Origin of the sequence: Streptomyces sp. SID5464 (genome assembly GCF_009862985.1) — a bacterium.
In the GTDB taxonomy this organism is placed as follows: Bacteria; Actinomycetota; Actinomycetes; order Streptomycetales; family Streptomycetaceae; genus Streptomyces; species Streptomyces chartreusis_D.
In genome coordinates this window covers 1-52,188 of record NZ_WWIQ01000045.1, presented here as the reverse complement: position 1 = coordinate 52,188, position 52,188 = coordinate 1, and the positions used below count along the sequence as shown (strand labels likewise).

The window sequence follows — 52,188 nt, the reverse complement described above, 5'->3', positions numbered from 1 at the left end:
GTCCCAGCCCGAGCCGGTGAGCATCCGGCCGCCCTGGCCGATGAACAGCGCCAGCGGATCCAGGCCGCCGCCCGTCTCCAGCACGGTGATCCGCCGCAGCCCCGGCTTCATGTCCTTCATCACCCGGGTCACCCTGACGCCCTCCAGGACCCCGCGGACCCGGGTACCGTCCCCCTCGATCCGCTGGACCACGAACAGGTCGCGCACCTGGCGCCGCAGCGTGCGCTGCGCTGTCGCCACAATCCCCGGCCTCTCCAGCAGCAGATAGGGGTCCAGCAGTTCCATCGCGTCCCTGGGCACGTAGACCGACCGCGGCCGTCCGTACTTTGCGCAGGCAGCCAGGTCGACGTCCGTGACCACGGGCCGGCGGCCGCCGGTCAGACCGAGCTCGGGCAGCAGCAGGGTCGACCACTCCTGGATCCGCATCCCCGTCATCAGCGCCAGCTCCAACGCCGAGCGGTTGCGGTGCGGCCGCCACCCCCGGAAGCCCAAGTGCAGGCCGCCGCCCGGCTCCAGTCCGCCGAACCCGACGTCCCGGAAGAACAGGTACTGGTCAAGCTCCATGTGCCGGACCCGCGGATCCCGGCTCACCCCACTGCCCAGGGACTCCCCACGACCCGTCGCCCGCCAGGGCCGCCCGCTCACGTAGCCGACCTGGGCCAGGTAGTCGTAGAGCCCGCCGATTGCGGCGGCGTCCCGATCCCAGGTGGCCTCGCCGACCGTCTCCTCGGCGTCCTCGCGCCGCCACCGCCGGAACTCCAGCACGTCATTCTCGGTCGCCAGCCGCAAGTCCAGGCCCCGTACTGTAAGGAAGTTGAGCAGCATCAATACGGTGTAGGCGTACGCGCGCATGGTCTTGGCGTCCAGGCCCTGCTGGCCGATCACCCGGAACCAGCTCGACAGTGGCTCTACCGGGCGCATCGCCTCGTCGAGAAGAATTGGCGTGCCCGTCGGAATCCGTCGCCGGTCAAGCAGCTCGCACAGGTCGGCAGGGCGAGCGCCGGGCACGTCCCCCACCTTCCAAACCTTCCGCCGGTCCGTGAAGAACAGCTGCACTGAGCCCCCAGAGCAAGGCACCTCGCGGGATCGAGGGACCAGTCAGCCACCCTGCCTGACCAGCACGGCAGCGGCCATGCTTGGCTCTCAACGTCACCCGAAGGGGGACCCGGGCACACAGCGGTCCCCGAGTTCAAGCCGCAGCCATCCACTTCAGTGGGGCACTTTGAGCGTCACAGGTGGCCACGGGAGCTGAGGTAGGGGGTACGCCGAACTACGCCGCTACCCGCCGCTGGAGGCTGAGGCGGAGAGACCGTCGAGCCGTCAGTCCTTCGGTGAGATGTGACCTGCGCCCTGTGACGCAGGCGAGCTGGCAGCCGGGGCATTTCCCGCCAGCACGGACGCCCCGCCACCTCCCCTCCACCGGGCCAGTCGAGGGGAGGACACTGCCCGCCAGAGCTGCCATGGTCGGCGTATTGGCGCAGGCGGCGCGGATCCCCGCGTACACGGACTCGGTGATCCACACAGGTCTGCGGCTGGACATGCCAGGAACTTGGCGCTGCAGGTCGGTGCGGCGCAGGGGCCGGGCCTCCAGGGCTGCGATCACCGCAACGCTCCGGCCCCCCCGGCCTGCAGCGGGACCTGCCCGGGCTGGCCGTGACCTCCAAGGCGCACATTGCCCTCTGGCACAGACATCAATGTGCCTTTTGTGTGGACTTCCTTGCAGGTCCATCATGAGGTTACGCACAAAGAGTAGGAATTGGAGTGGGTCATGAATATCCCCTTGAGCACCCCCCGGAAGGCCGCCCGCCTTCTGATCGCGACAGCGACGGTCGGCGCCCTGCTTGCGGGAGCCTCCGCGGCGTCGGCGGCCCCTCCGCGATCGACATCGGCGACGCAGGCGTACGGCGCGAGTCACCAGACAAGGGCGAACAAGGCGCTGGTTCTGCATTACTTCGACCAGCTCCTCAACCATGGGAAGCTCGCCGTGATCGACCGGTTCGTCAAGCCCGGCTACATCGAGCACGACCCGACGCGCGCCTCCGGCGCGAAGGCACTGCGTGAATGGGCGAGCGACCTGAAGACCGCCCACCCCGAGTCCCACGCCACGGTCAAGAAAGTCATCACCCAAGGCAACCTGGTCGTCCTGTACAGCAACCTCATCCTGGAGACGGGCTCCAAGGGGACGGCGCTCGTCGACATCTTCCGGATCGACAAGGGCAAGATCGCCGAGCACTGGAACGTGCAGCAGCAGGTCCCGGACAGCACGGCCAGCGGCCACGACATGTTCTCCACCCTCAGCACCCCCCGCCTGCCGGGCCCGGACCCACGCGCCTCGTCCACCGACAGCGAGAAGATCGCGCTGGGCATGATGCTCGGCCTCACCGTCGATCACGACGTGACCGCCCTGGACCGGTACGCCGCCGCCGACTACTACCAGCACAGCCCGACGGCAGTCGACGGCACGGCCGCCGCCAAGGAGACCTTCAGCAAGATCTACGCCCAGTACCCGGGCTTCACTGCGAGCCCCAAGCGGGTCATCGCCGAAGGCGACTACGTGGCGATCCACTCCCACTACAAGCTGGGCGCAGACGACGCGGGGATGGCAATCGTCGACTTTCTCCGGGTCCGCAACGGCAAGGTCGTCGAGCACTGGGACGTAGTCCAGCAGCTCCCGGCAACCTCCGCCAACGACAACACCATGTTCTAGCCGATGATGTCCGGCGGGCCGGCAGAGGTCCGCCGGACATCATGCCGTAAGCCCACGCGGTTGCCGCCGCTGGCCATCACCTTCACCACCTCGCAGCCGCTCTCGGCGCGTTCTCGCACCGCGGCCAGCAGCGCGTCGGCGCCCTCCGCCTGGCCGCCCGGGAAGGGGCAGTGGCCGCCGCGGGTGGTGCTCGGCGGGCCCGCGGCGACTGGGAAACTGCCGCAACTTGGTTAGAACATCGAGTTGTCGTTGGCGGATGTCGCCGGGACCGGTTGGATGGCGTCCCAGTGCTCGACGATCTTGCCGTCGCGGACGCGGAAGAAGTCGATGACAGCGAACCCAAGGTCGTCCGCGCTGGTCTTGTAGTGATGGTGGACCGCGACGTAGTCGCCCTCCGCGATCACCCGCTTAACGCTGATGGTCAGCTCCGGGTGCGCGGCGAAGGCCGAGGTGAACAGCTCTTTGGCGGCCGGGACGCCGTCGGCATACTGCGGGTTGTGCTCGTAGAGCGGGTCGACGGCGTACCGGTCGAAAGCGGCGGGATCACGTTCGACAGCGATCGTGTGGAACAGTGCCTCCACGACGCGCTTGCTCTCGGCGGTGGGCGCCAGCGGGTCCGGCGAGTTGTCGGCCGGAGCGCTGAGCGTGGTGAACATGTCGTGGCCGCTGACCGAGGTGGCCGGGACTGGCTGGATGACGTCCCAGTGCTCGACGATCCTGCCGTCCTCGACCCGGAAGATGTCGACGACTGCCTGGGGGGCGGTGCCCGGCTCCAACACGGCGCGGGAGTGCAGCAAAACCAGGTCGTCTTCGGCGATGACCCGCGCGACGGTGTGGTGCATGTTCGGATTGGCGGCCCTGAAGTAGCTCACGAAGCGGCGCAGTGCCTCGGGACCGTCGCCGCCTTGCGGGTTGTGGTTGGTGTAGGTACTGCCGACGAACTTGTCGATCACCTCAAGGTTGCCGTGGGCGAACAGTTGGTCGTAGAAGTGGGCCACCATTTCCTTATTCTCCGCAGACACAGTCGCGCCTCTCTTTCTCCTGAGTGGTGGTTACTTCTTGTGCGTGACCTCATGATTGGTCACTACGAGAAGAGGTGGAAGGAGGCACTTTCATGTCAGCCACGCACACCGATGTGCCGGTCGACGGCCCTGCCGAGCAGGACTGTTCGATCCGCGATGTACTTGACCGGGTCGGCGACAAATGGAGCGCCTTGATCGTGCTCAGGCTCAGCGACGGCCCCCGACGGTTCAGTGAACTGCACCGTGAGGTCGACGGGATCAGCCAGCGGATGCTGACCCTGACTCTGCGCGCACTGGAGCGCGACGGCCTGCTCAGCCGTACCGTCTATCCGACCGTGCCGCCTCGCGTCGACTACGAACTCACCGACCTGGGCCGCACGCTGCTCACACCGATCGCCGCTCTGCGCGAGTGGGCCGTGGCACACCGGGACGACATCCGACGCGCACGCGCCCGCCACGACCATCCGACCAGCGACCCCCATGCGAGCCCCGCGCCCGCATCCTGACGGCACGCTCGATCAAGAGTCTGAACACGCCCGACGTCAACGTCCGCCCCGCCGCTGGGTGGTGGGACGGTCGCTGTCGTGGATCATGCGGGCACGTCGGCACTGCCGCGACGCTGATGATCCGCCGCCTGGCCCAGAAATCCGTGGATGCTTAACGGACCTTCACCTGCCGGGGCTTACTCTGTGACGGCGTCGTCGAGGGTTGCTACGGACGTCATGGTCGCCGCGTCCGCGCCGACGTGAGCCCGCTCAGCGGATCACGGGGCCCTGCGGGCCTCTCAGGGGTGCCGGGGGTGGCCGGTGAGGGCGTGAAGATTGATGGTTCCGCGCTGCAGCTTCGCGTCGTGGGGTGCCTCGAAACCGGCGTCGGCGATGTACAGCTGGTTGCCGCTCACAGCGGTGGTGGTGGGGGAAGCGAGGCCGTCACCAGCGGTCAGGGCGGTCTGGGTGGTCCCGTTCGGGCGCACGACAGTAACCCGGTCGGTCGGGTCGTTCTGCGCAGCGAAGACGATGTTGGAGCGGTTGTTGAGGAAGGAAAAGTCGTCGAAGTCGGGAATGTTGTCGGCGACGGTGCGGATGCGGCCGGGGCCTCCGTGGGCGGTGACCGGGATCCTGAGCAGCGTGCCCTGGCTGTAGTTGCTGAGCCATACGGCGCCCTTGTGGAAGCGGACGCCGTTGACGCCCAACGGCAGGGAGCCGTGGGGGTCGGCTGCGAGCGCTGAGCCGCTCAGCCAGATCTTCGCCGGGCCGCCGGAGACGGGCACGGCCCACACCGTGGCGTTGTAGCTGTCGGCGGCGTAGAGGGTACGGCCGGTCGCGTCGATGGCCAGGCCGTTGGGCAAGCCAACCGGCAGGGCGGCCAGGCGCTGGGGGCGGCTGTGCGGGGGCAGTTTCCAGACACCGTTGCGGGAGGCGTCGTCGGAGTCCACGTTGTAGTAGACGGTGCCGTCGCTGCCGCGGGTGTTGCCGGTGATCTGATCGCCCAGATGGCCGCCGACGAGGGTGGTGCGCTGCCCGGACGAGGTGATCCGAACCAGCTTCGGCGGCTTGTTCGCGGGCACGCCCAGCATGGACACGGTCAGGGAGCCGTCAGGGTTGACGTTGATGTTCTCGGGTGAGTCGCCGGCGACGAAGTCGAACTTGACGGCGGTCTTGACCTGGGTGATGACCGGCTGGGTGCGGTTGCCTGCGGTGGCGGCGGACGCGGACGGGGGCGAGACGAGAACAGCTGCCAGAGCAGGGATGGCGGCGATGTGAGCGAGGCGTATGCGCATGGTGATGCCGTCCTGGGGGTGTCTAGGGGCGGGCTGGCAGAAGCCCCCGGCCAACCGCCTCGTGGCCGGGGAACCGACTGCGGATCTGTGACTACCGGGACAGTGGGGTTTGGCCTGGGGTCAGGTGTCGAACCGAACTCCACCCAGCCACGTGACCTTTTCGGGATCGTGGTGGTCGAAGATGGGGCTGCGGCCCGTGTCCAGCGTGGTGATGCGCTTCATCTCGTCGTCGGTGAGCTGGAAGTTGAAGACGTCGATGTTCTCTGCCATGCGTTCGGGCCGCACCGACTTCGGGATCACGACGATGTCCCGCTGGACGAGCCAGCGCAGGGCGATCTGGGCGACGGACTTGTCGTGGGCGCGGGCGATGTCGACGAGCAGGGGGTTGTCGAAGAAGCCCTGGCCGCCTTCGGCGAGCGGTCCCCAGGACTGGTGCTGGACGCCGTAGTGGCGCATTAGCTGCTGGTCGTCGGTGCGCTGGAAGAAGACGTGCGTCTCGATCTGGTTGACCGCGGGGACGACTTGATTGTGGCTGATCAGGTCAGCGAGCCGGTCAGGGTAGAAGTTGCTGACTCCGATCGCCCGGGTACGACCGTCGCGGTTGAGGGCCTCCATGGCCCGCCACGATCCGTAGTAGTCGCCGAAGGGCTGGTGGATCAGGTACAGGTCGAGGTGGTCGAGACGGAGGCGGTCGAGCGAGCGGTCGAAGGCGCGCTTGGCGCTTTCCTCGCCGTAGTCCTGGACCCACAGCTTCGTGGTGACGAACAGTTCGTCGCGGGGTACGCCGCTGGCGGCGATGGCGCGGCCGACGGCGCGCTCGTTCTCGTACCCGGCGGCGGTGTCGATCAGGCGATAGCCGGCCTCCAGCGCGGCCTCCACCGCCTGCTGGGTCTGGTCCTCGGGGATTTGGTAGACGCCGAAGCCGAGGATCGGCATCTGCACGCCGTTGTTGAGGGCGACCTGAGCAACCTTGCTCGCCATGGCTGAAACCTTCGCTTTCTGACGGTGGGGGGACGTCGGCCGGGCAGCAGCCGGTGGGGCGGCGATGCTGGTGCCGGCCTGGGCGGAGACGGCAAGCCGCCCGGCGTCTACCAGGTCTGGCGTTCGAGCCAGGTTTTGATGCGCTCGGCCGTCTCGCGCCAGCCCGGCTCCAGGAGCACGTTGTGGGTGCGGCCGGGGAGGAAGAGGTAGTCGGAGCCGAAGTAGGCGGCGCTGCGGCGGATTGCTTCGGCGGGGACGACGACGTCGTTTTCTGCCGCAATCACCAGGGAGGGGCCGCCGATGCGGGTGCGGTCGATGCTGAAGGAGGTGGAAATGGTCTCCTGGATGGCGAGGGCCGATTCCCGCGACAGCAGGGCGTGGTAGCGGCGGGCGTCTTCTTCCGGACTTCCGGCGAGCACACGGGACCACTCGTCCTCGAAGGAGCCGACTTCGATCGGCTTCGACAGGTCGAGCTTCCTCTCGGGGTGGAGTCCTACTTCGGCGCAGATGGCGGGCGTGATGTGCACCTCGGCGATGACCGGGTGCTGTTCCGCGTACTTCTGGCCAACAAGCGCGCCCATGCTGTGCGTCACCAGGACGGGCACCTGGCCGATATGGTCGACCACGATCTCCAGCTCTTCCACGGTCTCCGCCATGGAGCGGGCCGCGAACTGCTCCTCGGGCAGCTCGTGGGAGCGGTGGTGGTTGTACCAGCTGAAGGCGTAGCAGTCGCGGCCGGTAGCGGCGAAGAAGGGAAGGTAGTTCTCCCACACCCAGCTGCCCTGGCCGCCGCCGTGCACGAAGACGATGGGTGCACCGGAGGGGGTGCCTTCAGCGCGGACGTATTCGATGAACACGCCCTTGACGGTCGTGTTTTCAATCTTCACGATGGTGCCTTTTCGATGTCGGTGGGAGTCGTGTCGTGGGGTGGGGGTCGTCAGTTGCCGCGGCCGCCGTGTGGGGCGGGCAGGGCGTTGAGCGCTTCCAGGTCGGACTCGCTGAGCTGGATGTCGGCGGCGCCGGCGTTGTCCCGCAGGTACTTCGGGGTCTTGGTGCCGGGGATCGGGATGACGTACTGGCCCTGAGCCAGGACCCAGGCCAGGGCAACCTGGGCCGGGGTGACGTCGATGCGCTCGGCGATCTCGCGCACCCGGTCGACCATGGCGAGGTTCTGCTGGAAGGCGTCCTGCTGGAAGCGCGGCATCCGGCGGCGGACGTCGTCCTGGGGCAGGTCGTCCACCGAGGTGAAGCGGCCGGTGAGGAATCCCCTGCCCAAGGGGGAGTAGGGCAGGAAGGCGATGTTCTGCTCCTGGCAGTAGGGCAGCACGTCGTGCATCCAGTCCCTCGTCCACAGCGACAGCTCGCACTGCACGCTGGCGATCGGGTGCACCGTCTGGGCGCGCTTGATCTGTTCGACGTCCACCTCGGACAGGCCGATCGCGCGGGCCTTGCCGGCGGCGACCGTCTCGGCCAGGGCACCGACGCTCTCCTCGATCGGGACCTCGGGATCGACCCGGTGCAGCTGGTAGAGGTCGACGTGGTCGGTGCCGAGCCGTTGCAGGCTTTCGTCGATGGAGCGGCGGATGTGATCCGGGCGGCCGTTCTCGGCTCGGACCGGCTTGCCCTGTTCGTCCCGGGACAGGGCGCCGACCTTCGTGGCCAGGACCGCACGGTCGCGGTAGCGGCCGGACAGCGCCCGGCCGACCAGTTCCTCATTGGTGAACGGCCCGTACACATCCGCAGTGTCGATCAGGGTCACGCCCAGATCCAACGCCGTTCGGATCACCGAGACGTACGTGTCCTCGTCGCGGGCCGCCGCCATGTCGTAGGCGTAGCTCATGCCCATGCAGCCCAGACCGATCACGCCCACTTCGGGACCGCCCGGCCCCAGTGTCGTCGTACGCATGTGATTCCTCTCTGTATGCCGGGCGGGAAGGGACCCGGCCTCTAGTGCGGTGTCAGCTCTGCGCCGATTGCGCTGTGCGCTGCGAGGCAACCAGCAGGCCGAGGGGCAGCAGGGCCGCCAGGGCGAAGGCGAAGCCGGTTAGGGAGGGGCCCTTCAGGTCCAGGCTGGAGTTCAGGGCGATGCCGCCGAGCCAGGAGCCGGTGGCGATGCCGATCTGGAACGCGGAGGTGGCCAGGGCTACGGGCAGGGACCGGCCCTGTCCGGCGATCTTGACGACCTGGCTGACCACGATGGGGTTGCCGGCGAAGCCGGCGGCGCCAAGCAGGAGGATCAGGACTATGGCCACGACGCTGTTGGTCGCCCACAGGGTGATCGCTCCCAGAGCGGCAGCGGTCAGGGCGGCGGTCGGGATGAGCGTGCCGTAGGGCCGCCGGTCGCCGAGGCGGCCGCCGACCGTGGTGCCGGACAGGGCGCCGATGCCGAAGCCGAGCATCGCCAGCGGCACCGCCGAGCTCGCCAGGTGGGCGCGGTCGGTCAGCAGGGGGGCAATGTAGCTGTAGGCGCCCATGATGCCGGCCTGGAGCAGGGCGATGGACAGGTAGACCAGCCACAGCCGGGGCTGCTTGAGCGCGGCCGCCTCGGCGCGCAGGGAGGTGTCGGTACGTGTGGTGTCGGCCGGGATGCGGCGGGCGATCACGGCGGCGGCGGCCACAGACAGTGCGGCGAGCACCCAGTAGGGAGTCTGCCAGCCGCCCAGTTGGCCGGCTGCTGTACCGAGGGGGACGCCGATGATGTTGGCGAGCGTGATGCCGCCGACCATCACGCCCGTGGCGCGGGTGCTGGCGGCGGGGCCGGCCGCGGCGGTGGCGATGACGGCGCCCACGGCCCAGAAGGTGCCGTGGCCCAGTGCGGCGGCGATCCGGCCGACGATCGCGAGGGTCAGGTTGGGGCTGAGTGCGCTGAGGACGTGCCCGGCGGCGAAGACCAGCAGCGCGGCGATGAGGGCCGAGCGGCGGGGCAGGCGCTGGGTCGCGATCGCCATCAGGGGAGCGCCGATCGTCATGCCGATGGCGAAGACGGTGATCAGCATCCCGGCGCTGGAGACGCTGACGTTCAGGGCGGCGGCTATCTGCGGCAGAAGGCCGGAGACGACAAATTCGCTGGTGCCCATGATGAAGGTGATGCCGCCCATCAGCCACACCACGGACGGCAGCTTGGCCTTCCCGGCAGGCACGGACGTGCTGTTGTCGGCCGCGAGCGGGGCGGCGGCCGAGGTATCCGGCTTCGTGGACGAGGGGGAGCTCACTGACGATCCTTTCCTGAGGTGGCGCGGGGCCCCGGTCATCGAAGGCGGGCCGGCAAGCGTCATACGCGCCGAGAGTGGTGCGGGGCGGGCCCCTTCAGGCCCGCCGCAATCCACGAAACCAGCCGGTGAGCAGCTCAGGGAGTCACGCTTGTGAGGGGTAACAGCAGTGACCCCCTCACGCCGAGATCGTCAGTGAGTACACGCTGATGCGGGGTATCCGTCCGCGGCACACGATGCGGGCGGGCCGATGACTGCCCCTGGCGGCATGTTGAGCGCTGTGCGTGGTGCAGCGGGCCGCACGCCGCAGCGGTGGCGCCGGCACGGGGGCCGTCTGCTGGGGTGTCAGTGCTCGGAGTCAGTCCGGGAAGCGGCAGCGTCCCGGCCCTCGCTTGCCGCCCAACTGGCCAGCAGCTTCAGGGTGTCCGCCGCCGGGGTGCCGGGCTCGGCGCTGTAGACGGTGATGGACAACCCCTCGTCACCGGGCAGGTCAAGACTTTCGTGAACGAGTTCCATCTCGCCCACCGCCGGATGGTGAAACCGCTTGGATCCCCTGGTGAAGGAATGCACGTTGTGCGCACCCCACATGGTACGGAAGGCGTCACTGCGGGTGGACAGCTCACCGATCAGGTTGGACAGCTCACGGTCGTAGGGATTCTTGGCGACCTCGAGGCGCAGCACCCCCACCGCGTCGCGGGCCACGCGTTCCCAATCGACGTAGAGCCGCGGGGCGCGGGGGTCGAGGAAGCAGAAACGGCAGGTGTTCGGCTGTTCCATCTCGAACACGTCGCTGTGCAGGATGCGGGCGAGTGCATTGGCGGCCAGGATGTCCATCCGGTTGTTGCGGAGATACGCCGGCTGATCCTGCAGGCCCTCGATGATGCGCAGCACGCTGGGTCGCACGCTCGCCTTCTTCGGTCGGCGTCGGGCCCTGGCCGGGGTCACGTGTGCTGCGCGCGCCAGGGCGTAGAGATGGTCCCGTTCGGTGTCGTCCAGCTTCAGGGCCTGCGCGAGGGCGTCCAGGACGCTCTCGGAGACTCCGCCGAGATCACCTCGCTCCATGCGCGTGTAGTACTCCACGCTCACCCCGGCGAGCATCGCGACCTCACCCCGGCGCAGCCCGGGCACCCGGCGGTGCCCGTACACCGGCAGACCCACCTGTTCGGGCGTGATCCTGTCACGGCGGGACTTGAGGAATGCGCTGACTTCGGCCCGGTTGTCCATGGAATCCAGCGTAGAAAGACGGCACAGCCGGTGGGGGTCCCTGTCAGTACCCCTAACAGCAGGGGCTCCCGCACTTCGGGCTGGGTCCGTCGACCCACCGATCGACGTTCAAGCACAACGCCGTGCGGTGGAGCTCGGGGACGGACCTCGCCGGCGACCCGGTCCGGTCACGGACCGCGACACCGCTGGCGTCCGATGACGACTGCGGTGACCAAACCGGTTTTCGCCTATGACGGCTTCAGTAGACGGAGGAGTCCCCGGCCAGGTGACCGGCGCGAGGCCCCTTCGCCTCCGGCACGGTAGGCCTGAGGCTGCGGTCACAGCGCCCCCCAGTCGGTAAGTGCCGCTCTGACCTGTTCGGGCTCCGCCCTCGTCCACGCGCGGGCGATGTATCCGTCGGGCCGTACCAGCGCGGCCGCCAACTCGGACCAGGGCGCGGCCGGGATCACCTCCACCAGCGGTGAGCCCAGTGCGGCCAGCTCCACGGCCGGGGTGAAGTCCAGCAGCAGGAAACGGTTGACGCGCAGCCGGCGCAGCAAGGTGTCCCCGTCTGGCAGGCCCAGGTCCGGCGCGCGATGCCCGTCCAGCGGATGACCTCCATCGGGGGCGTCGTAGGAAGCGCTGAGCCCCGACAGCAGTCCGGCCAGATGTGCGTTGGTCTCCGGGCGGGCGAGCAGCGTGCTCATCAGCTCGCGCAGGGCCGCGCCTTGGGGGGTGAACGTGGTCATCAACGCGGTCTGGGCCTGCGTGTTCTGCGCGAGAGACACGGCCACCGGGCGGCGTTCACGGTCGTAGGAAGCCGCGCCGCCGGTGATCAGAGGTGTGGCCCAGCCCTTGACCTCGGCCGCAAGCTTCCATGCGAGGTTGACAGCGTCCTGCATGCCGACGTTGACTCCTTGACCGCCCGCCGGGAAGTGCACGTGCGCGGCATCACCGGCCACGAAGACACGGCCGGCCCGGTACTGGGTGGCGTGGCGGGTGGTGTTGCCGGCCGTGGAGATCCACACCGCGTTGCGCAGCCCGTAGTCGGTGCCGGTGACACGGTTGAGGATGCCGCGCAGGTCATCGAGGGTGAGCGGCTGGCTCCGCCGGGCGGCGACCTGCTCGGGCGCCAGGCCGGTGTCCTCGGCCAGAACGCCGAACACGCGGTGGATGCCGTCGAAGAGCGGCACGACAGCGACCCAGCCGTCCACCGGATCCCAGACGTGGGTCGCGTTTTGTGGAGCCGCATCCAGGTGGACGTCCGCAAGGTAGGACACCGTGTTGCCGGGCGTGCCGGGGAACTTGATGCCGGCCTGCTGCCGGACCTGGCTCCACGCGCCGTCGGCTCCGACCAGGTACCGGGCCGCGTGGACGGTGCCGCCTGCATGCACGCGCACGCCGGTGTCGTCCTGCTCGAATCCGGTGACCTCCTGGCCGTAGTGCACCGGGATGCCACGCGCTTCAACGAGCGAGGCGAGGACCCGTTCGGTGGTGGCCTGGGTGATCTGCAGGATGTGGGGGTAAGGGGTGTCCAGCACGGAGTAGTCCAGCAGCTGCGGCAGCATGCCGAAGTGCGTCCGGGGCACCGCGCGGCCGTGCGACAGCAGAACGTCGGTGAGTGTGCGGCCGTCCCCGGCCCGCACCGTCGTCAGGATCTCCAGCGTGCGGGGATGCAGGACGGCGGCACGGGAGTTCCCGCTGCGCTCGGTGAGCCGCTCGAGGACCTCCACCTTCACCCCAGCTGAGTCCAGGAGCGCGGCGGTCAGCAGCCCGACGGGCCCCGCGCCCGACACGATGACGTCGGCACTCATGCATGCCCCCCGTTCTCGACCGTGGGGACCGCCGCCGGGGCGGTCGGCCACGGAGGCGGTATCCGTCCGGTGATGCTCATGCAGCGCACTTTTGGTGCTGCTGTCTGCATCTCACTCCTCACTGGGTTGAGTTGATGGCTGCGACCGACTCCCTCACCGCGACGCCCGAGGCCGCGGCAACGGTCCGCGGCCCAGCTCCTGCCCCACTGCCGATGACAGGGACGTCCTCGCGGCCCCTACCTGGGCGCGGCATCTCCGCCGCGTGGTGCGGGGCCGAGCACCGGCGGCCTCTCGTCGTGGCGGCGGGCCCGTCGGTCAGCGCAGGAAGTCCAGCAGCGCCCGGCTGACCTCCTCCGGCGCCTCTTCGGGCAGGAAGTGCCCGGCACCGGGGATGACCAGCCCGGTGACGTCCGGGGCCACCAGCCGCATGGTTTCCTCCGGCATGGTGCCGGTGCTGTACTGGCCGCCTATAGCCAGGACCGGGATGGTCAGCGGCCCCTCATCGCGCCAGCGCAGGACGTGCTCGGCCGATGTGTCGAGGGTCCGGTAGTACTCGAAACTGGCCCGCAGTGCGGCCGGATCGCGCAGCGAGTCGACGTAAACGTCGATGGCGTGCTGCGGGATGGCGCCGGGGGCGGCCGTCTTGGATGCGAAGGTGTGGCCGAAGTAGATCTCCTCACGGCCGGCGACCATGCGCTCGTTGATGTCCGCGAGGCGGTTGAAGGCGAAGTGCCACAGCATCTCGTTGGTCGCCGGGTCCGACAGCAGCGGCGGGGACGGCGAGAGACCGGGGAGAATGGCCTCGCTGACGACAAGGCGGGTGACGCGGTCACGGTAGCTCGCGGCGAGCGCGTAGCCGACCAGCATGCCGAGGTCGTAGCCGACGACGGCGAAGCGGTCGTGGCCCAGGGCGGTCATCAGCGCGGCCATGTCGTCGGCGAGCGTAGCGGCGTCGTAGCCGGTGGCTGGCTTGTCGCTGGCGCCCATGCCGCGCAGATCGGGGGCGATGACGGTGAAGTGCTCGGCCAAAGCTGGCATGACCAGACGCCAGCTGTACCAGAACTGGGGCCAGCCGGGCAGGAGCAGCAGCGGCGGCCCGTCACCGCTGACCACGGCGTGCAGGGTCAGCTCGGTGGTCTTGACGGTGCGGCTAGTGAACGTATCGATGAACCCAGCGGGCAGGTCCGGCACGTCGGTGACGGTGAACGACACGGTGCTTCCTCCTCGTGGCACGGGACCACAACAAGCGGATGATGTATCCACTTCACGCTAACATAACCGGATGAGTCATCCGCTTAAGCTGTGCACATGACCAATGCACCGATGCGTAGGGACGCCGCCCACAACCGGCAGCGCATCGTCGACGTGGCCCGGCAACTCGTCGACGACGACCTCCCGCTGCAGCTCAACGACGTCGCCCGTCTCGCAGGCGTGGGGGTGGCCACCGTCTACCGGCACTTCCCGACGCCGGAAGCACTGATGGAGACCGTGGCGACTCCGGGCCTGGAAGCGCTGATCACCCACGCGCAACGGGCACTGACGGAAGAAGACCCCTGGAAGGCTCTGACTGGCTTCCTCCACGTCACCTTGGAAGCACAGCTGACCGACCCCTCACTCACCGCCGTGCGCGCAGCGCCGCGCCGCGTCCTGCCCCGCACTGAGGAACTGACGGCCATGCTGGACTCACTCGCCGGCCAATTGCTCGAGCGGACTTCGGCGGCTGGTGCGGTACGCGACGTGGTCACCTGGGACGACCTGCTGCCGCTCATGTGCGGGATCGCCTTCGCCGCCAACGTCCACGCCGACGACCAGCAGACACGCCTGGCGTCCGGCCGACGCTACCTGGAAGTGGTGCTCCAGGGGCTGCACAGCTGAGCCGCCGCCGGTCCCGCGCAGGACCCATGTCGCAGGCGAGCCTACGCGGGCTACGCTCAGATATTGTCCGGACAGGTAATGGCCTGATCGACCTTGAGATCCCCTCGCCATAGGCCGCCGCGCGCCAAACAGCCTCATGTAACTACGGCCTGGTAGCGCGTGACGCAGCTCACGCGCGCATGAGGGAAGGCTGTACAGGCAATGCTTGTTCGAACAAGTAAATCCGTTAGGACGCCACGCGTCCGTAGAACACTCGTTCCCTTCCCGAATAGAGATGACGATGTCGAAGGCCTTCGAGCCCTACGAGCTGGGCGGCAAGCGCCTGGCCAACCGCCTGGTTATGGCGCCGATGACCCGCAGCCGCGCCTACGGCCCCGGCCAGAGCCCCATGCCGCTGATGGCCGACTACTACGCGCAGCGCGCCTCCGCCGGGCTGATCGTCACCGAGGGCGTCCAACCCTCCAGGGTCGGCCAGGGCTACCCCGACACCCCCGGCATCCACACCGCCGAACAGGTCGCTGCCTGGCGCCACGTGACCGACACGGTGCATGCCCAGGGCAGCGTGATCTACCTGCAGATCATGCACACCGGACGGGTCGGACACCCCGCGCTGACGGGCCTGCAGCCCGTCGGCCCCTCCGCCGTCGCGGCCGCCGGACAGGTGTACACCCACGAAGGCCCCCAGGACTTCGTCACCCCGCACGAACTGACCGACGCCGAGGTCCGCGCCACCATCGCCGACTTCGCGGCCGCCGCCCGCAATGCCGTCGAGGCCGGCTTCGACGGCGTCGAGCTGCATGGCGCCAACGGGTACCTCATCCACCAGTTCCTCGCCCCGAACAGCAACCAGCGCACCGACGCATGGGGCGGCAGCCCCGAGAATCGCATCCGCTTCGCCGTGGAGACCTCCAAGGCCGTCGCCGAGGCCATCGGCGCCGACAAGGTCGGCTTCCGCATCTCCCCGGGCAACGGCTTCAACGACATCGACGAGTCCGACGCCGCCGACACCGAGGCCACCTACAGCGCGCTGGTCGAGGCCCTCGCCCCGTTGAACCTCGCCTACCTGCACCAGATGGAGGCCCCCGGCATCCGTGACCTGACCCTCCGGCTGCGCAAGGCATGGCCGACGACCTTCATCCTCAACCCCTTCACCGGCCAGGAGCCCACCGGACCGGCCGAACTGGAACTCGTCGAGAACGGCACAGCCGACCTGCTCGCCTACGGCCGCCTCTTCCTCGCCAACCCCGACCTGCCCGCCCGCCTGGCCCAGAGCGGCCCGTTCAACACCCCCGACCCCGCCACCTTCTACGGCGGCGACGAGGAGGGCTTCACCGACTACCCCACCCTGGGGGAAGCCCGCGCCTGACGGCTCGGCCACGGACTCGGGCCGGCCGCGCCTGAGCAGCACCTACCCTGCTCTCAGGATGCGGACCCGAGGGCCTGCCCGCGGCAGTCGGCCCCAGCGCCGGCTGCCGCGGTCGGCCCCGTCAAGGACGGCCGCACGGGAAAAGGCAGAAGGAAGCACCATGGAATCCGAGGCAATGCCCCAGGTCCCCGAGGCCGGGGAACTCCCCAAGGCCGCACGCCGCGGACCGATCAGCCATGCAATCTTCCGAGTGGCCCGCCTGCACCGCATGCTCGCCGGCCAGCTGCTGCGCGAGGTCGGTCTGCACCCGGCCCAGGAGCTGGTCATGATGCAGCTGTGGGACCGCGGCCGGATGCGCCAGACCGACCTGGCCCGGCACGTCGACGCCGACGCCGCCACCATGACCCGCACCATCCAGCGCCTGGAGAAGGCCGGCTTCGTGCGCCGCGTGCGCTCGACCAGCGACAAGCGCTCCGTCCTGGTCGAACCCACCGCCGCCAGCCAGGCCCTGCGCCAACAGGTCGAAGACCTCTGGGCCCGCCTCGAGGACTACGCCGCCGGCGACCTCACCGACGCCGAACGCGGCGGGACCCTCGCCGTCCTCGAACGCCTCGAAACCAACCTCGCCGCCCACATCAGCGACGCGGAACCGCCCTCGCGCCCCGCCGCGCCCGACGCCTGACCGGGCGACCGCGGACGGACACAACCGCCACCGGGCAGCACATCCAGCGCGATACAAGGCCATGGACGAACGGCGCGCAATCAAGGCGCTGCGCACCTGACAACCACACCTCCCTACGCGTCGGTGACGAACGGCGCGCGGCCGATCTGGGAGGCGTCGGTGAGCTGTTCGAGGAAGTACGCGGCCGCGTTGGCCCGGGAGAGGCTGAGTCCGCCTTTGTCGCCGACATTGCGGACGTTGACCGAGGCGGTTCGGGGGCGGTTGGTGAGCCACGGGAACCGGACGATGGTCCACTTCAGTCCCGACTCCCGCACGATGTCGCCGATGGTCACGATGGCGCGATAGGCGGGCGGCAGGAACGTCCGGATGCCCGTGACCATGAGCCCGACCTTGAAGTCCTTGCCGTCTGCCGGGTCAGTGATGCTGGGTGTGCCCATCGCGATGAGCCGTTCGACGCCGTGCTCGCTCATCGCGGCGACGATGTGGCGGTAGCCGCTGATCAAGGGTGGGATGTCGGACTTGGGCTTCGGCCCGAGCAGGCTGAGCACGGCGTCGCTGCCGCGTACCGCCTCGCCGATGGCCCGGGCGTCGTCGAGCTGTCCCTGGACCCCGGTGAGCCTCTGGTGGGAGGGCAGCTTGGCGGGTGTGCGGGCGTAGGCGACGACCTCGTGGCCCTCGGCCAGGGCCTGCTCGATCAGGAGCAGGCCCGTCGGGCCGGTACTGCCGAAGACAGTTATGCGCATGGGTTCACCTCTACGGGGCTGTCCCACAGGGCAGGGTTCATCTCTGCACTCCAAACGCTGTTTTTGAGAGCCATGGGGGCGTCCTCACGACCGCGTGGGCGGCACAGCTTGCTGCGCCGCACGCCGAGGGACAGTTGTCGCGGTGGCGATGGTGAGGTCGAAGTGGGCGGTGTGAAAGAAGTCGTGGCCCTGGAGGCCTCGGGCCTTCAGCTCCGCCGGTTCATGGTTGGTGACGGTGGGCATGGCCAGCCGGGTGTGGGCGTTCTGTCCGGGGTCGGCCTGGAGGTAGGGGTCGCCCTGGAAGTACAGCTGCGTCATGAACTGGCCGTCAGCGGCGATGTCTTCGTGACGCACCTTGAGGTGGATGTGGCGCGGCCTGTAGTGGGCCTTGCCGAGGGCGTCGTAGAAGTCGAGGATGATCTGCTGGATGTCGGCGGGCATGTACGGGACCGGCCTGATGGTGCGGAACTCAAAGCGACCTTCTTGGTCGGTGTGGAACCTGCCGCGGAGATTCCAGTCGGGCTGGTCGTCCATGCCGAGCATCGAGTAGACGCCCGTGTCGGCGCACTGCCAGGTGTCGAGTTCTGCCATGGCCAGGGGTTTGCCGTCCATGGCGCGCACCTGTCCGCTGACGATCAGCGGGACACCGGGCTCGTCGGAGCGCATGGGCAAGACGTAGCAGGCGCCGGGCCCAATGGATTTCAGCAGCGGTGCTCCCGGGACGTAGTAGGGGCCCTCGGGGTTGGAGGGTGTGCCCTCCCAACCGTCGGCCGTGGTCTCGTCGGTGAGGCGGTCCAGCCAGACATCCAGGAATCCCTCGACGGCGTTGGACCGCTGGAGCACCCGGATGACGTCCCGGAACAGTTCGTACTCGGCGTGGGTGATCTTCTTCTCGCGGAAGACGGGAGCGATCGCGGCGACGAGGGCCTCCTCGATCTCGATCAGCCGGTGATTGAGCTTGGTTTCGTCGATCTCGACCGGTGCGTCCGGGTCGGCGGGACGCAGGAGTAACGGCTTATCGGTGCTGGACAAGGTCATATTCCTTCCTTCACTCGGTGCAGTGGCCTTGGGCGTCGCAGAACGCGCCTTCCGGGGCGCTGATGAGCGTGAGGGTGGGTGACGGTGTGTCGTGGGAGTCGCCGTCGCCGGTCGCCTCGAGGGTGTCGTCGTCGGCCGGCTCGGTGTGATGCGTGGGTGCGCTCATGCCGACACTCCGAAGGCTTGCGTGATGGCGGTTGCGTAGCCCTCGACGCTGGTGGCGCCGGCAACGGCGTGGGTGCCGTTGAAGACCGCGAACGGCACGCCCGTGATGCCGAGCGCCGCGCCCTCGGCCCGTTCGTCGCGAACGGCCTGTGCGTAGGCGTCCCCGGACAACGTCGCGCGGGTCTCCTGCGCCGGAACTCCTGCGTCGGCGGCGACCTGGACCAGTACCTCGTCGTCGAACGGGTTGACCTCGCCGGCGAAGTAGCCACGCTGCAGCGTCGCGAACAGCGGTGCGGCCACCCCATGAGCGCGGGCGAGATGCAGAACCCGGTGGACGTCGAAGGAATTCGCGGCCGGGCGGTCCACGCTGTACGGCAGGCCCTCGGCCTGGGCCAGTTCGGCCATCTGCGCTTCCATCCGGCGGGCGTGCTCGGCCGTGCCACCGTGCTTGGCGACGAACACCTCGGGGACCGATACCGGTGTTGCGGCCATGTCCGGGTCCAGCTCGAAGGAACGGAGAACGACCCGTACCTGGCCAGCTGGGACTGTGGTGGCGATGGCCTGCTCGAGCCGGTGCTTGCCGATGTAGCACCAGGGGCAGCCCAGATCGGTCCACAACTCGATGATCAGAGGGGAGCCGGTGTCTGGTGCCGATGACTCGAGCGAGGTTGACGTGGTCATGGGAGCCTCATTTCTGTGCAAGCCGTGTCCCCGGGTTGGTGTGGGCCACGGAGACGGCCAGCGGCGGGGTGCGGGTTGGGTCCGTACGGTCACGCGGCCGAAGGACAGGTGTCGGCGACCTGCTGGAGGAGCAGGAGACCGCATCGGCCTGTGACGGCGGGTTCCGTCCCGCCAGCGCAGCCGGGCCTTCGCGACGCTCTGGTTCCGCAGCCGTGCGTCGAAACGGACAGGACGGCCGAGGGAGCTCAGCACCGGGTGCGGCGAAGGCGACCCTTTCGGCCGCTACAGGGCGGCCTGGAAGGCGTCGGCCAGCTTGCGGGCCTGCTCATGGGAGTCCGCCAGGGACGCCTCGTGCAGCGGTATGAACTCGGACATGTAGGGAACGACGGGGGCGAGGGTGAGCTCGGGCGTCAGGATGTTCACGTCGAGGCCCAGCGTCAGCCGATGGCCCAGGACGGTTTCCAGTGCGGGTACCACGTGGTCCATGCCGTGGTTGGGGGTGCCGGGGCCGTAGCCGCCGCCGCGGGCGGAGATCACCAGGGCCGGGCGGCCGGCGGCCGGCGGGCTGTCGGGAAGGGCCATCGTGACGCCCACGACCATGATCTGGTCCAGCCATGCCTTGAACACGGAGGGCATCGAGTAGTTGTACATCGGCACCGTGAACAGGTAGGCGCTCGCACCGAGGAACTCCTCAATCAGTTCCTCCTGGACCGCCGCGATCGCGGCCTGCTCCGCGGTGCGTTCGGCCTTGTCCGTGCGGTGGGCAGTGATGACGGCGGCACTGAGGTGGGGCACCGGTGCGGCTTCGAGGTCACGGTGGACGACCGGCCCCCGCCAGGAATCCCGAAACGACCGGGCGACCTGCCGGGACACGGAATCGGCGCCCCGGGAGGAGGAATCGATGTGCAGCAGATAGGACATGAAGGCGCCTCCGATACTTATCTTTTGTGCGCAGCGCCATCATGCGACAGTATGGAGACCTCTACAAAAGGCACATTCGTGTCTGTACCGAAAGGGCATGTGCGCTATGGACACCGCTGCTGTACCCGGGACCACGATGCCGGCGGGGCCCTGCGCTCGTATCCCGGCAGGGCAGTCCGGCTTCATCCGCGAGATCCTCGACCGCGTCGGCGACAAGTGGACACTGCTCGTGATCGCCACCCTGCAACGCGGGGTGCGCCGCTACTCCGATCTGCAAAACACGGTGCCAGGCATCTCCCAGCGCATGCTCACCCTCACCCTGCGACAGCTCGTCCAGGACGGCCTGGTCACCCGAACCGCATACGCCGAGGTCCCGCCGCGCGTTGAGTACGCCCTCACGCCCCTCGGCATCAGCCTCCTCGACATCGTCGGTTCCCTGATCGACTGGGCCTCGGCCCATCACGACGAAATCCGTGAACACCGCACTCGCTTCGGTCAAGCGACAACGAAGCCGACGAGCGCGACAAGCTGACCCTTCCGAGGGTCCTGAGCAGTCGGAACGCGAGACCTTCGTGGCCTTTGCGAGCCGCCGTGGCGGCCGGGTCTAGGCAATCGCATCTGGTCGGAGCCACACCGTTCGAATCATGTTCGATATGATGCTATTGGGAGGGGGGACTACCTCAACCCCTGGAGATGGGTGCGTGACGAGGTGCCTGCGCGAGATTGCTCTGCATCCAGCGTCTGCCGTCAAAGCCCTTCCCGCGACGCGGTGGCGAGACAGTTTGAGGCGTCTGGTGAACCCGGGAAGCGCCGGGTGATCACCATGCGAGGCCGCTACATCCTCCACCTCCGCCTCGACCTCCAGCCCGATCCGGATGCCGACCTTCCCGAGCGGCTGCGCCACCTGCTGGAGAACATCACGCCGCGCGTGCAGATGATCGAGCCGGACAGTGCAGCCCTCGACATCACCGGGGCGATTCCGTACTGGAAGCGGGATGCCCGCGGGCTGACCGAGTTGGTCCAGTTGCGCGTGCTCGCCCACTTCGGCCTGCGCAGCTCGGCGGGTTGCGCACCCAACCGGATGCTCGCTGCGATGGCCTGCGCACTGACCCCGCCCGGGCAGCGCACCATCGTCGACGACTCCCCCGAGGCGATCGCCGCCTTTCTGTCCCCGCGCCCGGCCCGGGAGTTGCCCGGCGTGGGGGCGAAGACGGCCATGACGCTCGGCGAGTACGGCCTGCACACCGTCGGCGACGTCGTCGAAGTCCCCAGCTCACGCTGCAACGTCTGCTCGGGGCCCGGGCCGGCCGCGCCCTCCACAAACATGCGCGGGGCCGCGACACCCAGGTCGTCGACCCCACCCCGACCCCGGCGAGCATCAGCACCGAGCACCGCTTTGTCCGCGACGAGCTCGACCCGGCCGAGCACCGGCGCGCCCTGCTCGCCCTCGCAGACGACCTCGGTGCCCGCCTGCGCAACGCCGACCACATCGCCAGCGGCTTGACCTGCACCATCCGCTACGCCGACCACAGCTCAACCCGCCGCAGCCGTGCCCTGCCCGAAGCGACTCAGCACACCGTGCTCCTGGCCCGCGCAGCCTACGCGGTCTACGAATCGCTCGGCCTCCAGCGCGCCCGAGTGCGCAGCATCGCACTGCGCGCCGATGCGCTTCGCCCGGCCGGGCCACGCGACAGCTCACCCTCGACATGCAGGACGACAAGCCCCTCGCTATCGAGGCCGTCGCCGATCGCGCCCATGCTCGCTATGGGCACCACGTGCTCTATCCCGCCGCTCTCGCCGTGCGACATAAGCGCGACAGTCGCGGGCGTTGGTAGGCACTCCTGCGCTCGCCGCCTCCAGCGCCGACACCGGACAGGAAGTCCTCGTCCTCCGCGGGCTACTCAGGCGAGAGGCAGCTGGCCGAGCGGCCGCCCCGGGTCGGCCTGCGCCTCCACAAGGGAGGCCACTTCCGGGTCCTTCGTGAAGGTGGGGCCATTCCAGTACGCCGGGACGGGCACGGGCGCGAGGCGCACCTCGGTGCCATGGATGTGCGCGGCGTCGAAGAGGGTCTGCAGCACTCGCATGCCCGCCAGGTCCAGCGCGCCGAGGCGCGCATGCCAGGTCTGGGTCTCTCGGTCGTACGTTGCGACCGGGCGGAGCCTGTCCAGCTGTTCTTGCCAGCGGGGATCGGCGGCCGGCGCTGTCCGGATGATGGCCTCCAAAACCCATGCGCTGTCACGGGAGTTCGGCGAAGGGGTCATGCCTTTGACGGTAGATGCCGGCACTGACATTTCCTTCGGTCGGGTGAATCCCGAGCCTGAAGAGAACGTCGGCGTGTCAAGCACATGTGGCTGAGCCGGGCCAGCCTGGCGTACGGCTGCGCCTGTACGCCGAGCTGCGGCAGGTCCTCCCCCCGGCCTCCCCACCCGAGTGCGGGCCGGGACACCGGCACAGACGACACACAATGAGGCCGGGTCCGGCACCACGGGGGGGGGAGGGACGGACCCGGCCCCACGTCAAACGGTGCCACACCCGTCTCTGACGCGCGCGGTCTCCAGGTGCTCCAGCGCCTGCAGGCGGCACAACGAGTGGAACAATGGGGTGGCCCGGTGGTGGGGCTGGTCGTAGACGAGACCGTCCATCACACGGAAGCAGTGTCGGGCACGGGCGGCCTCGATCGATCCCCAGTCCGTCACGTCCGGTCCCCCAGCTGCGTGCGGGCAAGCTCCAGCAGCCACGGAAGATCAATAGGCAGGTCCACTGCGAGCGGTCCGCCTCAGGCTGCGGTTGCGCTGGGCCCGGGCGCGGGCCGAACCGCCGGGCGAACTCCTCGCGCATCCCGGGCACGGCCAGAAACTCGGCGCAGCCCTCGAGGAACCGCGCTTTGTGCAGCCCCTGCGTCAGGACGCGACCGGCGTACGTATCGGGATCCTCATGCAGCTGGTCGCCTCGCGCTCCAGCTGGGCGTACTGCTCGTCATCGACTTCGATGCGGATCTCCTTGGGCATGCCTCCACGGTAGCCGCACGGTGCGGCTCTGGGGGGAACCCAATGTCTGCCCAGGTTGAGTGAACGCCCGCCGGTCCACTCAAGAGGAGCCTCCGCCGCTGTGACCAGGGTCTCAGGCGAACCAGGCGAGACTCCCGTAGCGCGGCTCGGTCGCAGGGCGTGCAGCCAGCGTAGGGAAGGATGATTGCTGCCCGTGGGGAAAGAGCCGGAGTTCGCCCGCACGCGTCCGCGCGAGCCGGGCAACGGCCGGAGCCCCGCACGAGGCGGGGCTCCGGGTAGATGATGGTCCGGTGTCCGGGGCTGTTGACGGCAGTCCCGGACACGCTCTACTGCTGCTGGCTTCCGGCTGCTGTGGCGTCGGCGCCGTCGCGGAGCTGGCGTACCGACCGCCGGGGCACCCGGGCGCGGATGGCGACTTCGCTGTCGGTCCGGCCCCAGCTGATTGCCGCTGCGACCGGTTCGTGCGCTCGGCGCGCGCTGGCTCCAGTTGCTTGTCGGGGCACGGGACGTCGGCGTCTTCCATGCCGGCGATGTCGGCGCTGACCACCGCCAGGAGGTCCCAGGCCGGTCGGACAGCTGCGCCCGGTACTGGTAGGCGGCCTCCTGCGCAGCAGGCGCCAGCCGTGGCGCGCGGCGTTCTCCTCCTCGAGTTCGGCCCAGGCCTCCAGCTGGGTGTCCGTGGAGGTGGAGGTGATCTTGCTCGCGGTCAGCCGCTCTTGCTCGGCATCCCAGTGCGCGAATTCCTTCAGCGGCCGGGGATCGCCGGCCTGGAGGACCGGCCGGTACCAGGCGCGGACCTCCAGGACCTCCAGGACCTCCAGGCCGATGCCGCTTCCGCCTTGCTAGGGAGCCCCGAACACCTTCTTGTTCTCTTCGTTCCAGTACTCGTTGCACCCCCCGAGGTACCGGGTGATCGACTCGCAGCCGTCGGCGAGCCGGTCCAGCGACCTGCGCAGCAGTTCAGGCCGGGTAGGCCTGCGGGAAGCGGGAGATGATCTCGCCGTAGTCGACCAGGTCGCCGTCGACGTCCGGCGGGGCGGCCTGCCGGTGACGCGAGCACAGCCTGCGGATGTTGCGGCCAGCGCGTAAGGAGGCGGCGGACCAGTCGAGGTTGCCTCCAGCCTCCCCGTACGACCAGCCCGGCCTCGGCGGCCCGCGCGCACAGGGCCCGGGCGAGAGCCGGGTCCGCGACGAATCCGGAGACGAATGCCCGCTGACGCCACGGCAGTCATGGAACGTGGAACTTCGCCGGGCTGAGAGCCTTCGGTGAGGCCCCCCGGTCGTTGGCGGCCGCGAAGACCTCCACCAAGGGCAAGGTCTCCGGATCCGGGCCGCGGGACCGAGGCCCCGACCTCACAGCAGGGTGAGTCCCGCCTCTGACCTGACCGTCACACCGAAGCTCCCCCGCCGGAGGGTTCGATGCGGATCACGATGGATTTGGTCACCGGCGTGTTACTGGTGTCGGCCGTGGAGTCCAGGGCGACCAGCACGTTTGTCTCCGGGTAGTAGGCGGCGGCGCAGCCGCGCGGCGTCGGATAGCGGACGGCGCGGAAGCCGGGGGCGCGGCGTTCACCGTCCGGGTTGACGCTGATCAGATCGACCAGGTCGCCGTCGTGGAGGTGGAGGTCGCGGAGGTCCTTCCGGTTGAGGAAGACGACCCGCCGTCCTCCCTTGATGCCGCGGTAACGGTCGTCGAGGCCGTAGACGGTGGTGTTGAACTGGTCGTGCGACCGTACCGTCGTCAGCAGCAGGTGTCCCGGCGGAACTTCGGGCGCGGTCGGTGGGTTGACCGTGAACTGCGCCTTGCCGGTCGACGTGGGAAAGGTGCGGGAGTCGCGCGGTGCCCGGGGGAGCATGAAGCCGCCGGGCTGTCGGACGCGCTCCTCGTATGCGTGGAATCCGGGGCAGACATGCTCGATGTGGCGGCGGATCACGGCGTAGTCGTCGCGCATGCCGCGCCAGCCGAGGTCGTCGCCGAAGAGAGCGTGCCCGAGGTCGGCGATGATCGCGACCTCGCTGCGCAGGTGCGGTGATCCCGGAAGGAGCCGTCCGTGCGACGAGTGCACCATGGCCATCGTGTCCTCGACCGTCACGAACTGCTCGCCGGAGACCTGCCGGTCGCGCTCGGTGCGGCCGAGGCAGGGCAGAAGCAACGCCTCGGTGCCGTGGCACAGATGGGACCGGTTCAGCTTGGTCGCGACGTGGACGGTGAGGGCGCAGTTGGCCAGCGCGGTCTCCGTGACCTGCGTGTCCGGCGTGGCCGCGGCGAAGTTGCCGCCGAGGCCCATGAACACGTCGACCTCACCGTCGCGCATGGCCTTGATCGAGCCGACGGTGTCCAGGCCGTGGGCACGGGGCGGATCGAACCCGAACTCGTCGCGGATCCTGTCCAGGAACGGTTGCGGCATCCTCTCCCAGATGCCCATGCTGCGGTCGCCCTGGACGTTGCTGTGCCCGCGGATCGGGGCGGGCCCGGCACCGGGGCGCCCGATATTGCCGCGCAACAGGAGGAAGTTGACGATCTCGCGGATGGTTGCCACGGCGTTGCGGTGCTGGGTGAGGCCCATCGCCCAGCAGACGATGACGCTGTCCGCGGCGAGCACGTCGGCCGCGCAGTCCTCGATCAGGCGGCGGGGCAGGCCGGCCATCGTCTCGATCTGCGACCAGTCCAGGGCGCGCCATGCCGTTGCGGCCGCTTCGAAGCCGTCGCAGTACCGGTCGATGAAGTGGTGGTCGAGCACGGAGCCCGGCTGGGAGTCCTCCCGGTCGACCAGGGTACGGTTCAGGCCCGCGAAAAGGGCCAGATCGCCGTTGATGCGCACCGGGAGCCAGCGGTCGGCGAGCTGCGTGCCCGGGCCGACCAGGCCGCGCGCGGTCTGTGGGTTGTGGTAGCGGCCGAACCCGGCTTCGGGGAGCGGGTTGACTGCGACGATGCGGGCGCCGCGCCGCTTGGCCTGTTCGAGCGCGCTGAGCATGCGGGGGTGGCAGGTGCCGGGATTCTGGCCCACGATGATGATCAAGTCCGCGTAATCGGTGATGTCGGAGATCGTGATGAGACCTTTTCCGACGCCGATGGTCGCGCTCAGGGCCTCGCCGCTCGACTCGTGGCACATGTTCGAGCAGTCGGGCAGATTGTTCGTGCCGAGCCTGCGCGCCAGCAACTGGTAGAGGAAGGCGGCCTCGTTGCTCGTCCGGCCGCTGGTGTAGAAGACGGCACGGTTCGGATCGGCGAGGCCGAGCAGGCGATCGGCGGTGAGCGCGAGCGCGTCCTCCCACGAGATGGGCGCGTAGTGCGTCGCGCCGGGGGCGAGGTGCATCGGCTGGGCCAGCCGGCCCTGCGACTCCAGCCAGTGACCGTCCCGCTCCCGCAGGTCAGCGACGGAGTGCTCGGCGAAGAACGCCGCGTCGACGCGTTTGCGCGTGGCCTCCCACGCGACGGCCTTCGCGCCGTTCTCGCAGAACTCCGCGATCTTCCGGTGGTCGGGATCGGGGTCGCCCCACGCACAGCTCGGACAGTCGAAACCGTCGACGTGGTTCACCTTCAACAGCGTCTGCAGACTCCGCTTCGGCCCCATTTCGGCCATGGAATACCGCGCGGACTCGGTGATGCCGTGAATTCCGACGCTGGCCTTCTCGGGTCCTGACGAGGTCACATCCGATACGGACGGTTTGATCGGTTTCTCAGCCATGACTGCCTCTTTGCCCTATACATGGACTATCGTATGCGAGAGCAACGTCGACCGCAGCCGTCGCCTCACTCCGAGCAATTGGCGGCCGTCGGAACAGCCAGTCTTCTACCGGGCGTATCGGGCAAACTGCAGCCAGGTCCGGCACCCTCACCTGACGTCGACGAAGTCGCCGGCTGCCGTGGACGGGCGGCCTGGTCGGAGAACCGCAGTGGTGCTTCACGTCGTAGACCCGGTCTCCGACGAGACCGACCGCGCCGGTGCCCTTGGGGCCGGGGGGCGATGACGGCGACCGGGCCGTCGACGGGTCGCTTGTCGAGGCCTGTCGCGCTGAGAGCCTTCCAAGGGGTGGGGCGGGGCCTGCCGACATTGGCGGAGAGCAGCTTCACCGCCGGGGGTCAGGCCGGCCACTCTCGGATCACCGGGGCGTTTCGCAGGTGATCTCGTCACGTGGGTGTAGTGGGTGCGGAACGGCTCCCGTCGCACTTCCTTGCCGTCGTTGTGGAAGACCCGCTCGACGGTGACGTCGAAGCCCTCGAGCGGGGTCTGCGGCACGCATTTCTTGTCGGCGCTCACCTTCTGCTCCGGCTCTTTCACATTGCTGCGGGGCCCCTTGACCGATGTGAGTCCGGTCATCCGCGGCCGGCGCCGTGGCCGCGTTCGAGGAGCTGCTGGCAGACACGGTGCGGGCGCTGGGCCCTGACCACCCCGACACCCTGACCGCCCGCAAGAACTTCGCTCGGTGGCGGAGTAAGGATGATCGTTGATGAAACGACCGGTTGTTGGACGGCGGTCCCCAGCTGCAAGCTTGAGAGAGCCGGACGTTGTCGACGGTCATGGAATTCCCCACGTGAAGTGTTTCGGCATCAGATAATTCCCCACCCTCACGATCACGTTTCCCCAGGGGGATGACGGTCGCGTGGGCGACGTACGGGCCTTTGCTGTGAGCCGTCGGCAGGCTGCTCAAGGACAGGGCATGCTCATGTAGAGGGCTTGTTCGCCCGATGAGGGTGTGCCGTCGTAGAGCGTCGCGTCCAGGCCGCAGAAGGTGAATCCCATCCGCTGGTAGGCGTGGATCGCCGGGACGTTGATGTTGGTGACTTCCAGCCAGATGTGGCCGGCACCGGACTCACTGGCGAATTTGACGGCGTGGCCGATCAGGGCGCGGCCGACGCCCCGACCCCGATGTGCCGGAGCGACTTCGATGTCCTCGATGGCCAGCCGTCGGTTCCACGAAGCGTAGGAGGCAGTGGCGAAGCCTGCCAGACTGCCGTCGGTGCCGACGGCGACGAAGGTGCGGCTGTTCGGATCCCCCTCGGCTACCGGGGCATCGGCGTCGTCGGTGTTGTCGGCTGGGAAGACCTTGTGGATGGGCGGGTCCACCAGGATTTCCTGGAGGGTGAACCCATTCTCGGTGATGGCCACCTGGAAGATGGTGTGGGTGGTGAAGGACCCGTCGAGTGCCTCGATGGCCTCGGTGTCCTCAGGCCGGGCAGTGCGGAACACGTAGCCCATGTCGTCGACGGTCGTCATGGCATGAACTTATGACCGGTCCGACCGGCATGGATCGAGTTCTGGACGGCTTGCAACCCGGGCTGCTGGGCAGGCCGCGGCGACCAGTGCACCTGAGGCAGATCCAATGCGCCAACCCATGCTGAAAATCAATCTCTTCACCATCTTGGGAAGGTTTGAGCGTTATGTGATTTTCTATCCGAATCCTCCTGGCTTCCTCGGGCAGTCGATCAACCCGCACACCGGCCGACGGCACCCTTCCTCCAGGTCCTCTGCCAGGACGAGATCACCCGCCGGGAGACCGTCGCCTCCCAAGACGCATATCGCCCAGGCCCTCGGTCATCTGGCCGTCCGTCAGGGCGCCCAGGTCCGGTTCGCCAAGACAAGCCGCATCCTGGCGGACCTCGCAGGCGGCCACGCGGACCGCACCTGGGAGAAACGGACCCGCGAACTGGTACGTCCCGACGTCCTCATCCTCGACGACTTCGCCATGCGCCAGCTCAACGCGACCCAGGCCGATGACCTCTACGAACTCGTCTCCGAGCGGCAGAAACGCTCCCTGATCATCACCAGCAATCGGGCACCCAGCGACTGGCATCCCCTCTTCCCCAATCCCGTCGTCGCCGAGTCCCTCCTCGACCGGCTCATCAACACCAGCCACCAGGCCATCATGAACGGCCCCTGCTACCGGCCGAACAAACACCCCAGGAACCGCACCGACAAGCAGGACAGCCCCAAGATCAAGTAAGCGTCACCGCTTCCAGGGGCTGGGGAATTACGTGACCTCAGCCCCGGGGAATTACGTGACCACCCACAACGGGTTCTTCTCGCCTGACTTTACGGCGAGCTCACGCACTACAGTCCTGCAGGGTGCACCGGTAACGAACTTCGGACACGGACACTCCGTCGTAGACGTCAGCCTGGACAGCACCGTCAGCGATGTAGCCCGCTCGCTCGTAGAAGTGACGTGCCCGAGTGTTGTCGGTGAGGACCCACAACAACATCAGGCTGAAACCATCCGCGTGAGCGTGCACGGCTTCGAGGAGCGTGCGACCGATTCCCGACCCAATGAGTGAGGGCTGAACGTACAGGGCGTAGAACTCACCCATGGCCGTACTCGCTCCATTGCCGCGAAAGCGTCCGAAGCACGCCCAACCCACCACTCGTCCATAAGCGTCGACCGCTACCAGGTTCGGCCTACCTCGATGGACTGACGGTTGAGGCCGATGTTCAGCAGCACCGTCGGCACTTTGAAAGGTCGAAGGAGGCCACGTTCCGTCATAGCTCGTACAGTCAGCATCTCGGCACCGTAGGAGACCCGTGGCCACGACCTCCGGGGAATCACGACCGATGTAGCCGCAGCAACTACACAGATTGGCCGCCGCACGGAAACTGTGCCAGAACCTCAGAAAGGGATCTGGCACAGATCTGGGGAGCGGTCGCGGAGGGTAACTGAGGTCTTGTCGGCAACATGACGGTTACGGAGTGACGAGGGGATGGCCGCTCGCGGCCTAATTCTGCGGTGCCAGGGTGCGAAGGACGCAGAACTCGTTGCCCTCCGGGTCTGCCATGACCACCCAGTTTCGATCTGCGCCTTGGCCCACGTCCGTCTTGGTGGCGCCGAGGTTGAGCAATCTGGTTACCTCGTCCTCGGTGCTGCCGTCGATCGGGCTGACGTCGAGGTGAAGCCGGTTCTTCACGGTCTTGCCCTCGGGCACCTGGATGAACAGCAGGGTGGGCGACATCTGGCGGGCCCGAACATCCTCAACAGTCGGCACCCAGGAGCCGATCTCGACCTTACCCTCGCTCCGGTCGATCACCTTGAAGTCCAGGACGTCGCACCAGAAGGCCGCGAGTCTCTCCGGATCGTGGCAGTCAACGGTCAACTCGGTGAACCTACTTGTCATGACTCTCCCAGATAGTGCTGCGGGACTCAGAGAGAATGCTGCCGCTCCGTGCGGACCCTACGAGCTGCTGGATGCTCCAGCGGTGCGGATGGTCGGGATCAGTGGGGCAAGCCAAGACGTTGAGCTCGCCGGAGCGGCCCACGGTGACCTCGGTGGAGGTTGTGGACTCAAAAAGCGGGCACGTCTCGGCCCTAGCGGCCGGCCGTCGGCGTGCCCGTCGTGTGCCACTCGCGGCGGAGGAGGCCGAAGACCCAGGAGTCGGAGACGTCGCCGTTGACGACGCAGTCCTCGCGGAGGGTGCCTTCGCGGACGAAGCCGAGCTTCTCCAGGACCCGGGCGGACGCCACATTTCGGGTGTCGGTCTCGGCCTGGACGCGGTTCAGGTCCAGGGTGTCGAACGCCCACTGCAGTACGGCGTGCGCGGTCTCCGTGGCGTAGCCGTGGCCCCACGCAGCGGCGTCGAAGACGTAGCCCAGGGACGCGCTTCGGAAGTCCGGGTTCCAGCTGGTCAGGCCGCACCAGCCGATGAACGCGCCGTCGGAGACGCGGTCGACGGCCACCCGCGCTCCCGTGCCTTGCTCCTCGATCGTCCGGCAGCTCGCGATGAAGCGCTGGGCGCGGGCCGGTTCGGTCCACGGCGGGGAGTCCCAGTAACGCAGCACGTGGGTGCTGCTGTGCAGCGCGTAGAGCGGCGCCGCGTCGGCCTCGGTGAACGGCCGCAGTCGCAGGCGGGCGGTGTGCAGCTCGGGGGTGGGTAATGTCATGCCGAGCATCCTGCCGCGTCACGCTCGCCCCCGACCATCCGTTTATCTGGACGGTCGGGGGCGCGTACGTCCCCGGTGAAGCCGGACGCGCCGCATGGGCGGGTGAGTCCGCAGTGCCGTGCCGACATGGCGAGCAAACGGCGGCCGTACTGGCGTGCCCCCGGGAGATCGACCAGCCTCGTCCTGTACCGGACCCGGACAGATGGAGGTACGCCGTTCACTTCACCGGGTCGGCCGGCATTGCCGACGGCGCACTCGCCGGTCCTCGGCCCTCGGCCCTCGGCCGAGCCGGACATCGCGCAAGCGACCTGGTTCAGAAGGCGGAGGAACTCGCCCACCGCCGGCTCGACGTCCTGTGGCACGCACCCGATCAACCTGACTGGTGAACCGGCACGGTCACCGACGCAGGGCCACTTCCACCCGCCTGAGGGAAACCCGTGACCATTTCGATTCCCTCTCGGGCGGCGGCTGCCTCCCAAACCGGTGCACATCCGCTGCCCGTTCTCGCGGACAGAGCCAGCCAGCTCTCCGCGATGACGACATGAAGGATGTGCGTCCTACGCCCATCGACGCAACGCACATACAACAGGCGGTCGGTCATACCATTGGAATGCCGCCGTTATCCCAGATCCGTCAGCGCCTCTTCGCGCGGCAGCAGCGGTCCGGTGACGCGCTCGGCGCTCCAGGCCGGATGGCCAGAGCGCTGGCGTCAGGCCCTGCCGACGTGCAGCTTTTTGCCGGTCGTGCCGTCGGAGACGGGGCGTCCGTGCAGTGGCGTGTGCAGCTTGACGCTGACCGGTCCGAACCTCACGTCGGCCGGGCAGGGGTGCTTCGCGTTGCTCTCCCGCGTGGTCAGGCGCAGGGTCAGGGTGACGGCGCTGCCGGTTTCGTCGGCAGTGAGGCGCAGGGTCTGGCACCCTCCCGCGGTACCGGCCGTGGTGAGCGTACGGCCGTCGGCGCCGACCGTGACCGGGCGCGTGATGGCTTCGCCGGACTCCTGGAGATCGCCCGAGGAGTGGGACGCCGCGCTCCCGCAGGCGGTGAGCAGGAGGCAGGAGGCGGCTGACGCTACGGCGGCGGCAACGGGGCGAACCCAGTGGTTCATGGCAGAGGGACGTGCGCCGGTCATGTCTGGCTCCTCCTGGTAAGGACGGCGCTGTGCGGCGGCTCCACGCCGTCCCGTGGTGGCCCGCGTGGCCGCGTGGGGCCTTGCGCGGTCGTACGGGACGGCGCGGTTTGCCGCTGGGGCGGCTGTGCGGTCGTTACGTCGTCGGGTTGAGCTTCAGTCCGAAGTGGCCGAGAATGTCGGGCGCCTCGGTCCAGTAGATGTAGCTTCCGCCTTCCGTCTGGTAGGGGTCGGTCAAGGCCGAGACGACTCCGCGTGCCTGGCGGGTGGACCCGGACACGGCGAACACCATCGCTCCGCTGTCACCGTGGCCCACCGCCCACTGCTCGCCGGGCAGCCTGGTCCCCTCGACTCCGCGCACGTTGTGCGTCCCGGACCAGTCGGTGAGCGAGTAGGTGATGTCCTGGTTGGTGACCTCGATGGCGCAGACCGTGCCGTACCCCATGAAGAAGGAGGCGGCGCCGTCCTGGCAGACGTAGTCGCCCGTGTACGAGTACGCGTCGCTCGTCACCGGCTCCCACGTGGTCGAGTCGCTCTCGTCGCTGTTGTTGTTGGCGCCGTCCAGTTCCTCCGCGTCCCAGCTCCCGCTGGTGCCGGTCACCGTACCGACGTAGTTGCCCTCCTGGCCGTTGAGGTCGTTGTAGAAGTTGCCGGTGGTCGGGGTGGTTCCCGCTCCGGTGTAGACGCGGTCGCCGGTGGGGAAGCAGTGGTTCGCGGTCACCATGATCGGGTGGCCGTCGCTCGTGCGGACCGCGGGCAGGCCCGCGGAGCAGTAGGAGGAGCCGTCCGTCAGCACATCACCGCCGATGAACGGCGAGGAGTCGTGCCATTTGACGTCCGCCCAGCTGGCCGGCGTGATGGGGCTGCCCTGCTGGAAGACCACGGTGACGCCGTCGAAGGTGTTCGCCTGCCGTCCGTCGGTCGCCCCGGCCGCGGGCAGGTCGGCCCGGGCGGTCACCGGCTTGTCGACGGCGACGTCGAGCGCCGAGCCGTCCGGGGCCACGGCGACGGAGTACACCTCGTACGGCAACTCGTGCGCGTCGGCTTCGGCGAGGAGGGAGGAGCGTGCCGCGTGCAACGCCCGCAGTGTGAAGGCGGCCTTGTCGACCTCGACGCGCGAGGTGTCGAGACCGGGGTCGGTCCGGCGGGCGGCCTGGAGCAGCCCCGGCGCGTCCGCCGGGACCGTGGTGTAGAGGTGCACCAAGCCGGCGGGCGCGTCGATGCGCACGCCTGCGTAGCTGCCGGGGTCGCTCTTCTCGCCTGCCGTGTCGACCGCGCCGGCGATCGCTCGCAGCGGATCGAGCAGGCGGTTCTGCGCCGCGGGGCTCATCATGGCTATCTGTGCGGCGGTCGGCCGAGCTGACATGGCGGTCCCGGCGGCCTGGGCCGCCGTCGTCGGCGCGGCCAGCAGTGCCGCTCCTGTCGTACCCAGAGTGAGAACCACTCTGAGGGATCTGTTCACCCAACACCTCGATTCGGGCATGTTCACAGGGGCGTGAGGGGTGGTGCGAGGGATGCCGGGACAGCGTAAGTACCGTGGGTGTAAGCGGTATCTGAGCTGTTCTCAGGCTTTGCTCGTTGATGCCGGAAATTGGCCGTTGCATCGGTCACGCCTGACCATGGGCACACCGTGGCCGCGCGGTGCGGCGGTGGAGGACTGGCCGGGATCAGGGACATGGTGTGGAGGGCGATGTCGGCCCGTGGCCTTTGTGACCCTCTTTGCGCGGCCGGAGAGCTCTGCGTTGGGGTGGTCTGCATCCGTACCGGCCCAGGGCGCTTTTTATCAGTTCGCACACGCCGCCGTGCAGAGGGCGGCGGTCTCCGTGCTGCTGGGGCCAGGGCCTGGCTGTCGATGGCATCCATCCCACCACCGTCGGATACGGCATCCTCGCCCAGGAACTGATCACTGTCATGCGGCGGGCCGGAGTGGAGTTCCGCCACCCCGATGGCAGCCTGCGGGCGGATCCGGTCACCGTCGACTTCGCCCGGCTGATCCGCCGCGACACCCTGATCAACCAGCCGCCGGGCAACCTCGCCTCCGGCCTTGACGCTCTCGCCTGGGTCGAGCCCACCCTGAGCCTCCTTCAACGCACCCTGTACTTCGGCGTCTGAGGGAGATCCGCTTGGCGAGGGCGGCGCCGCGTCAACGACCTCGTGCATGGTTGTAGAGACGACGAGCAACACGTTTCGCAACAACCGCCAGTCCCACCAGAGTTCACAAAGGCGTCCCTGGCCGAACTCCCCACAAGAGATGCCCTCTTACACCCGCGGTGACGCGGAGGGCCGTTCCGGATGAGGAAACCTCTGGGCTTGCTCAAGGAGGGATTGAATGTGCCGGGGCAGGGGGCATCGTCCGGGCAGCCGGTGCGCACGCCCCGGTGGGAGGGGGGAAAGTCATGGTGACTGCGTTCATTCTGGTGGGCGCCGCCGTCCTGGGGATGGCTGCGCTGTGTGCCTGGCTCATGCGCCGCGCATGGCGGCGTGCCTGGGAGGATCTGGGCTGGCAGGCGTCCGCGAGCGGTCGGGCGAGCGGGCATGGCCATGGGGCATGGGCGGCGAGCAGCGGTGCGGGCACGGCATCAGCGACAGGTGGCGGTGACAGTTCGTCCAGCTGGTCGTCCTGGTACGCCACGGATTCCTCGTGCGACGGCTCGTCGGCCGGCTCTTCCTGCAGCAGCTCGTCCTCCTGCAGCTCGTCGTCCTGCGGCAGCTCCTCGTCCTGTGGCAGCAGCTCGTCGTCCTGTGGCAGCAGTTCCTGTTGATGGCCGCGGCCGGATACGCCGACGGCAGGCATGGCGGAAGTTCAGGTGAGCTCCTCTCCCGGATGCCGCTGTGGGTCCGGCCCGGGGACGCCGCTTTCGCCGTTCTCTCACCTGGCCATGGTCCGCTGATCCGGTGATCGGCGAGACACGGACTCACACGGACACCCCGGCGGCGCGCGGCCTGCCGCTCGTCGCGGCGCTGCTGACTCCGGCTGGCGCGCGCACTCATCTCGGCACCGCTGTGGCATACGCGAACCGGTGCGGCGATACGGTTCTGGCCGCGTGGGCGTACGGGGCGCAGAGCATGGTGGTTCGCAGTACTGGCAACCTGTCCGCAGCGTTCTCCTACGCCGAACGCGGTGCGGCCGCGGCCCCCAGCGGCTGGTCCGGGCGCAGTTGCACGCCTGGGCTTTGTTGTCCACCCTCGCCCAGCAGGGCCGTGACCGGGAAGCGAACGCTGCCCTGGAGGTGGCGCTGGCGGCACTCGAGGCCGATCCAGTCGGCGAAGCTCCGGGCCGGTTCGGGTTCGACGAGGCGGAGCTCGCCCTCCACCAGGCCGAGGCGCATGGACCGACCGGTTCCCGACCGCCGAGCGCAAAGCCCGCCTCGGCACCGACATGGCCCGCGCCTGGTGGGCCTGGCAGCGGCCCGAACAGACCGGCCGCGCACTCCTGGACGCCTACCACGCCAGCCCCGGCGAAGTCCGCGACCGGCCCGCGATCCCCCACATCGTCAACGAACTTCGCCGAACAGCACCCGCGCACCAGTGGCGTACGCGAACTGCACACCGCAGTGACACGGGCCATCTGACGCCCGTGCGGCGGCACGGGCGCGCAGCCCCACAGGATCCGGGGCGCTGCGCTTGAGCGCCTTCACATAGGGCCGTGCCGCCACTTCCTTCAGGGCGCGGTGTCCCCCGAGTGCGGAGCGGCAGTGCGGACAGGTGCGGCCGCGGGCTCACAACCGACGGGACGACCCGAGTCACAGCAGGCGGGGCTCCCCCGTTCGCCGTTAATTCGTGAACGAGAGACGCCAAGCCAAGGTGCCGGCCTTTGGCGAACAGGGAGCGCAGCTGCGCCTCGGTCACCTCCTGTCCAAGCGTGAGACCGATCGCGGGAAGGCCCGGGCCTATCCATCTGCTGACCGGAACGCCAGCGTCCTGCTGCGCCCTCTTCAGCGGTTTGTGTGTGGGTTGCGGCTCCGGTTCCGGCCCGGCGCTCAGGGCGGTGCCCGTCACGGCACCGGCGCAGATCAGCACGCGCTGTCGCGGTGAGTCCTTTGCGGCTCACCGGTCGGCGCTGAAGTGGTCGAGGATTTCGTCGCTGCAGTCGTGCGCGCCGACCGGGGTTCGCGTGAAGGACAACATGCCGTCGTCATTGCCTTCCTGCTTGGCTTTGGCCAGTTGCGTCTCGATGTCCGCGATGTACTCGGCGCACTCGGCGCTGACGGGCTTCTCGGGCTGCGGGTCAGGCGCCGGGAAGGCGGCGGGTGGCGGCTATAGCGGCCGCGCACAGGACCGCCCACGGGGCGACCCGCGTGCGGCGACTCATCCGTAACGGCTTCGGCATCCAGGCATCCTATGAGCACCACGCGGGTCGGCGGTGGTTGGTGCTGCCGGGTGCGGGCGTCTCACGACTTGGGGACGGGCCACCAGCGGTCGCCGCAGGTATAGAGAGAGGGACCGGGCGTCCGGGCCTTCGTCATGTCCCTGAACTTCCTCTCCGGTCGCTGCTGGCGAGTGCCGGCCTCCGGCGCCTGTCGAGGCTCAGCCGCTCGCCCCAGTTCAGTGACCCGCGTCACATCCGGCTCCTGTCAGCAATCGGGGCGCTGCCTCGTTCAGGGGGCACGCGAACGAGACAGGAGCATCGCCATGAAGCACCGCATCGTCGTCCTCGGCGCCGGATACGCCGGGGCCTTCGCCGCCGGAAACCTGGCCCGCCGGCTTTCGCCCGCCGACGTAGAGATCACCGTCGTCAACGCCGTGCCCGACTTCGTCGAGCGGATGCGGCTCCACCAGCTCGCGATCGGCCAGGACCTTGCGGTCCGCAAGCTCGCCGACGTGTTCGCGGGCACCGGTGTGCGGCTGCGCCTGGCGCGCGTGACCGGCGTCGACCCCGAGCACAGGACCGTCGCTGTGACGGGCGAGGACGGCGACGGCGAGCTCGCGTACGACACGCTTCTCTACACTCTCGGCAGCTCCGTCGCCCACCATGGGATCCCCGGCGTGGCCGAGTACGCCTTCGATGTGACCGGCCGGTCCTCGGCGCTGCGTCTGCGCGAGCGCCTGGCCGGCCTGGGCGAGGGCGGCACCGTGCTGGTCGTCGGTGAGGGGCTGACCGGCATCGAGACCGCCACGGAGTTCGCCGAGTCCCGGTCCGACCTCTCGGTCGCACTCGCCGCCCGGGGCGAGCTGGGCGCGTGGCTCTCCCCGAGGGCTCGTCGGCACCTGCGCCGGGCCTTCGACCGGCTCGGCATCACCGTCCACGAGCACACCAGTATCGAAGCCGTGGAGCCGGCACGGGCGATCGCCGCCGACGATATGTCCGTCCCGGCCGACGTGACCGTGTGGGCGGCCGGGTTCGCCGTGCACCCCATCGCTGCCGCCGCCGGCCTGGAGGTCGCCGAGACCGGCCAGATCGTCGTCGACCGCACCATGCGCTCGGTCTCGCACCCGGACGTCTACGCCGCCGGTGACTGCGCCTACGCGATCGGCGACAACGGCCGGCCGCTGCCGATGTCCTGCGGCTCAGCCGGCTACACCAACATGCAGGCGACCGCCGCGATCATCGCGCGCCTGACGGGCAGCGAGGTCCCCACCACCGGGCTGAAGTACTACGGCAACCACATCAGCCTCGGGAAGCGGGACGCGATCTTCCAGATGGTGGACGGGGAGGTCCGGTCGAAGTCCTGGTACCTGGGCGGCCGGATGGCCGCGCGGCTCAAGTCGGGCGTGCTCAGGGGGGCGGGGTGGAGCATCGCCCATCCGACGTTCGGCATGCCGAAGCGCAGGCGCCGCCTGGTCACCGCGCCCGACCGGTCCGGTGTGAGGGCCGCCGCATAGGCTCTTGCGCATGGACAGCGCAGCCATCGATCGGTTCGAGGCCAGCCGTGGCCGGCTGGCCTCGCTCGCGTACCGTCTGCTCGGCTCGGCGGCCGACGCCGAGGACGCCGTGCAGGATGCCTTCCTGCGCTGGCAGGCCGCGGACCGGGAACGTATCGAGGTGCCGGAGGCGTGGCTGACCAAGGTCGTCACCAATCTCTGCCTGGACCGGCTCCGCTCGGCGCAGACGCGCCATGAGCGCGCTGCCGGAGACTGGCTGCCCGAGCCGCTCCTCGAGGGCGACCCGATGCTCGGCCCTGCCGATACCTTCGAGCAGCGCGAATCGGTGTCCTTGGCCGTGCTGGCCCTCATGGAGCGCCTCTCACCGGTCGAGCGGGCCGCTTACGTCCTGCGTGAGGCCTTCTCGTACCCCCACGCCGAGATCGCCGGGATCCTCGACATCACCGAGTCCGCGAGCCAGCAGCATGTCCACCGGGCCCGACGCCGGGTCACCGCCGAGCGCCGCGGCGGCGACGAGGTGGACCCCGCGTCCGCGCGCCGGATCGTCGAGGAGTTCCTCGCCGCCGCCGCGTCGGGACGCACCGAACGGCTGGTGGCGCTGCTCACCGACGACGTGACGGCGGTCTCGGACGGCGCCGGACTGGCCAGGCGGCTGCTGCGGTACAAGACGCGCGAGCGTGTCGCCTCCTTCGTGCGGGCCGGCTTCAAGCCCACGCCGGCGAAGCGGCGGCTGGCCGGCGGCTCCCCCGCGATGCACATCGCGCTGGTCAACGGCTCACCGGCCGTCCTCGCCGTGATCGAGGACCGGGTCGTGGGCACCGTGGCGTTCGACATCAGCGACGGCAAGGTCGCCTCCCTGCACGGCATCGCCGCCGCGGACCGCCTCACGCGCCTCAATCAGGCCTGGCAGCAGCACGAGCCCGAGGCGCCGGTCATCCACGCATGGTGACACGAGCCCCCGGAAGCTCGAACCACCTGCGGTCCGGGCCTCGACCGACCTCACCTTCACGCGGCCGGTCTCAGCTGCCGTCCGGGGCCGTCGCGGGCCACGCCTGGGCGCTGACGAAGGCTGGGGTACAGCTGCCGAACAGTGGGAACATGCACGGCGCCGCCGTGGAAGACATCACCGCATGACGTGGCCCTTGCCCGAACCGATGCTCACCGCACCCGCGGACAGCCCTACCCTGCCCTCCGGATGGGCCGCAGGTCGAAGGGGGATGGTTCTCCAGACACTTGACGTTGCCTCATCCGAGTGACATCGCGGCATCTCTCCGAGGGGCAGTTCCCCGATCTGCTGGCGTGTGACTGCTGTGGTGTGGCTAGGGCGGCGCTCAGCGGCCCCACCAAGCCGGCTCCAACTGGCCCCAGTTCTAGGGTGGTTTGTGAAGATCAGGCGTCTTGATTTGGTCCCGTGGGGCGTCCCGATCTGGGACCGTCGCGGTGGCAGTTCCCGGAGATTCCCGAGGAGCGTCAGATCGCCGTCGAGCGGTTCCTCGCCAAGAGGCCCGAGCTCGTGCCGTATGCCAGCAACCTCCTGCGTCGGCCCGACATCGCGCCGCTCGCGGTCGAGATGTTGCTGGAGTTCGAGGCGGAGGAGCGGACTCGGCGCGAGCCCGCCCCAAAGGCCCCGAGGTCCGCCGGTACTGGCAGGGGCAATGGATGGATGGACTACGTTGCTGCTCTGTCGGGCGACGACATCCGGCGCCTCGCCGTCGAACTGGACAGCGAGATCAGCCAGCACCGTGACATCGCTGACCAGTGATCGCCAGCTGAAGGGTGTTGCAGAAGGCTTGGTGGCGGCATGTCTGGGGTGATGGCTGGCCTGCTGTTCCACGCTGTCATGGCGAGGTTGTGCATGGTTGCCAGGGAGACGTCGAAAATGGCGGCGGGGCTCGGTGTTCACATCTGCCGCGCCGGCGTCAGGTCCGCGATCTGCTGATGGGACAGCAGACCGGCAACGGCTTGGGCGATGTCGCTCATGTGCTCGCGGCGGCCGAGATGGCGGGCCAGCGCCCGCCAGTTCTTCAAGTGGGCGATGCCGTGCTCGACCCGGATGCGTCGCGAGGAATGTGCCTTGCGTTGCCGCTCATGCATTTCGTCGTACCAGTCCGGAGCGTTCTTCTTGAACTTGCGATGCGGCGGTGTCACCACACGTCCGCCGCTCTGAGCACCCAGGCCCTGGTAGCCGGCATCGGCGAGAATCTCCACGGCGGGGCCGTCGGCCAGGAGCTCGACCAGGCCTAACTGACGAGCGTGGGTGATGTCCGCGCAGCTTCCCGGCTCGGTCGGGCTGCAGAACAGCACGCGGCCGTCGCCGTCCGTGCGCGCCATGGATTTGACGGCGTTCTGCTTGCTCTTGCCGGAGATGAACGTGTCCCGGTCCTTGCGCCCGGCGGCCGGCCGCCGGACCCGGATCTCGGTGCCGTCGACGATCCCGGTCATGTCGCCGGCGCCGAGGTGGTCGACGACCTCGGCCAGGGTCCGCAACCGCACGCCGGGGCTGACAGTGCACCCTCGCTCGGCGAGCAGGGGCCGCACCTCGCCGATGGCTCGGGTGATGGTGGAGCGGTCCACGCCGAACAAGCAGGCCAGCACGTCGTGCGTGGGCCCGTGCCGGACGTGCACGACGGTGGCCAGGAGCCGGTCGACGAAGACCAACCGGTGCTTTCGCACCGGCGCCCACCGCCCCGCCTCCGCTGCCTGGACGCAAGGCTGGCCTGATGCCGTTCATGCCACAACGGGCCCAACTCCGCCACGAGTCCAGCAATCACATCGGCTGACAGACCTGTGATCCTTCGGTCGCTGATGATCGACGATCAGGAGCTCGACGTCCCCCTTCCAACATGCACGAGCTCGTTAGGGCGTGTGTCGAAAGTGGTTGCTCAGGGGCCGCGCCGTGCAGGGCAGGGCTCAGAAGCGCGCGGGCGGTGCTGACCGGCGTCGGTCCACATCAGGGGACGTGAAGTGCGGCCGGTGTGGCTCAGCGCGTGACGTCCATGCGCTGTGTGCCGATGACCGACAGCAGCCGTAGCGCCTCTTCGGAGGGCGAGCCTGGGACCGCGGTGTAGATCACGACCTGCTGGTCGCGGTCGGTGATGTCGAGGACGTCGCAGTTGACGGTGACGGGGCCGACCAGCGGGTGCTGGAAGGTCTTGCACAGGGTGAGCTCGGCGGACACGTCGTGGGATTGCCACAAGCGGGTGAACTCTTCGCTTTTGTCGAGGAGTTCGGCTACCAGCTCGGCGACCTCCGGATCGTCGGGGTAGCGGGCGGCGGCGGCGCGCAGCCGCTGCGTCGAGATGCGGGCGAAGGCGTCCGCGTCCGACACTCCGTACAGCCGCTGCCCCTGCGTGTGCGGGCCAAGAAAGACACGGCGCACGAGGTTGCGGTCGCGTCGCGGCAGGGCGGAGAAGTCCTCCATCAGGGCTGCCGCCAGATCGTTCCAGGCCAGCACCTCGAAGGTCGCGGACGTTACGGTCGCCGCGGCCTGCGGCAGTCGGTGCAGCAGGTCGAGGATGCTCTGCCGTACCTGGCGCGAGGGCCCGGCCGACGGGAGCGGCGGTGTGCCGGCCAGGTGATGGAGATGGTCGCGTTCGGCGTCCGTCAGGCGCAGGGCCCGAGCCAGTCCGGCCAGCACCTCGTGCGACGGGTGCGGCGCCCGGGCCTGCTCCAGCCGTGTGTAGTACTCGGTCGAGATGTGCGCCAGCTGCGCCACCTCCTCACGGCGCAGGCCCGGGGTGCGGCGGCGCGGTCCGGCGGGCAGCCCCACCTCGGCAGGGGTGATCCGCTCGCGTCGGCTGCGCAGGAAGTCGGCCAGTTGTCGTCGGTCCACCTCTCCAGTGTGCGGGGGCGCCGGGCCGCGGATCCAGGTACCGCCGGTGCCTGGTTGCGCTTCGCGGACGGGCGCAGGCTTGGCGCCATGGACAACACACCTGCCACCGGCACACCCACCACGCCTGCCGCCCTGGGCATGCTGGCCGACAAGGTCGCCTTCATCACCGGTGCCGGGCGCGGTATCGGAGCCGCCGCGGCTCGGCTCTTCGCCCGCGAGGGCGCCCGAGTACTTCTCGCGGCCCGGACGGAGGACCAGCTGCAGGCGGTGACCGCGCAGATCCGGGCGGCAGGCGGCACCGCGGAGTACGTGGTGTGCGACCTGGCCGACGCGGCCGGCGTGCGCGCCGCCGTGGACCGCGCCGTGAACGTCTACGGCCGACTCGACATCGCCTTCAACAACGGCGCGACGATCCAGCAGCCCGGCCCGATGCACCAGCTGCCGGAGGCCGACTTCGACCGCCTCTACGACGTGAACCTCAAGGGCGTCTGGCTGGCCATGGTCGCCGAGATCGCCGCCATCCGAACCACCGCCGGGACCGGCGCAATCGTCAACAACTCATCTGTCGGCAGCCTGATGGGCAATCCCGAGCTGCCCGTTTACGGCGCGATGAAACGGGCGGTCAACAGCCTCACCGAGTCGGCCGCCGTCACCTACGGCCCGGAAGGCATCCGCGTCAACGCCATCGCCCCTGGCAACACGGCGACCGAGATGATAAGCACCTGGGAAAAGGGATCACCCGGTCTCCGAGAGCGGCTCACGGCGCACACCCCGCTGGGCCGCGCGGCCGACCAGCAGGAGATCGCGCAGGCCGCCGCCTGGCTGCTGAGCGACCGCTCCTCCTACGTGACCGGCACGGTCCTCCGGGTCGACGGCGGCGCGCGGGCCTGAGCCAGAGACGCCTCTATCCCCGTTCACAGCCACTCGTTGATCGCCGCTACGAGGACGGTCGCCTCGTAGCGGACCGCGAGCTTGTCGTACCTTGTTCCCACAGCTCGGTGCCTTTGAGTCGATTGATGCCGCACTCAACCGCGTGCCGAGCTTTGTAGTCCTCCCGGTCGAACTTCGGCGGACGGCCGCCGCAGGAGCCGAATATCTTGCGGTTGCAGATGTGATCGGCCTTGTCCGGGACGGTGCAGCGGATCCCGCGTCTGCGCAGGTAGGCGCGGTTCTCACGGGAGGCGTAGGCCTTGTCGGCGCAACCGCGTGGGCCGGTTGCGCGGCCTGCCCGACCCCGGTCGGGGCACTCTGATGCGCCCCCAGGACGACCTCGAACTGCGGGGAGTCGCCCCGCTGCCCGGCAGTGATCATGATGGACTGGGCTTCCGGCCCTGCTCGACGGCCAGGTGCAGCTTGGTGGTCAGGCCACCGCGCGAGCGCCCAAGGCCGTGGTCGCCCGGCTCGGTGGAGACGCCGCCGGGCGGCTCCTTCTGCAGGTCCCCCTTTTTTCCTGCCCCGGCGGCATGCTGGTGGGCACGGACGATGGTGGAGTCAACGTTGATCTCCCAGGTGATCAGGTCCTTGGCATCGGCCCGGACCTGCAGGGCTGTGAAGATCCGCTGCCAGGTGCCGTTGCGCTTCGGAGATCAGGCGCTTCACCTTGCGCCGTACTCGCTCCGACGACCTCGAGGTCAGCGGCACCCGCGTGCAGCGCGGCCTCAGCCCACGTGCCGTTGTCGGGATCCGCCACGCTTGAACCACCTCCCGCTCGGTCGGGTGGAGCGCACGCAGCAATGCCGCCAGCCGCGCATCGGCGGGGACGAAGCCGATCACCTCCTCGGGCACCGCTGTGCTGTTCGCGAGGAGGTCGTACAAAGAGACGTTCTCGCCCATCGGCGTGTCCAGCAGCAGCACCCTCCTGCCGTGTGACCGGCGCCGCCATAGCGGCACCGCCTGCCGGTGAACTCTCGCGCCTCCGCTCGCGGCTGACTGACTACCTCATCGGGTTTCAACCGAAATCCACCGGTGACAGACGATCTCCCGAAGAAGGTCACATCCCTGACCGGCGCAAGTACATCACCGCAGGCGCACACCAGCCCCGTGATCTGCGAAGTACAGGATGAAATCTTTTCACTGGGCCCTTTTCAACTTCGAACCCGCAGGTCATCGGCGTTGGTGTAGTCGGTGATCTCGTACTTGTGCTGGTCGCGTGCGGTTGCCTGCATTCAAGATCGTCTGACAGTGGGTGGCCTCGGTATTGGCCAGCCCGAGCAGCGCCCGCAGCGGCGTGTTCGCGTAACGGGCCGACAGCCGCATGCGATCAGCACGAGAACACGATCAGCGAAGCGCACCAGCGCGCCGTGACCATCGACTTCAGCATGGCGGATCTTCTATGCAAGTCCGTATCCGGAGTCGGGTAGGTGTGCCACTCGGGGATGGCGGCGATCGATGTAGGTTCCGTATCGGGCAACACGGACAACGGCCACACCCCGGCTGACCACATCCCTCTCGAATTCCCCGTGATCACCGACTGTGATGCCGCGCGCATAGGCGGCCTCCCTCTTGGCCCGGGGCTGGCCGGCATGGATCAGCCCAACTCCATGCATGCCAAGTTCTCCGTCGATCTTGCTATAGAGCTGAGCATCCTCCCGAGCGCGAGACTCAGTGGGGGCCATGACATGAACACTGATATCACGGGCGTACAGGCCACGGGCGTAGAGGAAAGCCGGCAGTGCGGCGGCGAGAGAGCGGTCCCGATCCGTGCAAGGGACGCTGAGGGTCTCGATGGTCCGCTTGGCCTTGCGTAGGCGCCGACCCTCAAGTTGATCGCACATGGCCATCCCAATGGCCATCTGGTCGTCACTCAACGTCACCCCGACAGACTGACGGATCCCCTCGGCTATCAGCGCGAGTTCCCTGAAACGCAGCTCTCCGGCTGGGAGTAGCTCTCCGCCTAGGAACGGTTCATAGCCTGAGCCGCCCAGTACACCCGAGTTCAAGTCCGTTCGGATGCCGAACCTTGCTCTCCACGATCCAGCGGGTACGGGCCGCTGGCCGATGACGCCGATCCAAGACGGCGCGTCCGGCGCTTTGAACACACCCCCGCAGCCTCGATGGCGCATTCGGCGGGCACGGGACCTGATCACGTGGGGCAAGATGCAATCGTTGCAGATCCAGCGTCGGCAGCGGTCGCACTGCCATGCCTCCATTGCACTCAGTACATTGCGGGCGTGGTTTTCGAGCGGGTTGTCGGGAGGCGACGAATCCTTCCACCGCTCGTTCAAGGTCTCGTGCTTCGGCTCCATCTGAACAGGTGGTATTGGCTGTAGACAGATCCCGCACGATTCGCTGGGCTCCTGCTCGCGATTGGCTGTCACAGCCGCCACTTGTACCACGCCCCTCTGGGGACCGGTCCCGACACCAGGGTCCGTCAAACGGCAGGTGCCCCGAGGCGGTTGAACCGCTCCGCGGCTGCCGCCGGATACTGAGTCTTGCCCAACCTCAGCTTGAGGCGTTGAGGTGAAGGGTGAGGACCGCTTGGACGAGGCCGGTGATGCGGGTGGTGCTGCACCGCAGCTTGCGCAAGAGCCGCAAGGTCTTCAGCGTGGCCATGGCCTGTTCACCGAGCGCACGGATCTTGGCATGGGGAGTTGCCGGCCTGCCGGCCCGCGGACAGCTTGTCCCAGCGGCCGCGGTAAGGAACCCGCATGGTGCCGCCGGCGCCCTGGTAGCCCCTGTCGGCCCAGCAGCGGATGTCGGCCTCGACAGGGGCGTCGATGATGCCGTGGGTGCGGGCGGCGCGCAGCTCGTGCACCGCGCCGGGCAGTGCGGCCGAGGCCCACAGCAAGTTCCCGAGCGGGTCGGCGAGCACCTGGACGTTCATCCCGTGCCTTTTGCGCTTGCCGGAGTAATAGGGCCGGTCGGCGGCGATGCGGCCGATGGGGAGCAGTGTCCCATCGAGGATCAGGTACGCCTTCTGCGTCGCCGTGCCGAGGACGGTGGTCAGGTGGGCGGCCCGCGCGGCCAGGACCGCGACAGCCTCGGCCACGTACCGGTAGACCGTGGTGGTCCCGACGCCGCAACCAGTCGCCAACTGGGCGTTGGTGTGACCGCACCGCAGATGGGCGAGGACCAGCAGGGCCTGCCGGCCGGCAGGCAGCCGGCGCCACCGGGTGCCGCGCTGAGGGCGGCGGGCCCGCAGCAGGCCGGACAGGAAGCGAAGGGCTGAGCTGGACAGATCGATCCGCGATGAGTGAACAAGCACGCGAAGCTCCAGGCAGCGGGGTGCCGGTAAGAACCGTGTCACCAGCGGCAAACGGCGGTGATCAGCCCTTGGACGGTGATCTTGCTGGGCTGGGCGGCTCGTACACTGACGAAAATGGAGGACCACACGGCCACCGGGATCGCTGCACGTCCGGCGCCCTCCTTGCGGCAGTACGTCGACTCGTACGTCGGTTTCGACCTCCGCGGGTTCCCGGCAGGGGTGCACTGCGGCCCGCCGAGCCGCGCGCTCACTGCGGTGATCAGCCTGTCAGATCCTTTAGAGATGGCGGCGGGCGTTGACGACGGGTCACCGGTCACCCGATTCAGCAGCGTGGCCGGCGGTCTGATGTGCCGGTCCGTCGCGATCCACCACGACGGACGCCAGCAAGGCGTGCAGGTATCGCTGACACCGCGCGGGGCCCGGGCCATCTACGGCATGCCTGCCGCCGAGCTCGCCCACCGACTGGTCCCACTCGACGAGCTTCTCGGAGCGCTAGCCGTCGAGCTGGTCGACCGGCTCCGAGCGGCGACAACATGGACCGCGCGGTTCACCGCGCTGGACGAATTGCTCCTCCGAGCTGTCGGCCGCGGCGGCGACCGCGTGCCCCGGGAGCGCCCCGAGGTAGCCGAGGCGTGGCGCCGCCTCGTCGCCGCGCGGGGTTGCGTCCAGGTTGGTGCGGTCGCCGCGGAACTCGGCTGGAGCCGTCGGTACCTCACCGAGCGGTTTCGCGGTGAGGTGGGCCTGTCGCCGAAGACCTTCGCCCGAGTCTTGCGCTTCGAGCACGCGCACGAACTGGCCGCGGCGCAAGACCCGCTCCCGTGGGCCGATGTGGCAACCGTCTCCGGCTACGCCGACCAGGCCCATCTCGTTCGGGACTGGCGCGAGTTCACGAACCGATCACCGACGGCCTGGCGTCGCAGCGAAGTCCTCCTCGGAGCCAGGTAGCCGCCAATTGTCTGCCCGTCGCGTCGGCTTCTCTTCCCTTTTCTTCAAGACCGCCCGATCGCTGTCGTGGACGATCGCCGGCATGAGACTCGTCAACCACGAACGCAACGCCATGGACCTGCGGACCACCCCCGTGCACCTCGGACTGGGATCGAGAGCGAAACCCGTCGAGGGCTTCGCCTGGGACCCGGAGGTGCTCCAGGCCTACAGCGCCGCGGTCGCGGCAGACGGCGCCGAGGGCCGGATGGTGATGATCTTCGACGGCGACGGCCTCGGCGACCATTGGGAGAGTCACCCCGCAGGCGACGAACTGGTCGTTTGCCTCAGCGGGTCCGTGACGGTCACCCGCGACGTGGACGGGGTGCCCGACCGCGTTCTGCTCGGGCCGGGCGAGGCCACCATCAACCCGGCCGGGGTATGGCACGTGGTCGACATGGAGGGGCCTACGTCCATCCTGGCCATCACCGCGAGCCTCGGCACCGACCACCGTCCTCGGACCGACACCAGCCCGACCGAACGCGTCGGCACGCCCGGCCCGGAGGAAGCGCCGTGACGATACGCATCGCGTGCCTCGGCGACAGCCTCACCCGCGCGCAGTTCAGCGTCGACTACCTGGGCCTTCTTGGACGACGCCACCCTCCCGGTGACGTGCAGCTTGCCCGCCTCGGCGCCAACGGTGACTTCGCCTACAACCTCTTGCAGCGCCTTGATGCCGTCGTCACGAACCCGCCCGATGTGATCACCGTCTTGATCGGAACCAACGACGCCCGAGCGAGCCTCGCCGGCTACCCCGTCGAGCAGGCCATGAAGCGCAAACAGCTCCCCGATCGCCCGTCAGCCGGCTGGTTCCAACAGTGCCTGGGAACCGTCGTCGCACGGCTGCGAGCGGAGACCGACGCGACGATCGGTCTGCTGTCGCTACCGGTACTCGGCCAACAACTCGACGGAGCAGCGGCACAGGCATCGCAGGCGTACAGCCGGATGATCGCCGAGGTCGCCGCCACCAACGAGGTGGCCTACCTTCCGCTCCACGAACGCCAGACCGAGGAACTACGCCAAGCTGGCCCGCCGCCGATCCCCTACCGGGAGGTGACGCCCGCAGCGAGCGTCAGCGTCCTCGTCCAGCACGCAGTGCTGCGCCGCAGCCTCGACACGATCTCACGGCGGCGAGGTCTCGTGCTCACGACCGACCACATCCACCAGAACAGCCGCGGAGCGACCCTTATCGCCGAGGTCATCGACGCCGGTCTGCTGACCCAGAGCACGTAGCTGGTTCCAGCGCCCAGCCGGTCGGATGCCATCTTCCGCGCGGAGGTGGCATCCGATCCAGGCGGTCAACGCCTACGGCAACAAGATCAACCAACGGTTCCACAACGGGGAGGGCTGGACGGTCCGCGGCGCGAAAAGTCCGGGACCCCGGCCGCAAGGACCGGTGGGGGGCCGCCACGACCCCTACGGCATCCGGCTCGTCTGACTGCATGACCGCCGCAGGGGCACGTGGTCACGGTTCGTAGCGGCTGCTGTCGTCGATCGCGACCCCGTTTCGGCGAGCCGGCCTGGGACCATGCGGTCCGTGCATAATCCGGTCGCCCCCCGGTGTGAAAGGCCCAAGACTCTCGGCGCGGCGGCGCGCCGGCAACTGCACCCGCACCTGCTCGGGCTTGCGTTCCTTGTGAAGCCAGCGATCGACTGCCCGTCCGGCCACGTGTGCATCTACCCGGAGATCGACTTCGGCGGTCAGCCGTGGGTGCGGCGTGCCGTGGACGGCAGCGTGAGGGACCTCCCCTCCGCAATCCGTGACCGCGGCAGCTCCATCCGCAACAACTCCGACCGCACAGCCCGCGTGTACGAGAAGCGCAACCACAGCGGCCGGCATACGTGCATCACCCGCAGCGGCGGATCCATTCACGACCTGCGCGGCTACAACCTCAACGACCAGACCCGCTCCCTGAAAATCAACCGCAACGACTGCGGCTGGTCCCTCCCCAGCCTGACGCGTACGTGCGGCCCCGGCGGGCGCCGGCTCCGTCAGCCTCAAGGGGACTGCGCTTCCCCCTTTCCCGCAAGCCGGGCGTGCTGGGGTTCAAGGCGGCGGCCCCTCGTTCTGGTAGAGCGAGGGGCCAGAGCAGATGACCGAGCTGATGGTCCTGCTGTAGGGCGTGTTTCGAAAGTTGCAGTTGCTGGAGATTCTGGCGTCTGACGCGAGTTCAGACGGGTTGAGCGAGAAGGGCGGTCACGGCGTTGAGGACCATTCCGATGCCGATCCCCCCGACAGTCCAGCCGAGCGCCTTGGCGCTGTTGCGGGTGAACCAGTCGTTGATCCGCTGCAGGACTGGCTCGGCGCGGTCGTGCGCGGCGATCCGGACGACGCCGAGGAGGACCGCCGGGAGGATCATCACGACGCAATAGCCGGCCAGCGCCCCGCCGATGACCTGCCAGGTCAGATCGGCATTCGCGACTAAGCCGACGGCCGCCAGGTAGGGCACCATGGTGATGATCTCCAGCGCCGTGGCCACCAACGCGAGGCTCATCAGGCCGCGCACGCCTCCACCCCGCTTGTCCCGGCCGTCCAGACCTTCGCCGTCCGGCACGGCACCCGACATCGCCGCAGCCCGCCAACGCTGCAGTCGGCCCGGTCTGCCCGCCCGGCGGCGGGCGCGGGCCTCCAGCCGGTAGCTCAAGGCGATGACGATCAAACCGAGGACGAGCTGCCCGATCCGCAGGTTCGTCTGGGCAACGTCGGCGAAGGCCGCCCGGACGGCCTCCAGCACCGCATCGGCCCCCAGCACCAAGAGAACGCCGACGCAGAAGTAGAACGTCGCGACCGTAGCCAGGTAGACGGCGATCCGGCCGGCGCGCACCCGCCCCGGGGTGAGCAACAGCCAGATCGGGATCAGCAGGGTGCCGAAGCTTGTGCTGTCCAGCAGCCCAAGCCCGGCCAGCGCCAGCGCCAGCGTCGCGCTCATCAGTCGAACAGCCGGTCAACGTAGGCGTCCAACGCGGCGCTGATGCGGGACGCGTCGAACCCGTTCCCGGTCGCCGCGTGGTGCAGGCACAGCCCGTCCACGAACGCGACCAGCGCCGCCGCCTCCGCCTCGGTGTCGACACCCGCGGCGAGTTCGCCGGCCCGCTGCGCGCCGCACAATGCCTCCTCGACGCCCCGCAGGAGCCGCACGGTAGCGTCCCGGTGAATCGCCGCCATGTCGGCGTCGGTAAGCGACGCCTGCACGAAGCTGAGCCAGACTCGCAGCTCGGCGCGCCGCTCGACCGTCAGCGGCAGGAACGTCTCCATCAGCCGCACGACGAACTCCCGGACCGGCGGCTCGACCGGAATGGCGGCGATGCGCTCCTCGGCGCGCCTGTAGACATACTCGATGCCGAACCTCAGCAGCTCGTCCTTCGAACGGAAATAGCGCTGGACGAGCCCCACGGACACACCCGCCGTCCGTGCCACGTCAGCGAGGGTGGTCCGCGCCAGTCCCCGTTCGGCGACCACACTCATCAGCGCGGAGGCGACCTGGCCGCGTCTTGTGTCAGCGTCAGCATGCTGCGTCATAAAAAAATATTACTGCAATATTATTTAGGAGGCATCCCGTTTCACGTTCGGCGGGCACATCATCGGGACCGGCACCGAGTCTCTACCGCCTCACCTGCACCCGGGCGGCCGGGCCGCAGGACGCTGCCGCATACTGACCGCCATCGTCATCCCCAGCGGGCGTGTCCCCCTGGCGACAGCCGCTCGCCCGGGCTGGGCGGCGGAGCCGAAGTGGGACGGGCTCCGGGCGCTGATCGCCCTCGATGCCGGGAAGGTGATCCTGCGCCCGCACTGCCGGTGCTTCCGTTTATGTCAGAGGGGGCCGGGCCGTCAACACCTCGGTCATGGCCGGTTCACAACCGATTCGGCTGATGATCCCCGGTCTCCTCCTCCGGTGAGGTGAGAGTCCGTGGGAGGCACTGCCTCTGTGGCTCGGATGACGAAGGAGTCATCATCTTGCCTCGGCATCGCGTCGTGCTGCGCGGCGGCACCGTCCTCACCATGCCGACCGACGGAGATGCAAGTCCGCCTCGGCCCCGCCAAGGGCAAGGACAGCGCCACCACGCTCGGCCCGGTGTTCGTCACCCCCGACGAACTGGAGCCCTACCTGTATTGACCCGCAGGGTTGTTCACGCGGGTGATGGGTGGCTTGCCTCCGAGTGCGGTGTGGCAGCGGTGGTGGTTGTAGGTGTGCAGGAAGTCTGTCAGAGCTGCAGTCCGCTCGGTGTTGCTGGTGTAGGGCCGCAGGTAGGCCCATTCGTCGAGCAGGGTGCGGTTGAAGCGTTCGACCTTGCCGTTGGTCTGCGGCCGGTAGGCGCGGGTGAGCTTGCCGGTCGCGCCGAGGTCGGCCAGGGCCTGCTGCCAGGCGAAGCTTTTGCGGTAGGGCCAGGCGTTGTCGGTCAGGACCCGTTCGATGCGGTCGATGCCGCAGGTGGTGAAGAAGGCTGCGGCCCGGCGGAGGAAGTCTGCGCAGGTGGCGGCCTTCTCGTCCGGATGGATCTCGCTGTAGGCGAGGCGGGAGTGGTCGTCGACGGCGGAGTGGACGTGGTCGAAGCCCATGCTGGTGCGGGTGGCGCGGCCGGCTTGTCGGCCGAGGACTTTGTGGCCGCCGCCGTCGGGGATGCGGCCGAGTTTCTTGACGTCGACGTGGATCAGCTCGCCGGGGCGGGCGTGCTCGTAGCGGCGGATGATCTGGCCGGTGGGCCGGTCCAGGAAGGCCAGGCGGTTCAGGCCGTGGCGGACCAGGACGCGGTGGACGGTCGAGGCGGGCAGGCCCAGGATCGGACCGATGCGGGCCGGGCCGAGCTTGCGGTCCTGCCGAAGACGGCACACGCGGGCTTCGATCGCCCCTGCCGTGCGGTGCGGTGTCGTGCGCGGACGGCTGGACCGATCGTGCAGTCCTTGCTCGCCTTCAGCCCGCCAGCGGCGCATCCACTTGTGCGCGGTGACGCGGGAGATGCCCATCTCGGCGGCAACATGGGCGACAGGGCGACCGGTGCGGACACGTTCGACCAGCAGCCGCCTGCCGTGAACGGTCAGCCGGGCATTACGGTGGAACACGAAGGCCTCCGTGCGGTGAAGATTCGACACCTCCACCACACACGGGGGCCTTCGCCACGATCAAGACCGGCCCCCGTTAACAACGCTCGTGATCAATAC

48 protein-coding genes and 7 pseudogenes are annotated in these 52,188 nt (G+C 68.7%); 21 read left to right on the top strand and 34 right to left on the bottom strand.

The genetic code is table 11. The features are described 5' to 3' along the window. The coding region (locus tag GTY47_RS22220; RefSeq protein ID WP_010047457.1) for a site-specific integrase at positions 1 to 1,056 on the bottom strand (1,056 nt) is incomplete at its 3' end. 724 nt (positions 1,057 to 1,780) lie between these two features. Here GTY47_RS22220 and GTY47_RS22215 point away from each other — a divergent pair. Then, the gene (locus tag GTY47_RS22215) at positions 1,781 to 2,707 is read left to right on the top strand and encodes a nuclear transport factor 2 family protein (RefSeq protein WP_010047454.1); all 927 of its coding nucleotides are present in this window, start codon (positions 1,781 to 1,783) and stop codon (positions 2,705 to 2,707) included. Between the two features lie 230 nt (positions 2,708 to 2,937). Here the strand turns inward: GTY47_RS22215 and GTY47_RS22210 are convergent, their stop codons facing one another. Then, positions 2,938 to 3,729, bottom strand: a complete 792-nt coding sequence (locus GTY47_RS22210) for a nuclear transport factor 2 family protein (protein ID WP_158688474.1) — start codon at positions 3,727 to 3,729, stop codon at positions 2,938 to 2,940. 92 nt (positions 3,730 to 3,821) lie between these two features. Here GTY47_RS22210 and GTY47_RS22205 point away from each other — a divergent pair, with 92 nt between their 5' ends. Further along, positions 3,822 to 4,235 carry a helix-turn-helix domain-containing protein gene (locus tag GTY47_RS22205; protein ID WP_010047450.1) on the top strand — a complete coding sequence of 138 codons (414 nt, stop codon included), beginning with the start codon at positions 3,822 to 3,824 and terminating at the stop codon, positions 4,233 to 4,235. A 278-nt stretch (positions 4,236 to 4,513) separates the two neighbouring features. Here the strand turns inward: GTY47_RS22205 and GTY47_RS22200 are convergent, their stop codons facing one another. The 8 genes from GTY47_RS22200 to GTY47_RS22165 form a co-directional block, all read right to left on the bottom strand. Further along, positions 4,514 to 5,509 (bottom strand): hypothetical protein, encoded by a 996-nt coding sequence (locus GTY47_RS22200; protein WP_010047448.1) that lies wholly within the window; start codon positions 5,507 to 5,509, stop codon positions 4,514 to 4,516. 120 nt (positions 5,510 to 5,629) lie between these two features. Beyond that, positions 5,630 to 6,490 carry an aldo/keto reductase gene (locus GTY47_RS22195; RefSeq protein ID WP_010047447.1) on the bottom strand — a complete coding sequence of 287 codons (861 nt, stop codon included), beginning with the start codon at positions 6,488 to 6,490 and terminating at the stop codon, positions 5,630 to 5,632. Positions 6,491 to 6,597: 107 nt separating this feature from the next. Continuing rightward, entirely contained in the window at positions 6,598 to 7,377 is a 780-nt protein-coding gene (locus GTY47_RS22190) for an alpha/beta fold hydrolase (protein ID WP_010047444.1), read from the bottom strand. A gap of 50 nt (positions 7,378 to 7,427) precedes the next feature. Further along, positions 7,428 to 8,396 carry an aldo/keto reductase gene (locus tag GTY47_RS22185; protein ID WP_010047442.1) on the bottom strand — a complete coding sequence of 323 codons (969 nt, stop codon included), beginning with the start codon at positions 8,394 to 8,396 and terminating at the stop codon, positions 7,428 to 7,430. 52 nt (positions 8,397 to 8,448) lie between these two features. Further along, entirely contained in the window at positions 8,449 to 9,702 is a 1,254-nt protein-coding gene (locus GTY47_RS22180) for an MFS transporter (RefSeq protein ID WP_010047440.1), read from the bottom strand. 342 nt (positions 9,703 to 10,044) lie between these two features. After that, the gene (locus GTY47_RS22175) at positions 10,045 to 10,923 is read right to left on the bottom strand and encodes a helix-turn-helix transcriptional regulator (RefSeq protein ID WP_010047438.1); all 879 of its coding nucleotides are present in this window, start codon (positions 10,921 to 10,923) and stop codon (positions 10,045 to 10,047) included. Positions 10,924 to 11,240: 317 nt separating this feature from the next. Continuing rightward, entirely contained in the window at positions 11,241 to 12,716 is a 1,476-nt protein-coding gene (locus GTY47_RS22170; RefSeq protein WP_010047436.1) for an FAD-dependent monooxygenase, read from the bottom strand. A gap of 315 nt (positions 12,717 to 13,031) precedes the next feature. Beyond that, positions 13,032 to 13,928 carry an alpha/beta hydrolase gene (locus tag GTY47_RS22165; RefSeq protein WP_010047434.1) on the bottom strand — a complete coding sequence of 299 codons (897 nt, stop codon included), beginning with the start codon at positions 13,926 to 13,928 and terminating at the stop codon, positions 13,032 to 13,034. A 96-nt stretch (positions 13,929 to 14,024) separates the two neighbouring features. On the opposite strand from GTY47_RS22165, the gene GTY47_RS22160 reads away from it, so the two are divergent. The 3 genes from GTY47_RS22160 to GTY47_RS22150 all read left to right on the top strand — a co-directional run bounded on the left by GTY47_RS22160 (position 14,025) and on the right by GTY47_RS22150 (position 16,639). Then, complete coding sequence (locus GTY47_RS22160; RefSeq protein WP_029181707.1) at positions 14,025 to 14,591, top strand: TetR/AcrR family transcriptional regulator; 567 nt, start codon at positions 14,025 to 14,027, stop codon at positions 14,589 to 14,591. Positions 14,592 to 14,871: 280 nt separating this feature from the next. Continuing rightward, on the top strand, positions 14,872 to 15,957 hold the full coding sequence (locus tag GTY47_RS22155) for an alkene reductase (protein ID WP_010047430.1): 1,086 nt from the start codon (positions 14,872 to 14,874) through the stop codon (positions 15,955 to 15,957). Positions 15,958 to 16,117: 160 nt separating this feature from the next. After that, a complete protein-coding gene (locus GTY47_RS22150; RefSeq protein WP_029181706.1) occupies positions 16,118 to 16,639 on the top strand; it encodes a MarR family transcriptional regulator in 522 nt (173 codons plus the stop codon). Between the two features lie 113 nt (positions 16,640 to 16,752). Here GTY47_RS22150 and GTY47_RS22145 read toward each other — a convergent pair whose 3' ends face one another. From GTY47_RS22145 to GTY47_RS22125, 5 genes are all read right to left on the bottom strand, one after another. Continuing rightward, positions 16,753 to 17,382, bottom strand: coding sequence for an NAD(P)H-binding protein (locus GTY47_RS22145; protein ID WP_010047424.1), 630 nt, complete (start codon positions 17,380 to 17,382; stop codon positions 16,753 to 16,755). Between the two features lie 84 nt (positions 17,383 to 17,466). After that, positions 17,467 to 18,414 carry a hypothetical protein gene (locus tag GTY47_RS22140; RefSeq protein ID WP_158688473.1) on the bottom strand — a complete coding sequence of 316 codons (948 nt, stop codon included), beginning with the start codon at positions 18,412 to 18,414 and terminating at the stop codon, positions 17,467 to 17,469. A 16-nt stretch (positions 18,415 to 18,430) separates the two neighbouring features. Continuing rightward, positions 18,431 to 18,586 (bottom strand): hypothetical protein, encoded by a 156-nt coding sequence (locus tag GTY47_RS22135; protein WP_158688472.1) that lies wholly within the window; start codon positions 18,584 to 18,586, stop codon positions 18,431 to 18,433. Then, entirely contained in the window at positions 18,583 to 19,266 is a 684-nt protein-coding gene (locus GTY47_RS22130) for a DsbA family oxidoreductase (protein ID WP_010047419.1), read from the bottom strand. The genes GTY47_RS22135 and GTY47_RS22130 overlap by 4 nt, the downstream gene beginning before the upstream one ends. 282 nt (positions 19,267 to 19,548) lie before the next feature. Next, positions 19,549 to 20,187, bottom strand: a complete 639-nt coding sequence (locus GTY47_RS22125) for an NAD(P)H-dependent oxidoreductase (RefSeq protein WP_010047416.1) — start codon at positions 20,185 to 20,187, stop codon at positions 19,549 to 19,551. A 136-nt stretch (positions 20,188 to 20,323) separates the two neighbouring features. Here GTY47_RS22125 and GTY47_RS22120 point away from each other — a divergent pair, with 136 nt between their 5' ends. Both GTY47_RS22120 and GTY47_RS22115 read left to right on the top strand, forming a co-directional pair. Beyond that, complete coding sequence (locus tag GTY47_RS22120) at positions 20,324 to 20,719, top strand: helix-turn-helix domain-containing protein (protein WP_231911209.1); 396 nt, start codon at positions 20,324 to 20,326, stop codon at positions 20,717 to 20,719. A 291-nt stretch (positions 20,720 to 21,010) separates the two neighbouring features. Beyond that, positions 21,011 to 22,022: pseudogene (locus GTY47_RS22115) on the top strand (hypothetical protein). Between the two features lie 66 nt (positions 22,023 to 22,088). Here the strand turns inward: GTY47_RS22115 and GTY47_RS22110 are convergent. Further along, positions 22,089 to 22,448 (bottom strand): hypothetical protein, encoded by a 360-nt coding sequence (locus tag GTY47_RS22110; RefSeq protein WP_029181702.1) that lies wholly within the window; start codon positions 22,446 to 22,448, stop codon positions 22,089 to 22,091. A 47-nt stretch (positions 22,449 to 22,495) separates the two neighbouring features. Between GTY47_RS22110 and GTY47_RS41670 the strand changes: the two genes are divergently transcribed. Beyond that, complete coding sequence (locus tag GTY47_RS41670; RefSeq protein ID WP_324604472.1) at positions 22,496 to 22,729, top strand: DUF6207 family protein; 234 nt, start codon at positions 22,496 to 22,498, stop codon at positions 22,727 to 22,729. 1,854 nt (positions 22,730 to 24,583) lie between these two features. Here GTY47_RS41670 and GTY47_RS22105 read toward each other — a convergent pair. The 4 genes and pseudogenes from GTY47_RS22105 to GTY47_RS22095 form a co-directional block, all read right to left on the bottom strand. After that, entirely contained in the window at positions 24,584 to 26,884 is a 2,301-nt protein-coding gene (locus tag GTY47_RS22105; RefSeq protein ID WP_010047412.1) for an FdhF/YdeP family oxidoreductase, read from the bottom strand. 199 nt (positions 26,885 to 27,083) lie between these two features. After that, positions 27,084 to 27,270, bottom strand: a pseudogene (locus tag GTY47_RS41125) (MOSC domain-containing protein); the annotation flags it as partial. Between the two features lie 29 nt (positions 27,271 to 27,299). Continuing rightward, positions 27,300 to 27,502, bottom strand: a pseudogene (locus GTY47_RS41120) (hypothetical protein); the annotation flags it as partial. 342 nt (positions 27,503 to 27,844) lie between these two features. Next, positions 27,845 to 28,414, bottom strand: a complete 570-nt coding sequence (locus GTY47_RS22095) for a GNAT family N-acetyltransferase (protein WP_010047409.1) — start codon at positions 28,412 to 28,414, stop codon at positions 27,845 to 27,847. Positions 28,415 to 28,532: 118 nt separating this feature from the next. Between GTY47_RS22095 and GTY47_RS22090 the strand changes: the two genes are divergently transcribed. Beyond that, the gene (locus GTY47_RS22090; protein WP_078602978.1) at positions 28,533 to 29,141 is read left to right on the top strand and encodes an ATP-binding protein; all 609 of its coding nucleotides are present in this window, start codon (positions 28,533 to 28,535) and stop codon (positions 29,139 to 29,141) included. A gap of 763 nt (positions 29,142 to 29,904) precedes the next feature. Here the strand turns inward: GTY47_RS22090 and GTY47_RS22080 are convergent. From GTY47_RS22080 to GTY47_RS22065, 4 genes are all read right to left on the bottom strand, one after another. Further along, a complete protein-coding gene (locus GTY47_RS22080) occupies positions 29,905 to 30,300 on the bottom strand; it encodes a VOC family protein (RefSeq protein ID WP_010047405.1) in 396 nt (131 codons plus the stop codon). A 191-nt stretch (positions 30,301 to 30,491) separates the two neighbouring features. Beyond that, a complete protein-coding gene (locus GTY47_RS22075; RefSeq protein WP_010047404.1) occupies positions 30,492 to 31,064 on the bottom strand; it encodes a GNAT family protein in 573 nt (190 codons plus the stop codon). Between the two features lie 709 nt (positions 31,065 to 31,773). Then, entirely contained in the window at positions 31,774 to 32,193 is a 420-nt protein-coding gene (locus GTY47_RS22070; RefSeq protein ID WP_010047396.1) for a hypothetical protein, read from the bottom strand. A 133-nt stretch (positions 32,194 to 32,326) separates the two neighbouring features. Next, a complete protein-coding gene (locus GTY47_RS22065; RefSeq protein ID WP_040904277.1) occupies positions 32,327 to 33,634 on the bottom strand; it encodes a hypothetical protein in 1,308 nt (435 codons plus the stop codon). A 467-nt stretch (positions 33,635 to 34,101) separates the two neighbouring features. Between GTY47_RS22065 and GTY47_RS22060 the strand changes: the two genes are divergently transcribed. Further along, complete coding sequence (locus GTY47_RS22060; RefSeq protein WP_010047394.1) at positions 34,102 to 34,302, top strand: hypothetical protein; 201 nt, start codon at positions 34,102 to 34,104, stop codon at positions 34,300 to 34,302. A gap of 529 nt (positions 34,303 to 34,831) precedes the next feature. Next, positions 34,832 to 35,089 carry a hypothetical protein gene (locus GTY47_RS40345; protein ID WP_010047391.1) on the top strand — a complete coding sequence of 86 codons (258 nt, stop codon included), beginning with the start codon at positions 34,832 to 34,834 and terminating at the stop codon, positions 35,087 to 35,089. A gap of 208 nt (positions 35,090 to 35,297) precedes the next feature. Here the strand turns inward: GTY47_RS40345 and GTY47_RS22050 are convergent, their stop codons facing one another. Further along, positions 35,298 to 35,519, bottom strand: coding sequence for a hypothetical protein (locus GTY47_RS22050; protein ID WP_010047388.1), 222 nt, complete (start codon positions 35,517 to 35,519; stop codon positions 35,298 to 35,300). A 5-nt stretch (positions 35,520 to 35,524) separates the two neighbouring features. Here GTY47_RS22050 and GTY47_RS41115 point away from each other — a divergent pair. The 4 genes and pseudogenes from GTY47_RS41115 to GTY47_RS22035 all read left to right on the top strand — a co-directional run. Further along, positions 35,525 to 35,762 (top strand): annotated as a pseudogene (locus GTY47_RS41115) (transcriptional regulator); the annotation flags it as partial. A gap of 1,060 nt (positions 35,763 to 36,822) precedes the next feature. Then, positions 36,823 to 38,013: an FAD-dependent oxidoreductase gene (locus GTY47_RS22045; RefSeq protein ID WP_010047385.1), complete on the top strand. Its 1,191-nt coding sequence runs from the start codon at positions 36,823 to 36,825 to the stop codon at positions 38,011 to 38,013. Between the two features lie 10 nt (positions 38,014 to 38,023). Next, a complete protein-coding gene (sigJ, locus tag GTY47_RS22040; protein ID WP_010047384.1) occupies positions 38,024 to 38,962 on the top strand; it encodes an RNA polymerase sigma factor SigJ in 939 nt (312 codons plus the stop codon). 462 nt (positions 38,963 to 39,424) lie between these two features. Beyond that, a complete protein-coding gene (locus GTY47_RS22035; RefSeq protein ID WP_010047383.1) occupies positions 39,425 to 39,775 on the top strand; it encodes a hypothetical protein in 351 nt (116 codons plus the stop codon). A gap of 137 nt (positions 39,776 to 39,912) precedes the next feature. Here the strand turns inward: GTY47_RS22035 and GTY47_RS22030 are convergent, their stop codons facing one another. Together GTY47_RS22030 and GTY47_RS22025 are read right to left on the bottom strand one after the other, a co-directional pair. After that, positions 39,913 to 40,671: a transposase family protein gene (locus tag GTY47_RS22030; RefSeq protein WP_010047382.1), complete on the bottom strand. Its 759-nt coding sequence runs from the start codon at positions 40,669 to 40,671 to the stop codon at positions 39,913 to 39,915. Positions 40,672 to 40,993: 322 nt separating this feature from the next. Further along, positions 40,994 to 41,845 (bottom strand): helix-turn-helix transcriptional regulator, encoded by an 852-nt coding sequence (locus GTY47_RS22025; protein WP_010047381.1) that lies wholly within the window; start codon positions 41,843 to 41,845, stop codon positions 40,994 to 40,996. A gap of 87 nt (positions 41,846 to 41,932) precedes the next feature. On the opposite strand from GTY47_RS22025, the gene GTY47_RS22020 reads away from it, so the two are divergent. Further along, complete coding sequence (locus GTY47_RS22020; RefSeq protein ID WP_010047380.1) at positions 41,933 to 42,736, top strand: glucose 1-dehydrogenase; 804 nt, start codon at positions 41,933 to 41,935, stop codon at positions 42,734 to 42,736. A gap of 23 nt (positions 42,737 to 42,759) precedes the next feature. Here GTY47_RS22020 and GTY47_RS41895 read toward each other — a convergent pair. From GTY47_RS41895 to GTY47_RS22000, 4 genes and pseudogenes are all read right to left on the bottom strand, one after another. Further along, positions 42,760 to 43,341 (bottom strand): annotated as a pseudogene (locus tag GTY47_RS41895) (IS5 family transposase); the annotation flags it as partial. After that, entirely contained in the window at positions 43,337 to 43,699 is a 363-nt protein-coding gene (locus GTY47_RS22010) for a hypothetical protein (RefSeq protein ID WP_158688470.1), read from the bottom strand. The pseudogene GTY47_RS41895 and the gene GTY47_RS22010, both read right to left, overlap by 5 nt. A gap of 476 nt (positions 43,700 to 44,175) precedes the next feature. Further along, positions 44,176 to 44,883: a hypothetical protein gene (locus tag GTY47_RS22005; protein WP_158688469.1), complete on the bottom strand. Its 708-nt coding sequence runs from the start codon at positions 44,881 to 44,883 to the stop codon at positions 44,176 to 44,178. Between the two features lie 403 nt (positions 44,884 to 45,286). Continuing rightward, a pseudogene (locus tag GTY47_RS22000) lies at positions 45,287 to 46,049 on the bottom strand (transposase family protein). Positions 46,050 to 46,163: 114 nt separating this feature from the next. On the opposite strand from GTY47_RS22000, the gene GTY47_RS21995 reads away from it, so the two are divergent. The 4 genes from GTY47_RS21995 to GTY47_RS41105 all read left to right on the top strand — a co-directional run bounded on the left by GTY47_RS21995 (position 46,164) and on the right by GTY47_RS41105 (position 49,194). Continuing rightward, positions 46,164 to 46,994: a helix-turn-helix domain-containing protein gene (locus tag GTY47_RS21995; protein WP_010047372.1), complete on the top strand. Its 831-nt coding sequence runs from the start codon at positions 46,164 to 46,166 to the stop codon at positions 46,992 to 46,994. Positions 46,995 to 47,076: 82 nt separating this feature from the next. Continuing rightward, a complete protein-coding gene (locus tag GTY47_RS21990) occupies positions 47,077 to 47,547 on the top strand; it encodes a cupin domain-containing protein (protein ID WP_010047369.1) in 471 nt (156 codons plus the stop codon). Beyond that, positions 47,544 to 48,263: a GDSL-type esterase/lipase family protein gene (locus GTY47_RS21985; RefSeq protein ID WP_010047367.1), complete on the top strand. Its 720-nt coding sequence runs from the start codon at positions 47,544 to 47,546 to the stop codon at positions 48,261 to 48,263. Before GTY47_RS21990 ends, GTY47_RS21985 begins: the two co-directional genes overlap by 4 nt. A 295-nt stretch (positions 48,264 to 48,558) precedes the next feature. Then, positions 48,559 to 49,194 (top strand): peptidase inhibitor family I36 protein, encoded by a 636-nt coding sequence (locus tag GTY47_RS41105; protein ID WP_231911208.1) that lies wholly within the window; start codon positions 48,559 to 48,561, stop codon positions 49,192 to 49,194. Positions 49,195 to 49,201: 7 nt separating this feature from the next. On the opposite strand, the gene GTY47_RS21975 is transcribed toward GTY47_RS41105, so the two are convergent. Together GTY47_RS21975 and GTY47_RS21970 are read right to left on the bottom strand one after the other, a co-directional pair. Next, complete coding sequence (locus tag GTY47_RS21975) at positions 49,202 to 49,960, bottom strand: GAP family protein (RefSeq protein WP_010047365.1); 759 nt, start codon at positions 49,958 to 49,960, stop codon at positions 49,202 to 49,204. Beyond that, positions 49,960 to 50,550, bottom strand: a complete 591-nt coding sequence (locus GTY47_RS21970) for a TetR/AcrR family transcriptional regulator (protein ID WP_010047363.1) — start codon at positions 50,548 to 50,550, stop codon at positions 49,960 to 49,962. Before GTY47_RS21970 ends, GTY47_RS21975 begins: the two co-directional genes overlap by 1 nt. Before the next feature lie 493 nt (positions 50,551 to 51,043). Here GTY47_RS21970 and GTY47_RS21965 point away from each other — a divergent pair. Continuing rightward, positions 51,044 to 51,136, top strand: a pseudogene (locus GTY47_RS21965) (hydroxylase); the annotation flags it as partial. On the opposite strand, the gene GTY47_RS21960 reads toward GTY47_RS21965, so the two are convergent. Further along, on the bottom strand, positions 51,133 to 52,089 hold the full coding sequence (locus GTY47_RS21960; protein ID WP_029181699.1) for an IS481 family transposase: 957 nt from the start codon (positions 52,087 to 52,089) through the stop codon (positions 51,133 to 51,135). The pseudogene GTY47_RS21965 and the gene GTY47_RS21960 overlap by 4 nt on opposite strands. Positions 52,090 to 52,188 lie beyond the last annotated feature (99 nt).

Excerpts from the sequence above, each read along its gene's own strand:
- GTY47_RS22080 (WP_010047405.1), bottom strand. The coding sequence starts at position 30,300 with ATGACAAGTAGGTTCACCGAGTTGACCGTTGACTGCCACGATCCGGAG.
- GTY47_RS22020 (WP_010047380.1), top strand. The coding sequence starts at position 41,933 with ATGGACAACACACCTGCCACCGGCACACCCACCACGCCTGCCGCCCTG.
- GTY47_RS22150 (WP_029181706.1), top strand. The coding sequence starts at position 16,118 with ATGGAATCCGAGGCAATGCCCCAGGTCCCCGAGGCCGGGGAACTCCCC.
- GTY47_RS22095 (WP_010047409.1), bottom strand. The coding sequence starts at position 28,414 with ATGACGACCGTCGACGACATGGGCTACGTGTTCCGCACTGCCCGGCCT.
- sigJ (WP_010047384.1), top strand. The coding sequence starts at position 38,024 with ATGGACAGCGCAGCCATCGATCGGTTCGAGGCCAGCCGTGGCCGGCTG.
- GTY47_RS22195 (WP_010047447.1), bottom strand. The coding sequence starts at position 6,490 with ATGGCGAGCAAGGTTGCTCAGGTCGCCCTCAACAACGGCGTGCAGATG.
- GTY47_RS22070 (WP_010047396.1), bottom strand. The coding sequence starts at position 32,193 with ATGACCGGCGCACGTCCCTCTGCCATGAACCACTGGGTTCGCCCCGTT.
- GTY47_RS22185 (WP_010047442.1), bottom strand. The coding sequence starts at position 8,396 with ATGCGTACGACGACACTGGGGCCGGGCGGTCCCGAAGTGGGCGTGATC.
- GTY47_RS21990 (WP_010047369.1), top strand. The coding sequence starts at position 47,077 with ATGAGACTCGTCAACCACGAACGCAACGCCATGGACCTGCGGACCACC.
- GTY47_RS22135 (WP_158688472.1), bottom strand. The coding sequence starts at position 18,586 with ATGAGCGCACCCACGCATCACACCGAGCCGGCCGACGACGACACCCTC.
- GTY47_RS22120 (WP_231911209.1), top strand. The coding sequence starts at position 20,324 with ATGCCGGCGGGGCCCTGCGCTCGTATCCCGGCAGGGCAGTCCGGCTTC.
- GTY47_RS22075 (WP_010047404.1), bottom strand. The coding sequence starts at position 31,064 with ATGACATTACCCACCCCCGAGCTGCACACCGCCCGCCTGCGACTGCGG.
- GTY47_RS22160 (WP_029181707.1), top strand. The coding sequence starts at position 14,025 with ATGACCAATGCACCGATGCGTAGGGACGCCGCCCACAACCGGCAGCGC.
- GTY47_RS21995 (WP_010047372.1), top strand. The coding sequence starts at position 46,164 with ATGGAGGACCACACGGCCACCGGGATCGCTGCACGTCCGGCGCCCTCC.
- GTY47_RS22050 (WP_010047388.1), bottom strand. The coding sequence starts at position 35,519 with ATGCGCCTCGGCCTGGTGGAGGGCGAGCTCCGCCTCGTCGAACCCGAA.
- GTY47_RS21975 (WP_010047365.1), bottom strand. The coding sequence starts at position 49,960 with ATGAGCGCGACGCTGGCGCTGGCGCTGGCCGGGCTTGGGCTGCTGGAC.
- GTY47_RS22090 (WP_078602978.1), top strand. The coding sequence starts at position 28,533 with ATGCTGAAAATCAATCTCTTCACCATCTTGGGAAGGTTTGAGCGTTAT.
- GTY47_RS22060 (WP_010047394.1), top strand. The coding sequence starts at position 34,102 with ATGCGGCGGGCCGGAGTGGAGTTCCGCCACCCCGATGGCAGCCTGCGG.
- GTY47_RS22175 (WP_010047438.1), bottom strand. The coding sequence starts at position 10,923 with ATGGACAACCGGGCCGAAGTCAGCGCATTCCTCAAGTCCCGCCGTGAC.
- GTY47_RS41105 (WP_231911208.1), top strand. The coding sequence starts at position 48,559 with ATGCGGTCCGTGCATAATCCGGTCGCCCCCCGGTGTGAAAGGCCCAAG.
- GTY47_RS22205 (WP_010047450.1), top strand. The coding sequence starts at position 3,822 with ATGTCAGCCACGCACACCGATGTGCCGGTCGACGGCCCTGCCGAGCAG.
- GTY47_RS22200 (WP_010047448.1), bottom strand. The coding sequence starts at position 5,509 with ATGCGCATACGCCTCGCTCACATCGCCGCCATCCCTGCTCTGGCAGCT.
- GTY47_RS22155 (WP_010047430.1), top strand. The coding sequence starts at position 14,872 with ATGTCGAAGGCCTTCGAGCCCTACGAGCTGGGCGGCAAGCGCCTGGCC.
- GTY47_RS22130 (WP_010047419.1), bottom strand. The coding sequence starts at position 19,266 with ATGACCACGTCAACCTCGCTCGAGTCATCGGCACCAGACACCGGCTCC.
- GTY47_RS22105 (WP_010047412.1), bottom strand. The coding sequence starts at position 26,884 with ATGGCTGAGAAACCGATCAAACCGTCCGTATCGGATGTGACCTCGTCA.
- GTY47_RS22170 (WP_010047436.1), bottom strand. The coding sequence starts at position 12,716 with ATGAGTGCCGACGTCATCGTGTCGGGCGCGGGGCCCGTCGGGCTGCTG.
- GTY47_RS22125 (WP_010047416.1), bottom strand. The coding sequence starts at position 20,187 with ATGTCCTATCTGCTGCACATCGATTCCTCCTCCCGGGGCGCCGATTCC.
- GTY47_RS22145 (WP_010047424.1), bottom strand. The coding sequence starts at position 17,382 with ATGCGCATAACTGTCTTCGGCAGTACCGGCCCGACGGGCCTGCTCCTG.
- GTY47_RS22110 (WP_029181702.1), bottom strand. The coding sequence starts at position 22,448 with ATGACCCCTTCGCCGAACTCCCGTGACAGCGCATGGGTTTTGGAGGCC.
- GTY47_RS21970 (WP_010047363.1), bottom strand. The coding sequence starts at position 50,550 with ATGACGCAGCATGCTGACGCTGACACAAGACGCGGCCAGGTCGCCTCC.
- GTY47_RS22045 (WP_010047385.1), top strand. The coding sequence starts at position 36,823 with ATGAAGCACCGCATCGTCGTCCTCGGCGCCGGATACGCCGGGGCCTTC.